41 protein-coding genes and 2 tRNA genes (2 of these 43 only partly in view) are annotated in these 57,671 nt (G+C 43.1%); 35 read left to right on the forward strand and 8 right to left on the reverse strand.

Annotated features, from left to right (window positions below; genetic code table 11):
- The 16 genes from tuf to J0L83_01680 all read left to right on the forward strand — a co-directional run.
- Positions 1-176, forward strand: the 3' portion of a protein-coding gene (tuf, locus tag J0L83_01605) for an elongation factor Tu (protein ID MBN8663238.1). The gene continues 1,012 nt to the left of window position 1, outside the view; 176 of the gene's 1,188 nt are visible here — the last part of the coding sequence; its start codon lies beyond the left edge, outside the window; the stop codon is at positions 174-176.
- 100 nt (positions 177-276) lie between these two features.
- A tRNA-Trp gene (locus tag J0L83_01610) sits at positions 277-350 on the forward strand.
- A gap of 38 nt (positions 351-388) precedes the next feature.
- A complete protein-coding gene (gene secE / locus J0L83_01615; GenBank protein MBN8663239.1) occupies positions 389-583 on the forward strand; it encodes a preprotein translocase subunit SecE in 195 nt (64 codons plus the stop codon).
- 7 nt (positions 584-590) lie between these two features.
- On the forward strand, positions 591-1,169 hold the full coding sequence (nusG, locus tag J0L83_01620; GenBank protein ID MBN8663240.1) for a transcription termination/antitermination factor NusG: 579 nt from the start codon (positions 591-593) through the stop codon (positions 1,167-1,169).
- A 73-nt stretch (positions 1,170-1,242) separates the two neighbouring features.
- On the forward strand, positions 1,243-1,710 hold the full coding sequence (locus J0L83_01625) for a DUF4920 domain-containing protein (protein MBN8663241.1): 468 nt from the start codon (positions 1,243-1,245) through the stop codon (positions 1,708-1,710).
- 201 nt (positions 1,711-1,911) lie between these two features.
- A complete protein-coding gene (gene rplK / locus J0L83_01630) occupies positions 1,912-2,355 on the forward strand; it encodes a 50S ribosomal protein L11 (protein MBN8663242.1) in 444 nt (147 codons plus the stop codon).
- Positions 2,356-2,380: 25 nt separating this feature from the next.
- On the forward strand, positions 2,381-3,073 hold the full coding sequence (locus J0L83_01635; GenBank protein ID MBN8663243.1) for a 50S ribosomal protein L1: 693 nt from the start codon (positions 2,381-2,383) through the stop codon (positions 3,071-3,073).
- A gap of 54 nt (positions 3,074-3,127) precedes the next feature.
- Positions 3,128-3,643: a 50S ribosomal protein L10 gene (locus J0L83_01640; protein MBN8663244.1), complete on the forward strand. Its 516-nt coding sequence runs from the start codon at positions 3,128-3,130 to the stop codon at positions 3,641-3,643.
- 100 nt (positions 3,644-3,743) lie between these two features.
- Positions 3,744-4,118 (forward strand): 50S ribosomal protein L7/L12, encoded by a 375-nt coding sequence (rplL, locus tag J0L83_01645; protein ID MBN8663245.1) that lies wholly within the window; start codon positions 3,744-3,746, stop codon positions 4,116-4,118.
- Positions 4,119-4,292: 174 nt separating this feature from the next.
- A complete protein-coding gene (locus J0L83_01650) occupies positions 4,293-6,308 on the forward strand; it encodes a M13 family metallopeptidase (protein MBN8663246.1) in 2,016 nt (671 codons plus the stop codon).
- Positions 6,309-6,572: 264 nt separating this feature from the next.
- Positions 6,573-10,376, forward strand: a complete 3,804-nt coding sequence (gene rpoB / locus J0L83_01655) for a DNA-directed RNA polymerase subunit beta (protein MBN8663247.1) — start codon at positions 6,573-6,575, stop codon at positions 10,374-10,376.
- 105 nt (positions 10,377-10,481) lie between these two features.
- The gene (gene rpoC, locus J0L83_01660; protein MBN8663248.1) at positions 10,482-14,765 is read left to right on the forward strand and encodes a DNA-directed RNA polymerase subunit beta'; all 4,284 of its coding nucleotides are present in this window, start codon (positions 10,482-10,484) and stop codon (positions 14,763-14,765) included.
- A 126-nt stretch (positions 14,766-14,891) separates the two neighbouring features.
- Positions 14,892-15,476 carry an OmpH family outer membrane protein gene (locus tag J0L83_01665; GenBank protein ID MBN8663249.1) on the forward strand — a complete coding sequence of 195 codons (585 nt, stop codon included), beginning with the start codon at positions 14,892-14,894 and terminating at the stop codon, positions 15,474-15,476.
- 50 nt (positions 15,477-15,526) lie between these two features.
- Positions 15,527-16,936, forward strand: coding sequence for an amino acid permease (locus J0L83_01670; GenBank protein ID MBN8663250.1), 1,410 nt, complete (start codon positions 15,527-15,529; stop codon positions 16,934-16,936).
- A gap of 7 nt (positions 16,937-16,943) precedes the next feature.
- Positions 16,944-17,933 carry a carbohydrate kinase gene (locus J0L83_01675; GenBank protein ID MBN8663251.1) on the forward strand — a complete coding sequence of 330 codons (990 nt, stop codon included), beginning with the start codon at positions 16,944-16,946 and terminating at the stop codon, positions 17,931-17,933.
- A gap of 5 nt (positions 17,934-17,938) precedes the next feature.
- Positions 17,939-18,619, forward strand: coding sequence for a 2-C-methyl-D-erythritol 4-phosphate cytidylyltransferase (locus J0L83_01680; protein ID MBN8663252.1), 681 nt, complete (start codon positions 17,939-17,941; stop codon positions 18,617-18,619).
- Here the strand turns inward: J0L83_01680 and J0L83_01685 are convergent.
- From J0L83_01685 to J0L83_01695, 3 genes are read right to left on the reverse strand one after another with little or no spacing between them, the layout of a single operon-like run.
- Entirely contained in the window at positions 18,608-19,516 is a 909-nt protein-coding gene (locus J0L83_01685) for a GNAT family N-acetyltransferase (protein MBN8663253.1), read from the reverse strand. The genes J0L83_01680 and J0L83_01685 overlap by 12 nt on opposite strands.
- 15 nt (positions 19,517-19,531) lie before the next feature.
- Positions 19,532-20,890, reverse strand: coding sequence for a sugar transferase (locus J0L83_01690; protein ID MBN8663254.1), 1,359 nt, complete (start codon positions 20,888-20,890; stop codon positions 19,532-19,534).
- Complete coding sequence (locus tag J0L83_01695; protein ID MBN8663255.1) at positions 20,890-21,864, reverse strand: Gfo/Idh/MocA family oxidoreductase; 975 nt, start codon at positions 21,862-21,864, stop codon at positions 20,890-20,892. Before J0L83_01695 ends, J0L83_01690 begins: the two co-directional genes overlap by 1 nt.
- Positions 21,865-22,143: 279 nt before the next feature.
- Here J0L83_01695 and J0L83_01700 point away from each other — a divergent pair, with 279 nt between their 5' ends.
- Together J0L83_01700 and J0L83_01705 are read left to right on the forward strand one after the other, a co-directional pair.
- Positions 22,144-22,941: a hypothetical protein gene (locus J0L83_01700; GenBank protein MBN8663256.1), complete on the forward strand. Its 798-nt coding sequence runs from the start codon at positions 22,144-22,146 to the stop codon at positions 22,939-22,941.
- 98 nt (positions 22,942-23,039) lie between these two features.
- Positions 23,040-24,548 carry a serine hydrolase gene (locus J0L83_01705; protein MBN8663257.1) on the forward strand — a complete coding sequence of 503 codons (1,509 nt, stop codon included), beginning with the start codon at positions 23,040-23,042 and terminating at the stop codon, positions 24,546-24,548.
- A 56-nt stretch (positions 24,549-24,604) separates the two neighbouring features.
- Here J0L83_01705 and J0L83_01710 read toward each other — a convergent pair whose 3' ends face one another.
- A complete protein-coding gene (locus J0L83_01710) occupies positions 24,605-25,369 on the reverse strand; it encodes a hypothetical protein (protein ID MBN8663258.1) in 765 nt (254 codons plus the stop codon).
- Positions 25,370-25,524: 155 nt separating this feature from the next.
- Here J0L83_01710 and J0L83_01715 point away from each other — a divergent pair, with 155 nt between their 5' ends.
- The 9 genes from J0L83_01715 (at position 25,525) to J0L83_01755 (ending at position 48,574) form a co-directional block, all read left to right on the forward strand.
- Entirely contained in the window at positions 25,525-26,229 is a 705-nt protein-coding gene (locus tag J0L83_01715; GenBank protein ID MBN8663259.1) for a DUF2807 domain-containing protein, read from the forward strand.
- A 730-nt stretch (positions 26,230-26,959) separates the two neighbouring features.
- A complete protein-coding gene (locus J0L83_01720) occupies positions 26,960-28,732 on the forward strand; it encodes a hypothetical protein (protein ID MBN8663260.1) in 1,773 nt (590 codons plus the stop codon).
- Between the two features lie 322 nt (positions 28,733-29,054).
- Positions 29,055-36,098 (forward strand): VCBS repeat-containing protein, encoded by a 7,044-nt coding sequence (locus J0L83_01725; protein ID MBN8663261.1) that lies wholly within the window; start codon positions 29,055-29,057, stop codon positions 36,096-36,098.
- Between the two features lie 20 nt (positions 36,099-36,118).
- Positions 36,119-37,855: a hypothetical protein gene (locus J0L83_01730; GenBank protein MBN8663262.1), complete on the forward strand. Its 1,737-nt coding sequence runs from the start codon at positions 36,119-36,121 to the stop codon at positions 37,853-37,855.
- Between the two features lie 21 nt (positions 37,856-37,876).
- Positions 37,877-39,340 carry a fibronectin type III domain-containing protein gene (locus J0L83_01735; GenBank protein MBN8663263.1) on the forward strand — a complete coding sequence of 488 codons (1,464 nt, stop codon included), beginning with the start codon at positions 37,877-37,879 and terminating at the stop codon, positions 39,338-39,340.
- Between the two features lie 7 nt (positions 39,341-39,347).
- Positions 39,348-44,522: a hypothetical protein gene (locus J0L83_01740; protein MBN8663264.1), complete on the forward strand. Its 5,175-nt coding sequence runs from the start codon at positions 39,348-39,350 to the stop codon at positions 44,520-44,522.
- Positions 44,523-44,570: 48 nt separating this feature from the next.
- Positions 44,571-46,616 carry a fibronectin type III domain-containing protein gene (locus tag J0L83_01745; protein ID MBN8663265.1) on the forward strand — a complete coding sequence of 682 codons (2,046 nt, stop codon included), beginning with the start codon at positions 44,571-44,573 and terminating at the stop codon, positions 46,614-46,616.
- A gap of 922 nt (positions 46,617-47,538) precedes the next feature.
- Positions 47,539-47,760 (forward strand): hypothetical protein, encoded by a 222-nt coding sequence (locus tag J0L83_01750; protein ID MBN8663266.1) that lies wholly within the window; start codon positions 47,539-47,541, stop codon positions 47,758-47,760.
- A gap of 277 nt (positions 47,761-48,037) precedes the next feature.
- Complete coding sequence (locus J0L83_01755; GenBank protein MBN8663267.1) at positions 48,038-48,574, forward strand: hypothetical protein; 537 nt, start codon at positions 48,038-48,040, stop codon at positions 48,572-48,574.
- A 301-nt stretch (positions 48,575-48,875) separates the two neighbouring features.
- Here J0L83_01755 and J0L83_01760 read toward each other — a convergent pair whose 3' ends face one another.
- The 3 genes from J0L83_01760 to J0L83_01770 form a co-directional block, all read right to left on the reverse strand.
- On the reverse strand, positions 48,876-49,127 hold the full coding sequence (locus J0L83_01760; protein ID MBN8663268.1) for a GIY-YIG nuclease family protein: 252 nt from the start codon (positions 49,125-49,127) through the stop codon (positions 48,876-48,878).
- 123 nt (positions 49,128-49,250) lie between these two features.
- Positions 49,251-49,499, reverse strand: a complete 249-nt coding sequence (locus J0L83_01765) for a GIY-YIG nuclease family protein (protein ID MBN8663269.1) — start codon at positions 49,497-49,499, stop codon at positions 49,251-49,253.
- Positions 49,500-49,541: 42 nt separating this feature from the next.
- A tRNA-Asp gene (locus J0L83_01770) sits at positions 49,542-49,615 on the reverse strand.
- A 123-nt stretch (positions 49,616-49,738) separates the two neighbouring features.
- On the opposite strand from J0L83_01770, the gene J0L83_01775 reads away from it, so the two are divergent.
- From J0L83_01775 to J0L83_01810, 8 genes are all read left to right on the forward strand, one after another.
- On the forward strand, positions 49,739-50,728 hold the full coding sequence (locus J0L83_01775; GenBank protein MBN8663270.1) for an acetyl-CoA carboxylase carboxyltransferase subunit alpha: 990 nt from the start codon (positions 49,739-49,741) through the stop codon (positions 50,726-50,728).
- A 6-nt stretch (positions 50,729-50,734) separates the two neighbouring features.
- On the forward strand, positions 50,735-51,619 hold the full coding sequence (locus tag J0L83_01780) for a 4-hydroxy-tetrahydrodipicolinate synthase (protein MBN8663271.1): 885 nt from the start codon (positions 50,735-50,737) through the stop codon (positions 51,617-51,619).
- Positions 51,620-51,724: 105 nt separating this feature from the next.
- Positions 51,725-52,276 carry a fasciclin domain-containing protein gene (locus J0L83_01785; GenBank protein ID MBN8663272.1) on the forward strand — a complete coding sequence of 184 codons (552 nt, stop codon included), beginning with the start codon at positions 51,725-51,727 and terminating at the stop codon, positions 52,274-52,276.
- Between the two features lie 82 nt (positions 52,277-52,358).
- Positions 52,359-53,165, forward strand: a complete 807-nt coding sequence (locus J0L83_01790) for an SDR family oxidoreductase (protein ID MBN8663273.1) — start codon at positions 52,359-52,361, stop codon at positions 53,163-53,165.
- Between the two features lie 30 nt (positions 53,166-53,195).
- Positions 53,196-54,017: an SAM-dependent chlorinase/fluorinase gene (locus J0L83_01795; GenBank protein ID MBN8663274.1), complete on the forward strand. Its 822-nt coding sequence runs from the start codon at positions 53,196-53,198 to the stop codon at positions 54,015-54,017.
- Between the two features lie 83 nt (positions 54,018-54,100).
- Positions 54,101-55,507 (forward strand): dihydrolipoyl dehydrogenase, encoded by a 1,407-nt coding sequence (gene lpdA, locus J0L83_01800; GenBank protein ID MBN8663275.1) that lies wholly within the window; start codon positions 54,101-54,103, stop codon positions 55,505-55,507.
- Between the two features lie 99 nt (positions 55,508-55,606).
- Entirely contained in the window at positions 55,607-56,080 is a 474-nt protein-coding gene (locus J0L83_01805; protein MBN8663276.1) for a peroxiredoxin, read from the forward strand.
- 132 nt (positions 56,081-56,212) lie between these two features.
- Positions 56,213-56,548 (forward strand): T9SS type A sorting domain-containing protein, encoded by a 336-nt coding sequence (locus J0L83_01810; protein MBN8663277.1) that lies wholly within the window; start codon positions 56,213-56,215, stop codon positions 56,546-56,548.
- Between the two features lies 1 nt (position 56,549).
- Here J0L83_01810 and J0L83_01815 read toward each other — a convergent pair whose 3' ends face one another.
- Positions 56,550-57,671, reverse strand: the 3' portion of a protein-coding gene (locus J0L83_01815; protein ID MBN8663278.1) for a class I SAM-dependent rRNA methyltransferase. It continues 54 nt past the right edge of the window; only the last 1,122 of its 1,176 coding nucleotides appear in the window; its start codon lies beyond the right edge, outside the window; the stop codon is at positions 56,550-56,552.

The raw sequence follows: 57,671 nt of genomic DNA on the forward strand, positions 1-57,671 counted from the left end.
ACGTAACCGGTGAGGTTGAACTGCCTGCAGGTACTGAGATGGTAATGCCTGGCGATAACGTATCTCTGACTGTTAAGCTGATCTCTCCGATCGCGATGGAAAAGGGTCTGAAGTTCGCTATCCGTGAAGGTGGTAGAACAGTAGGCGCCGGTCAGGTTACTGAGATCATCAAATAAGCTTTAGCTGAAAAGCTTTTGCTTTAAGCAAATGAAAACCATACATTTGCAACATACTCTAAAAGCTGTCCCGGTCAATCGGGGTAGCTTTTAGCTTTCTACGGGTATAGTTCAATGGTAGAATAGCGGTCTCCAAAACCGTTGATCAGGGTTCGAATCCTTGTACCCGTGCCAATAAAAACGGTCTGCATTTGCAGGCATAAAATGCGAATATGAATAAAGTCGCCACCTATTTTAAAGAGAGCTACCGCGAATTGCTCGAGAAAGTAACCTGGCCCACTTGGAGCCAATTACAACAGAGCACGGTGATTGTACTGGTAGCTACTATCATCATCACCGCGATGGTATGGTTGATGGACTTTGGCAGCAACCAGTTGCTGAAGCTCATTTATTCATTATTCAAGTAAGCGGATCATGGAAGCTGCAGTACAACAACAAGAAACAAAATGGTACGTACTCCGTGTAGTGAGTGGTAAGGAGCGTAGCGTAAAGGAGTACCTCGATAAGGATATTAGCCGTAGCGGTTGGACGGAAATCATCAAGCAGGTTTTCCTGCCAATGGAGAAGGTTTACAAAGTGCAGAACGGTAAAAAAGTAATGCGCGAGAAAAACTATTTTCCTGGTTATGTGATGCTGGAAGTAACCGATGGTAAACTCACAGATGATATCGTACAGCATATCAGCAATATCACCAACGTGATGCACTTTCTTACAGATGGTAAAGGCTCTAAAGGCAATATCATCTCACTGCGTAAGAGTGAAGTAAATAAGATGCTGGGTCGCGTGGATGAAATGAACGACCAGGGTGCAACCATGAGTGAACCATTCATCGTAGGCGAAACCATCAAGATTATTGAAGGTCCGTTCAATGATTTCAATGGTGTGATTGAAGAAGTAAACGACGAAAAGAAGAAGCTGAAAGTAACCGTGAAAATCTTCGGTCGTTCAACACCAGTAGAATTGAACTACATGCAGGTAGAAAAATTGAGTTAATATTTCTACCGTTAATAAATTTCAAGCCGCAACATCGTTTGCGGCTTTTATTTTTGCTGTACAAACAAAGAATATGAAACAATTATTGAGTCTGATGGCGGCATTGTTGATTACAACAATCGCAATGGCACAGCCACCTCAGGGACCTGCCGATAGTGGCATGCATTTCGGTGAGAAAGTAAGTAAAGAAGGTGCATTCTCAGTAGATGAACTTGGTAATAAAATGGGCAAGACTGCGAAAATGGACGTAAAGATTACCGGAAAAGTGTCTGAAGTATGTACAAAAGAAGGTTGCTGGATTCGTGTAGCAACTAAAGATGGCAATATGATGGTGAAGATGAAGGACCATAAGTTTCTGGTTCCTGTTTCACTGAATGGTAAGGAAGTGGTGATTGAAGGTGTGGCTGAGCAAAAAGTCACTACTGTTGAGCAACTCCGCCACTATGCAGAAGATGCGGGCAAGTCGAAAGCAGAAATAGAAGCGATTAACGCACCAAAGAAAGAGATCGTGGTGCAGGCGAAAGGCCTTTTGGTTCTGTAAATCAATTAGTTGAGTGATATCGCTGCCCTGGCTCAGTCCGGGGCAGATTTTTTTAGATAAGTCTTTGTGAATCTGCGGAAAGCAACTACCTTTGCCGTCCCAAAAAGTTCTTTCGAAGAAGAATGATTACAACTGTCAGCAATGACGGTTTGGGAGTTCGCAGATAATCTGTGAACGTTAACACCAAAAATTGTATTCAAAATGGCAAAAGAAATCTCCGGCTTCGTGAAGCTGCAGGTGAAAGGCGGTCAAGCCAACCCTGCTCCTCCCGTAGGTCCAGCGCTCGGTTCTAAGGGCGTAAACATCATGGAGTTCTGCAAGCAGTTTAATGCAAGAACTCAAGACAAGATGGGTAAAGTAGTACCCGTTCTCATCACAGTTTATTCTGACAAGTCTTTCGACTTCATCATCAAGACAGCACCTGCTGCCGTTCAGTTGATGGAAGCAGCTAAGATCCAGAAGGGTTCTAAGGAAAGCAACCGTGCCAAAGTTGGTAAGGTTACCTGGGCTCAGATCGAAGTGATCGCTAAAGACAAATTACCAGACATGAACTGCTTCACTGTAGAAAGCGCTATGAAAATGGTTGCTGGTACAGCACGTAGCATGGGTCTGAACGTAGAAGGTAAAGCTCCTTGGGAAAACTAATTATTCACCTTAAATCATAACAACAATGTCTCTGACTAAAAAAAGAAAAGTTGCTGAAACAAAGGTGGATAAGAATAAGCATTATTCCCTGAAGGATGCAGCTACACTCGTAAAAGAAATTAACTGTACAAAATTTGATAGCTCTGTTGACCTGCACATTCGTTTGGGTGTTGATCCAAAGAAAGCAGACCAGCAGGTTCGTGGTACGGTGACTCTGCCACATGGTACTGGTAAAACCAAGCGTGTATTGGTACTTTGTACTCCTGACAAGGAAAACGAAGCAAAGAACGCTGGTGCTGACCATGTAGGTCTGGATGAATTCATCACCAAGATCGAAGGCGGTTGGGTAGATATCGATGTCATCATCGCTACACCATCTGTAATGCCTAAGATTGGTAAGCTGGGTAAAGTACTCGGCCCCCGTAACCTGATGCCAAACCCTAAAACAGGTACTGTTACCAATGATGTAGCAGCAGCTGTGAATGAGGTGAAGGGTGGTAAGATTGCGTTCAAGGTAGATAAAGCTGGTATCGTGCACGCTTCAATTGGCCGCGTATCATTCGCGCCTGAGAAGATTGCTGAGAACAGTACTGAACTGATCAACGCTATCCTGAAGCTGAAGCCTTCATCTGCAAAAGGTACTTACCTGAAAGCAGTAAGCATGGCCAGCTCAATGAGCCCTGGTATTACTTTGGACACCAAAGCATTATCTAACTAATCCTGGTGATCCCTGCTTGCAGGGAAATGACCCGGGTACTATAAAAATTTAGTTATGACTAAAGAACAAAAGAATGAAGTGATTGAGCTGCTGAAAGAAAAGTTTGCTCAATACAACAACTTCTATATCACAGACACAGAATCACTGAGCGTAGAGCAGGTGGGTAAACTGCGTCGTGCTTGCTTTGATAAGCAGGTAGAAATGAAGGTGGCTAAGAACACCCTCATCAAAAAAGCACTGGAATCTCTGGATGCAGAAAAATATGCTGGCGTATACGATGCTCTGCATAACGTAACAGCCCTGATGTTCTCTGAGAATCCAAAAGAGCCTGCATTGATCATCTCTTCTTTCCGCAAGGAAAGCAACGGTGATAAGCCTCTGTTGAAAGCGGCTTTCATCAACGGTGATGTATATGCTGGTGATAACAACCTGAAGACACTGACTCAGATCAAGACGAAGAACGAATTGATCGGCGAAGTGATTGGCTTGTTGCAGTCTCCTGCTAAGCGTGTACTGGCTGCTTTGTTGCACCACCACGAGAAGCAGGCTGAAGGTGCAGCTGCTGAGTAATTAAGTAATCCCAAGCTTCCGAGGATAAGAGGAAGCATATTCCATAACCTTCCGCCGGAGTTGTAACAGACCATGAAGGCGGTTTCTAAAAACAAAACATATGGCAGACATTAAAGCATTAGCCGAACAACTGGTTGGCTTAACAGTAAAAGAAGTACAGGAATTAGCAGACGTGCTGAAAGCAGATTACGGTATCGAGCCTGCTGCTGCTGCAGTAGTAGTAGCTGCTGGTGATGGTGGTGGCGCTGCAGCTGCTGCTGAGAAGACAGCTTTCGATGTAATCCTCGTTAGCGGTGGTGCTTCTAAATTGAACGTAGTTAAAATCGTTAAAGAATTGACTGGTCTTGGTCTGAAAGAAGCCAAGGATCTGGTTGACGGTGCACCTAAGCCAGTTAAAGAAGGCGTAAGCAAGGCTGAAGCCGACGAACTGGTTGCTAAGCTGAAAGAAGCTGGCGCTGAAGTTGAAATCAAGTAATTTCTTGACGATACACATTCTAGCCCCGACGTTTACCGTCGGGGTTTTTTATTTGCCACCATCATCATCGTTCATCACGCAAAAAAGGCCATTCAAATACCGGCTGCTTGCTTTTTTGTAAACGGTGAGGCGATAAGGATTGAAATGGCTAATTTTCTGCTCTAAATCGTTTACATGAAAAAAGTCCTGCCTTTTTTATTTGCAGCTGCGATGATTGGTTGCAAAAACGACGGAGCTAAATCCATCACATTCGATGTGGCTGGTATGGATACCAGTGTGCATCCCGGGGATGATTTCTTTCGCTATGCCAACGGCGGTTGGATGAAGCAAACTAAGATACCTGATGACCAGAGTGGTTGGGGTAGCTTCTATACGCTCTATGAAGAGAACCTGAAAAAGATGCATGAAATTTTGGAAGACCTTTCCAAGAAGAAAGATCATCCAAAGGGTAGTGCTGAACAAAAAGTAGGTGATTTTTATGCAAGCGGCATGGATACTGCTGCCATTGAAAAAGCAGGGTATACACCATTGCAACCCATGCTGGCAAAAATTGATGCAGTCAAAGATTATAAAGAACTGCTCCAACTTTTGGCAAGCAGTGCCAAGGAAGGTGATGGCGATTTATTGGGTATGTATGTAGGTGCTGATGAGCGCAATAGCACTAAGAATATTCTGGTGCTTTATCAGACTGGTTTATCCTTGCCTGAAAAGGATTATTATACCAAGACAGATTCCATTACGGTGATGCAGCGCAATAAGCTGGTACAACACATTGCAGCTTATTTCAAATTAACTGGTATGGATGCGGCGAAAGCTGATGCAGCCGCAGCTACTGTATTGAAATTGGAAACAGCCATTGCCGCTTCGCATCTGACGCCAGTAGAGCAGCGTGATCCGGTGAAGAATTACAACAAAATGTCTGTTGCAGATTTGGATAAAATAGCACCCAATCTGTCTATTGCGCAGAACTTAAACCTGATGGGTATTCAAACAGATAGTGTGAATGTGTCTCAGCCTAAATACTATCAGGCTTTGAGTAAACTGCTCGCATCTGAATCTATTGATGCATGGAAAGCGAAAGTTCGTTATGATTATATTTCATCAAACGCTTCTTTACTCAGCAAAGCGTTCCGCGATGAACGTTTTGAATTCAATAAAATCTTCTCCGGAGCATCCAAGCAGCCCGAACGTTGGAAACGCATGGTTGATATGACGGATGGTAGCTTACGCGATCTGCTGGGCGAAGTATTCGTTAAGAAATACTTCCCACCTGAAGCCAAACAAAGAATGGATGAATTGGTGAGCAATTTGCAGAAAGCATTTAGCAAGCGAATCAATGCGCTGGATTGGATGAGTGATTCTACCAAGCAGCGTGCACAGGAAAAACTCAATGCATTTATACGTAAGATTGGCTATCCTGATAAATGGAAATCATTTGATGATGTTGAAATCAGTCGCGATAATTTCTATGCCAATATGCGTAGTGTAGCCAAGCATGATTGGAAAGAAATGATTGGCAAGATTGGTAAGCCAGTTGACAAAACAGAGTGGGGGATGACAGCGCCAACCGTGAACGCTTATTACAATCCAACATTTAATGAAATCGTCTTCCCAGCGGGTATCCTTCAATTCCCCTTCTTCAATATGAGTGCTGATGATGCAGTGAACTATGGTGCTATCGGTTTGGTAATCGGTCATGAAATGACCCATGGCTTTGATGACCAGGGCCGTCAGTATGATGCGCAGGGTAACCTGAAAGATTGGTGGACAGCCAAGGATGCGGATTTATTTAAGGGTAAAGCCGCTAAAGTGGTAGATCAGTATAACAAGTTTGTGGTGTTGGACAGCCTTCATGTAAATGGAGAGCTCACTTTGGGCGAAAATCTGGCCGATTTTGGCGGTTTGGCCATTGCCTGGGATGCTTTCCAGCTGACCGAACAAGCCAAATCCACCGATAAAATCGATGGATTTAGTCCGGCCCAACGCTTTTTCTTGGGTTATGCCCAGGTTTGGCGCCTGATCAACCGTCCGGAAACCATGCGTACCCGTATCACCACAGACCCGCATTCACCTGAAGAAGCCCGTGTAAACATCCCTCTGAGTAATTTTGAGCCTTTTTATCAGGCTTTTGGGGTGACAGAAAAGCATAAACTATTCAGACCGGCAGCAGATAGGGCCAGAGTCTGGTAAAACCAGCCTTTTTCCAACAAACGTCCACCCGAAACTAGCCGGGTGGACGTTTTATTTTTGCACAATGGGCAGTTTGGTCCAAAATTTGTTTTTGCCGTTTTGTCTCATTCATTACCTTTGCAGTCCTTTAAATTTCAGCTAATTAGCTCGTGTCGATTCGTTTCATGGCCATGAGATGCGCAATCGACTGTTAATCAGGACGTAAGAAACCTGTAAGTTTCAACGCCCCGGCTAGTTGGCTAAAAAACCGGTTACCTAAATACTATGTCTACAACTACTCTGAACAACAGGATCAGCTTTGGTAAGACAAAACACCTGGCTGACGCTCCTGATCTTTTGGACATCCAGTTAGAATCCTTTAAAGAGTTTTTCCAGTTAGAGACCACACCCGACAAGCGTAACAACGAAGGTTTGTTCCGTGTATTCAAGGAGAATTTTCCTATCACGGATACCCGTAACATCTTCGTACTGGAATTCCTCGACTACTTCATTGATCCACCGCGTTACACTATTGAAGAGTGTATGGAGCGTGGACTTACTTACGCTGTTCCCCTCAAGGCAAAACTGCGTCTGAGCTGTAACGATGAGGAGCACGTAGATTTCCAGACTATTGTGCAGGATGTATTCCTTGGAAACATTCCTTACATGACCCCACGCGGTACTTTCGTGATCAACGGAGCTGAGCGTGTAGTGGTTAGCCAGTTACACCGTTCACCTGGTGTATTCTTCGGCCAGTCTATTCACCCCAACGGTACCAAGATCTATTCTGCCCGTGTGATTCCTTTCAAAGGCGCATGGATGGAATTTGCTACAGATATCAACAACGTGATGTATGCGTACATCGACCGTAAGAAGAAATTCCCGGTAACAACGCTGCTCCGTTCTATCGGTTTCGAAACTGATAAAGACATCCTGGAACTTTTCGGTATGGCCGACGAAGTGAAGGCTGATAAGAAAACACTTGCTAACCATGTAGGTCAGAAATTGGCTGCTCGTGTGTTGAGAACATGGGTTGAAGATTTCGTGGATGAAGATACCGGTGAAGTGGTGAGCATCGAGCGTAATGAAATCGTGATGGAACGCGATACCATCCTCGATGAAGAAGCAATCGACACCATTGTTGAGCTGGGCGTGAAGAGTGTTTTCATTCAGAAAGAAGATGTGGGTGGTGACTATGCGATCATCTACAATACCCTGAACAAGGATACTTCTAACAGTGAACTGGAAGCGGTTCAGCACATCTATCGCCAATTGCGTGGTGCGGATGCTCCGGACAATGAAACTGCACGTGGTATTATCGACAAGCTCTTCTTCTCAGACAAGCGTTATGATCTGGGTGAAGTAGGTCGTTACAAAATCAACAAGAAGCTCAACCTGACCTTCCCATTAGAGAAGAAAGTGTTGACTAAAGATGATATCATTGAAATCATCAAATACCTGGTTCGTCTTACCAATGCGAAGGCTGAAATCGATGATATCGATCACCTGAGCAACCGTCGTGTACGTACCGTAGGTGAGCAGTTGTATGCACAATTCGGTGTTGGTCTGGCTCGTATGGCCCGTACCATCCGTGAGCGTATGAACGTGCGCGATAACGAAGTATTTACACCGGTTGATTTGATCAATGCCAGAACATTGTCTTCTGTGATCAACTCATTCTTTGGTACTTCTCAGCTGTCTCAGTTCTTAGATCAAACCAACCCATTGAGTGAGATCACGCACAAGCGTCGTATCTCCGCACTGGGACCCGGTGGTCTGAGTCGTGAGCGCGCAGGCTTCGAAGTTCGTGACGTACACTATAGCCACTATGGTCGTCTGTGTACCATCGAAACACCAGAAGGTCCAAACATCGGTTTGATCTCTACACTTTGCGTACACGCGAAAATTAATGATATGGGCTTCATCGAAACACCTTACCGTAAAGTAAACGACGGTAAAGTGGATATGAAGCAGCTCACTTTCCTGAGCGCGGAAGAAGAAGATACTGCTAAGATTGCCCAGGCCAGCTCTAAGTTGGATGAGAAGGGTAACTTAACTGATGAGCGCGTTGTGTCTCGTCAGACAGGTGACTTCCCGATTCTGGAAAAGCAGGAAGTAGAATTCATGGACGTTGCGCCTAACCAGATTGTAGGTTTGAGTGCTTCATTGATTCCATTCCTGGAGCATGATGATGCCAACCGTGCGTTGATGGGATCAAACATGCAACGTCAGGCTGTACCATTGATCCGTCCTCAAAACCCAATCGTGGGTACAGGTCTGGAAGGTAAGGCTGCACGTGATGCGAGAATCCAGATTCACGCTGAAGGTGATGGTGTGGTTGAATTCGTTGATGCGAATGAGATCCACATTCGTTATGAAAGAAACGACCTCGATCGTCTGGTAAGTTTTGAAGACGATCTGAAAGTATACCGACTCACCAAGTTCATCAAAACCAACCAGAGCACCTGTATCAACCTGCGCCCTGCGGTTAGAAAAGGACAGAAGGTGAAGAAGGGTGATTTCCTGACTGAAGGTTACGCAACTAAGGATGGTGAACTGGCACTGGGTAGAAACCTGCTGGTATCATTCATGCCTTGGAAGGGTTACAACTTCGAGGATGCCATCGTAATCAGCGAGAAAGTAGTGCGCGAAGACCTGTTCACTTCAGTACACATTGAAGAGTATGAACTGGAAGTTCGTGATACCAAGCTGGGTGAAGAAGAATTGACTCCAGATATTCCAAACGTTTCTGAAGAAGCAACCAAGGATCTGGACGAGAACGGTATCATCCGCATTGGTGCTACTATCAAAGAAGGTGATATCCTGATTGGTAAGATTACACCTAAAGGTGAATCTGATCCTACACCAGAAGAAAAACTGCTGCGCGCCATCTTCGGCGACAAAGCAGGTGATGCGAAGGATGCTTCACTGAAAGCACCTAACGGTACTGAAGGTGTGGTGATTGATAAGAAACTGTTCCAGCGCGCGAAGAAGGATAAGAATGCGAAAGTGCGTGAGAAAGCGATGTTGGAGAAAGTAGAAAAGATTCACCAGCAGAATGAAGAAGAACTGCGTGAGCAGCTGTACAGCAAGCTCGGTCAGTTACTGAAGGATAAAGCTTCTGCAGGTGTTAGCAACAACTTTGGTGAAGTGCTGATTGGTAAGGGCGCTAAGTTCAATGCAAAGAATCTGGCTGGTATCGATTACCAGAACGTGAATCCTTTGGGTTGGACTGGTGATACCACAACTGATGAGCAGATCAACACCCTGTTGCACAATTTCAATATCAAGTACAACGAAGAACTCGGTCGCTACAAGCGCGAGAAGTTCAATATCTCTATTGGTGATGAACTGCCAGCCGGTGTATTGAAACTGGCTAAGGTTTACCTGGCTGTGAAGCGTAAGCTGAAAGTGGGTGATAAAATGGCGGGTCGTCACGGTAACAAGGGTATCGTTGCCAAGATTGTACGTGCAGAAGACATGCCATTCCTGGAAGATGGTACACCGGTTGATATCGTTCTGAACCCATTGGGCGTACCAAGCCGTATGAACCTGGGTCAGATTTACGAGACCATCCTCGGCTGGACAGGTATGAAGCTGGGCGTGAAGTTTGCAACACCAATCTTTGATGGTGCAACCACTACAGAAATTGAGGAACTGTGTCAGAAAGCAAGCATCCCGATGAACGGTCATACTTACCTGTATGATGGTGAAACAGGGGAGCGCTTCCACCAGAAAGCCACTGTGGGTGTGATTTACATGATCAAACTGCACCACATGGTTGATGATAAAATGCACGCACGTTCAATTGGACCATACAGCTTGATTACCCAGCAGCCGCTCGGTGGTAAAGCTCAGTTCGGTGGTCAGCGTTTCGGTGAAATGGAAGTATGGGCATTGGAAGCTTATGGTGCTGCCAATATCCTGCAGGAACTGCTCACCATCAAGTCTGATGATATCATCGGCCGTGCCAAGACTTACGAAGCTATCGTGAAGGGTGATAATATTCCTCGCGCTGGTATTCCTGAATCATTCAACGTATTGGTTCACGAATTGAGAGGTCTGGGTCTGGATCTGAAGTTCGATTAATAACAGTAAAGCCTGGTACTACGAGTACCGGGCTTTCACCATATTCTGTTCAATCATTTGCTGCCAGCTCGTAGCGGCGGCCTTAAGCTAAAAGCTTAAACATCTATGGCAATCAGAAAAGAGCAACGTGCAAAATCCACGTTTTCAAAGATCACCATCAGTCTGGCTTCTCCCGATACCATTCTGGAGCGCAGCTTTGGTGAAGTATTGAAGCCTGAAACCATTAACTACCGTACTTATAAGCCGGAGCGTGATGGTCTCTTCTGTGAAAGAATTTTCGGTCCTGTAAAGGACTACGAATGTGCCTGCGGTAAGTACAAGCGCATTCGTTACAAGGGTATTGTCTGCGACCGTTGTGGCGTAGAAGTAACCGAGAAAAAAGTACGTCGTGAGCGTATGGGCCACATCAAACTGGTGGTGCCTGTAGTACATATTTGGTATTTCAAGAGTCTGCCTAACAAGATTGGCTACCTGCTCGGTATGAGCTCTAAGAAATTAGAGAGCATCGTTTATTACGAGCGTTATGTAGTGATCCAGGGTGGTATCAAAGAAAACCTGAAAACAGGTGATTTATTGACTGAAGAAGAGTATCTGGATTTGTTGGATACTTTACCGAAGGACAATCAATACCTGCCTGATGAAGATCCTCAGAAGTTCATCGCTAAGATGGGTGCAGAAGCTGTGCATGATTTGCTGGCACGCATCGATCTGGATGAATTAAGTTATAACCTGCGTAATGCTGCTGCTACTGAAACTTCTCAGCAGCGTAAAGCAGATGCGTTAAAGCGTTTGAGTGTTGTGGAAGCTTTCCGCGATGCATCATCTCGTATTACCAATCGTCCTGAGTGGATGGTGATGCAGTACATTCCGGTGATTCCACCAGAACTGCGTCCATTGGTGCCTTTGGATGGTGGTCGTTTCGCTTCTTCTGATTTGAACGATTTGTATCGTCGTGTGATCATCCGTAACAACCGCTTGAAGCGTCTGTTGGAGATCAAAGCACCAGAAGTGATCCTGCGTAACGAGAAGCGTATGTTGCAGGAAGCGATTGATTCATTGTTCGATAACAGCCGTAAATCAAATGCGGTTAAGGCTGAAGGTGGTCGTGCATTGAAATCTCTCTCTGATATCCTGAAAGGTAAGCAGGGCCGTTTCCGTCAGAATTTGCTCGGTAAGCGTGTTGACTATTCTGGTCGTTCCGTAATCGTAGTAGGTCCTGAATTGAAAATGCATGAGTGCGGTCTGCCAAAAGATATGGCAGCTGAATTGTTCAAGCCATTTATCATTCGTAAACTGATTGAAAGAGGTATCGTAAAAACAGTGAAGTCTGCCAAGAAACTGGTTGACAAAAAAGAAGCTGTTGTTTGGGATATCTTGGAAAATATTCTGAAAGGTCACCCTGTATTGTTAAACCGTGCCCCAACACTGCACCGTTTGTCTATCCAGGCGTTCCAGCCAAAACTGGTAGAAGGTAAGGCCATTCAGTTACACCCATTGGTAACTTCTGCGTTCAACGCCGACTTTGATGGTGACCAGATGGCCGTGCACGTGCCTTTGAGCAATGCCGCTGTATTGGAAGCCCAGTTGCTGATGTTGTCTTCACACAACATCCTGAACCCACAGAACGGTACACCAATCACCCTGCCTTCTCAGGACATGGTACTTGGTCTGTACTATATCACCAAGGGTAAGAAAACCACTGCTACTGAAACCGTAAAAGGTGAGGGCAAGGCTTTCTACAACATGGAAGAAGTGCTGATCGCTTACAATGAAAACAAAGTTGATCTGCATGCAAATATTAAAGTGAAAACCAATGTGCGTGAAAACGGCAAGTTGGTGAAGAAGCTGATCGACACAACTGTTGGTCGCGTACTCTTCAACCAGCACGTACCTGCGGAAGTAGGTTTCATCAACGCATTGCTCACCAAGAAGAATCTGCGTGAGATCATTGGCGATATTATTAAGATTACCAACGTTCCTGCAACTGCTAAGTTCCTGGATGATATCAAGCAGCTTGGTTTCCGCATGGCCTTCCGTGGTGGTCTGTCGTTCAACGTGAATGACTTGATCGTTCCGGATATGCGTAACGAGCTTCTGGATAATGCCAAGACAGAAGTTGAGGAAGTGTGGGAAAACTATAACATGGGTCTGATCACCAATAACGAACGTTATAACCAGGTGATCGATATCTGGAGCCGTGTGGATACACGTATCACAGAAACCCTGATTCGTGAAATGGCGAATGATAAGCAGGGCTTCAACTCTGTTTACATGATGCTGGATTCAGGTGCCCGTGGTTCTAAAACACAGGTAAAACAGCTGGTAGGTATTCGTGGTCTGATGGCCAAGCCGCGTAAGAGTGGTTCTACTGGTTCAGAAGTAATTGAAAACCCAATCTTGTCAAACTTCAAAGGAGGTCTGAACGTATTGGATTACTTCATCTCTACGCACGGTGCGCGTAAAGGTCTTGCCGATACGGCCTTGAAAACAGCCGATGCCGGTTACCTGACTCGTCGTTTGGTTGACGTATCTCAAGATGTAGTTATCTCTGAAGAAGATTGCGGTACACTCCGTGGTATTGCAACATCTGCATTGAAGGATAATGAAGATATTATCGAGCCACTGAGCGATCGTATCGAAGGTCGTACTTCATTGCACAGCGTTTTTGATCCTCAGACTGATGAGTTGATCATTGCTGCTGGTGAAGAGATCACAACAGATATTGCTAAGCGTATTGAAGATAGTGGTATTGAGACTGTAGAAATCCGTTCAGTACTGACTTGTGAAAGCAAGCGCGGTGTGTGCGTGAAATGTTATGGTAAGAACCTGGCTACTGGTTATATCACTCAGGCTGGTGATGCAGTTGGCATTATCGCTGCACAGTCAATTGGTGAACCAGGTACCCAGTTGACACTGCGTACCTTCCACGTGGGTGGTGTTGCGGGTTCTGCATCAGTAGAATCTTCATTGAATGCGAAGTTCGATGGTACGATTCAGTTCGATGGTCTGCGTACAGTAACTGCTACGAATAATGAAGGTGAGAAAGTACAGATCGTTATCGGTCGTACAGGTGAAGTGAGAATCATGGATGTGAAGAATGATCGTTTGCTCATTACCAATAACGTTCCTTACGGTTCTACACTGGTGGTGAAAGATGGTCAGCAAGTGAAGAAGGGTGAGCCTATCTGTACATGGGATCCATTCAACAACGTAATTGTTGCTGAAGTAAATGGTACCATCCGTTTTGAAAGTGTCATCGATGGTGTTACTTACCGTGATGAAGCTGATGAGCAAACTGGTCACCGTGAGAAAGTGGTTATCGAAACAAAAGATAAGACCAAGATTCCTTCAATCTATGTAGATGGTAAGGAAGTGAAGAACTATAACCTGCCTGTAGGTTCACACATCGTTGTAGAAGAAGGCGATGAGGTAAGAGCTGGTCAGGTGTTGGTGAAGATTCCACGTATCCTTGGTAAGCTCCGCGATATCACGGGTGGTCTGCCACGTGTAACTGAATTGTTCGAAGCACGTAATCCGGGTAACCCTGCGATTGTGTGTGAGATTGATGGTGTGGTAAGCTTCGGTAACGTGAAGCGTGGTAACCGCGAAATCATCGTTGAGTCTAAGGACGGCATGGTGAAGAAGTACTTAGTACCGCTTACCCGTCAGATTCTGGTTCAGGATGGTGACTTCGTAAAAGCAGGTGCACCGCTGTCTGATGGACAGATCGCACCAGCGGATATCCTCGCAATCAAAGGACCTTTCGCTGTACAGGAATACGTAGTAAACGAAATTCAGGAAGTATACCGCTTACAGGGTGTAAAGATCAACGACAAGCACATTGAAGTGATCGTACGCCAGATGATGAAGAAGGTAGAAATCGTGGATGCAGGTGATACGAAGTTCCTAGAGGAAGATCTGGAAGACAGATTTGACTTTATCGAAGAGAACGATCGTATCTACGATAAGAAAGTAGTTACTAACCCGGGCGATAGCAGCAAACTGCGCGCTGGTCAGATCGTAACACTTCGTGAACTGCGTGAAGAAAACTCTATCCTGCGTCGTGCAGACAAACAGCTGGTGGAAGTACGTGATGCTCGTCCGGCTACAGCAAGACCAGTATTGCTTGGTATCACCAAAGCATCTCTGGGTGTACAAAGCTGGATCTCTGCAGCGTCCTTCCAGGAAACAACCAAGGTGCTTAGCCAGGCTGCGATCAATGGCAAAACAGATACCATGCTCGGTCTGAAGGAGAATGTGATCACAGGTCACCTGATCCCTGCCGGTACCGGTCAGAAGCAGTTTGAGAACCTCATCGTTGGTAGCAAAGAAGAGTATGAAGTACTCGCCACTACCCGCGAAGCCATGAGTTTCGATGATGAAGAATAATCAGCCCTGCTGATAAAAAATAGAAAGTAGGAAGCAGCACTTCCTACTTTCCTTTTAATACCCCCAATTGTAAACGTTTAACAGAACCGGTAGAAAATGAACCGGTAATTTTATAAAAAGCCTTTCATGAAGAATCTGACTATTGCACTGAATGCCGTTCTCGTAGTTGCTGTAGCGGTATTGTTTTATCTGCATTTCTCTGGTAGCAAAGCTGCTGCGCCTGCAACCGGTGGTAACAATGCAGCTGCGGCCAATGGTTTCCGCATTGCCTATTTTGAGATGGACTCAATAGAGAATAAGTTTGATTACTTTATTCAGATCAGAGAAGGTTTGCGTAAAGTAGAGCAGCAGAAAACTGCTGAACTGAATTCGCTGAAAAGTGCTTATCTCAGCAAGCTGAAGGGCTATCAGGAAAAAGGTCAGACCATGACCCAAACTGAGCAGGCGAATGCAACGGCTGATCTGCAACAAATGGAGCGTAACTACTCTTTGAAAGAGCAAGCGGCTTCTCAAGAATTGCAGGATGAGCAATTGAAGAAGCTGACTGATGTAAAGAAGAAGATAGAAGACTACCTGAAAGTGTATAACGCACAGAAAGGTTATGCCTATATTTTCTCCAGCGCACCCGAGTTTATGTACTTCAAGGATACGGTCTATAATATCACTGATGAAGTGGTAAAAGGCCTGAATCAGCAGTACAAGAAAAACTAAGATTCTGCTCAATAAAAATTATCTTCATCCCGCTTAAAGCGGGATTTTTTATGCAAGAAACACCCCAGTTCAAACCCACCCTTAGTCTGCTTGATGCCACCATGATTGTGGCCGGCGGCATGATTGGTTCCGGTATTTTTATTGTGAGTGCGGATATTACCCGCCATGTAGGCAGTGCCGGCTGGCTGGTAGCCGTTTGGGCCATCACCGGATTCATGACGCTTACAGCAGCACTAAGCTATGGCGAATTGAGCGCCATGTTTCCCAAAGCAGGCGGACAGTATGTTTACCTGAAAGAAGCATTCAATCCACTGGCAGGGTTTGTATTTGGCTGGAGTTTCTTTGCAGTAATACAAACAGCCACGATTGCAGCTGTAGGCGTTGCATTCAGTAGGTATACTGCGTATTTGATTCCATGGCTTGGTGAAGACAATGTGCTAGCCAATATCATGGGGTTAAAAATATCGGCGGCACAGATTCTGGCGATAGTCATGATTCTATTCCTGACATATTCCAATACAAGAGGTGTGCAGGGTGGTAAGATTATTCAGAACGTATTTACCACAGCGAAGCTGGTAGCATTGTTTGGTTTGATTCTCTTCGGCTTTGTGTTAGCGAAAGAAAGTTTCTGGAGTAGCAACTGGGAAACTGGTATGCAGGCGAGCAGCTTTGTGAAAGATGATGCAGGTACTGGCTCTTGGTTGCCCATTAGTGGTGCTGTATTGGTTGGTGCTATTGCCGCTGCTATGGTAGGTTCTATTTTTAGTAGCGACTCATGGAACAATGTCACTTTCATTGCGGGTGAGATTAAGAATCCTAGTAAGAATATTGGACTGGCTTTGTTTTTGGGAACTGCTATTGTAACCATCATTTACATCTCCGCCAATTTGATGTATTTGAAAGTTTTGCCCTTGAATGATATTGCATTTGCTGCCAATGATCGTGTGGCTGTTGCTGCTTCGCAGAAGATATTTGGTGATGCCGGTACACTCATCATCGCTGTGATGATCATGGTATCCACATTTGGTTGTAATAATGGATTGATTCTCGCCGGCGCCCGTGTATATTATACCATGGCTAAAGACGGACTCTTTTTCAAAAAGACCGCTGAACTAAATAAGAACGCAGTACCTGCTTATGCTTTATGGATTCAGGCTGCATGGGCCAGCTTGCTTTGTTTGAGCGGTGGTTATGGTGATCTGTTGGATATGGTGGCATTTGTGGTGGTATTGTTCTATGCATTGACCATCATTGGCATATTTATTCTGCGCAAGAAAATGCCGGATGCACCAAGACCATACAAGGCATTTGGTTATCCTGTGTTGCCTGCTATTTATATTGTACTGGCATTGGTATTCTGTTTCTTCCTCATCAAGATGAAACCAACTTATGCCGGTGTAGGTCTGCTGATTGCATTGGCAGGCATACCTTTGTACTATGTTGCAGGACGCAAAAAATAATGCGGGCATGGATTTTCAACAATTGTTTCAAGACTTTACACAAGTACGCGTTGCTGTTATAGGTGATGTGATGCTGGACACTTATTGGTGGGGACAGGTGGATCGTATTTCACCTGAAGCGCCTGTACCTGTAGTGGCATTGAATAAAAAAGAATACCGTATTGGTGGTGCAGGAAATGTGGCTTTGAATACGGCCTCATTGGGTGCGCAAACCACCATGATCTCTGTAATTGGTGATGATGCGGATGGCACTATGTTGACCAATATGCTGCGTGAAGCAGGGATTGGTGTACAGACGCTCTTGCATGCACAAGAGAGAATTACCACAAATAAAATCCGCATCATTGGCAGAAACCAACAGATGATGCGTTTGGATGCAGAGCATACCAATGATATTGATGCTGCATTGGAGGATCAGCTGTTGAAAATGGTAGAACAACATTTGCAGCAAGTGCAACCGCATATCCTGATTCTGGAAGATTATAACAAAGGTGTATTGACTGCCCGCGTGATTACAGAAACCATTACTTTGTGCAAGCGATACGGAGTGCATACTGCTGTAGATCCTAAGAAGAAAAACTTTTTGGCGTATCAGGGTGTAGATATTTTCAAGCCCAATTTGAAAGAAGTAAAAGAGGGATTGAATTTGTCAATACCACAAGTTAATCTTGACTCCCTGAATATTGTGCATCAAGCATTGCATGATGCATTGCAACATCGTTATTCCTTTATTACACTTTCTGAAAAAGGGGTGTTCTATCAAGGTGAGCAGCAGCGAGCATTGATTCCTTCACACGTGCGCAATATTGCTGATGTAAGTGGTGCAGGTGATACAGTGATTGCAACAGCTTCATTGGTGTATGCTGCTACCAAAGGCAATATGGACCTGGCTGCTAAGATGGCTAATATCGCAGGTGGTTTGGTTTGCGAAGAAGTAGGCACCATGGCCATCAATAGAGATAAATTATTACACGAATGTAATTTGCTGCTGGCATGATGCAAATCACCAAAACAGCAGTGATTGTTGCCGGTGGTTCCGGTACGCGTATGGGTAGCGCAACGCCCAAACAATTCTTAATGCTCAAAGGCAAGCCATTATTGTGGTACACGATTCGCGCATTTCTCGATGCATACAATGATATGCAAATCATCTTGGTGTTGCCGGAAGCGCATATTGACAATGGTAAAGCCATTGCTACTGATTTCCCTGAGGCAGATATTCAATTCATTGTTGGTGGCGATACCCGTTTTGCTTCAGTGAAAAATGGGGTGATGGCTGCACCGGATGATGCGATCATTTTTGTACACGATGGTGTACGTTGTTTGATTAGTCCAGAATTGATAAAAGCTTGTTACGCACAAACAGTTGAAAAAGGTTCAGCTGTGCCTGCTGTAGCTTCTACGGACAGTGTTCGCTTAAGTGCTGCTGATGGTCATCATCATGTGGTGGACAGACAGTTCGTTCAAATTATTCAAACGCCACAAACATTTCCTGCGCAGGTCTTGAAAGCAGCTTTTCAGCAAGCCTACCGTGATGCTTTTACAGATGAAGCAACTGTTGTGGAAGCGGCTGGCGGAGTGGTGCATTTGATTGTTGGTGATTATAGCAATATCAAAGTCACCAGACCTATTGATCTCCTGATGGCAGAGCGTATTCTCGAAGAAAGAAACTCACTTGAATAAACGCAGGGGCCAGGGCAGTTGATTCAGCCTGCATTGTTTATAGGGTTGATTGGTGGGCTGCATTTTGGCATAGAAAGCTTGTACGCCGGGCAGATCAGATCCTTCAAAATCAAATAAGACATTTCGATTACTATACGTAGCAAGCATTGAGCCATAGAGCAGGTAATTGCTTTGTGTTTTGCGCCCTTGTTCTGTCAGTAGGTTCAGGATATTGTAAATGCGTTTATTATCGAATAGTAGGATGCTTGCTGCATAAATATTATTATCTGCTTTAACGACGTGTAATTTACACTGACCAGCTGCTGCGTAATGCGCAATCAAAGATTTGAACTGTTGTACATCATTTTTCTGCAGGCTTTGGTGTTTTGCTTGATACAGTTCATAGTAGTGATCTATGATTCCTGCATAATCATCGCTCGTGGTAAATGATAAGGATGATTGTTTGATCAACTGCTGGTAGGTGGTGCGAAATCCTGATTGACAATGCTTGAGCAACTCATCAAATGATTGATTCAGGTTGAGGACAAAATTTGTTCTTGTCTGTTTGGAATTAATAGCAGTAGTGTCGTTTGAAAAATTAAGTTGTAAATCAGCTAATGAAACTCTTTGCTTCATCAGTTCAATACAGGTATTCATATCACCTGCTTCAATAGATCCAATCAAGCCGAGTTGTTGTATGAATACAGGTGTGTAGTAATATTTAATGCCCCATTTTTTGCGCCAGGGTAGTGGCCATACAGCACGGTAATCGTCCAATACAATCGCATCCCAGTCGCCGGCCATGGAATGTAGGTAAGCTGTTTGCGCATAAATCAGTCCATTGTCGCTTTGTGCAATCAGTGCGTCCCATCTTTGGGAGTCTATTGCAGATGCAGGAATGAGTTGCGCTTGTGGCATACGTAAATGTAAGGGCTATTTACCTTTTCCCGAGAGGATGATGCGGATGGTGTGCAACATGATCTTTACATCCAACAAGAGGGAAGCGTTCTCGATATACATCAGGTCATACTTCATGCGCTCAACCATTTCCGATACAGAAGAAGCATAGCCAAACTGCACCATTCCCCAGGAGCTGAGTCCCGGCTTGGCTCGGAATAAATGATGATAGTAGGGTGATTGCTGCATGATTTGATCCACATAGAATTTTCTTTCGGGTCTTGGTCCCACAAAGCTCATGTCACCAATCAGGATGTTCCACAGCTGCGGCAGTTCATCAATTCGCCATTTGCGCATGAACTTACCCCAGCGCGTAATACGCGGGTCTGTATCGCTGGATAATTGCGGTATGCCTTGTTCTGCATCATCCAGCATGCTGCGAAACTTGATGATGGTAAATCGCCTGCCTTTATAACCCAATCTTTCCTGTAAATAGAAAACAGGACCTGCTGAGCTAAGCTTGGTGATAAGCGTAACAATCAAGAATAAGGGTAATAAAGTAATCAAGAAGAATAAGGAAGCGGCAACATCAAACAAGCGTTTCAAGTTTTGCTGCCATGGCGCTAATACATGTGTGTTGATATGAATCAATGCAGAACCCAACACATTATCTGTTCTCACTGAGCCGGCGATGATGTCGAAATTATCTGGCACCATTTTCAACTGAATATTTTTATCAGCCAGTCGTCGAAAAATGGCTTCGATTAGCTCGTGGTGTTTTTTCTCTAATGCAATTATCACTACTTCAATATTGTGTTCATTCACACAAGCTTCCAATACCTGCAAAGTGCCGAGATGCGGCATGTACTTGCTGAGTCCGTTTTTGGTTTCAGGATCAATGGTTAAAAAACCCTTGGCATGAAAACCGAGATAAGCTAAATTTTTTTGTAATTCCTGATAGGTCTTTACTGCTGCAGGTGTATTACCAATAAATACAGTATGGAAGCCTATCTGCTTTTGAATAATCTGCCACTTGGCTATATAGAGCCAAATGCTGCGCGCAAGGAGGATAGCGCCAAATTGCAGTAGAAAATACTTTCCTGCAAATACCAATTGGTCTGCATAGCTGGTTGTGCCTGCCGGGAAAATATGCAGCAGAAACAGTGCGGTGGTGCCTAAGAGTATGGTTACAAAACCATCGGTGAATTCGTTGAGTCTTGATTTGTGGTAAACACTTTGTGCATAGTTGCCCGTAATGGCAAATAATAAAACCCAGTAGAGTAGCAGCCAGCTTTGATTGCCCAATGCTTCCTGCTGAAACAAGAATAAGTTTACTGCCAATGTGCCAAGCAGATCAGTGATCAGGTAAAGCGCAATGGGCAGTCGGGTACGCATTACACAAGGATGCTGGTGCTATTGATTTTGTGCAGAATCTGATGGGCTACTTCCATGGCGAGGAAACCATCAATCTCACTTACAATGGTAGGTGTATTGTTGTTGATGGCATCTACAAATGCCTGCAATTCTGTGAGAATGGCATTGCTTTCCTTGATCTCCGGATTGGCAATCGCGATAGTTTTCTTACCGGAGGGTGTATCCAGATCAAAGGAGAACACGTTTTGATCTTCCGGTTGCTTGAGTTTAATGATCTCCGTTTTCTTCGCAAGAAAATCAATACCGATATAGGCGTCTTTTTGGAAGAGGCGAATCTTACGCATCTTCTTCATGCTGATGCGGCTGCTAGTGAGATTGGCTACACAGCCATTGTGGAATTCAATGCGTACGTTGGCGATATCCGGTGTATCTGTCATCACGGCTACGCCGCTGGCAGAAATTTGTTTCACATCACTTTTTACCAAGCTGAGGATGATGTCAATATCGTGAATCATCAGATCCAGGATCACACTTACTTCAGTGCCTCGCGGATTAAACTGGGCCAGGCGATGCACTTCAATAAACATGGGATTGAGTTGCATCTCTTTCACTGCCAGGTAAGCCGGATTGAATCTTTCCACATGACCTACCTGTAGTTTTACATTGGCTTCACGTACCAGTTTCACAATTTCGCGACCTTCTTCAATGGTATTGGCGAGCGGCTTTTCAACAAACACATGCTTGCCCTTTCGGATGGCCTGCATGCAGATGGCATAATGATGATCAGTTGGTGCAACAATATCTACAATATCGCAGGCGTCCATCAGCTTATCGGCATCGGCATATCTTTTGAGTCCGTAAGTCTCAGATACTTCTTTTGCCTGTGCATCGTTGGGATCGAAAAAACCTACCAGCTTAACACCGGCTATTTCCTTCCAGTTATTCAGGTGAAATTTACCCAGGTGACCAACGCCAAAAACGCCAACTTTCAACATGTGTACGGTTTAGTGCACAAATATAGCCATCTTGGGTATCGAGATACCGGTTTTTGGCTCCTGAAAAGCGGGTGTGGATTACTTATTGGCTATTGACTATTGTTAATTGTCAATTGATTATTGTCTAGTGTTGATACTAGCCATTCTTTCATTGTGGCACTTGGAATATGTGATAGGCTATCACACCATCTTTTGTAGTTCATACCCATTTTCAACCGATTGTGGAATATGGGTTGCTTGGGCTGTAATGTTTCATCAGATTTGGTAAAAGCAACCAACATGAAAATGACAATAGCTCTTTTTGCTGCACTCATTACTATGGGTACTATGCAATTCAACAGTGCAGCTGCAGCAGATACGGTATATGTGCGTTCCGGCAGTCTCAAACCTTCCGTATTAAAAGAGGGGACCCATCGCTACCTGGTGTATTTTAAAATGGGCAAGGACAGCAATAGAATCATGACACAGTTTTGGACACGCAGTATTGCCAAAACCTTGTATGCAGACAAGCCGGCTATTCTTATTCAGCAAAGCTGGGAGGATAAGGATACTGTGATCCATACCACCACTTCTTATTGCGCAGCAGCTGACTTGCAGCCACTTTACCATGAATACTGGTGGAACAAGCGTGGCAACGGCGTAGTTGATTTTGTGAAAGGCGAATTAGTCTTGAATGGTAGCAAAGTGCAGGATACAGATACGGCCCGTCAGCTTAAAGCTTCATTTGCGGCATTTCAACAGGCCCAACAACGATTTGTACTCAACTGGCATCTGGATCTGGAAACCTTTCCTACACTACCTTATAAAATCGGACGTGTATTCTCAATACCCTTTTATGAGCCGGGTTCTATTCCACCTGTAAATGCTGTTTATACAGTAAGTGGAGAGGATAAACTGATGGGCTATGATGATAAACCAGTGGACTGCTGGATACTGGTGCATGAAGATAAAGGCAATCTGGAGCGTTTCTGGATTAGTAAGAAAACCAAAGAAGTGTTGAAACTGGAGCAAGAGATTACCCAGCGCAACAATCAAAAAATGTATCGATATAAGGTGAAGTTGGCTTTTAGTAGTTAATCAGGCAGCAGCTTCAGGTTTTACAATTCCATTTCACATGTTTATGTGATACACGCACTGTTTCGTATGTCGCAATTTGCGGCATACGAAATGATTTTATGCGAAAAATAGTATTCCTCTATTGTTCTGTGCTCTTGGCAAGCCAACTGTATGCACAGACACCAGCGCTTTTGCAGTCGGATAGTCTTCAACGATACATACAAACTGCCATGAATGCGTGGCGCATACCTGCTGTTGCAGTATGCATAGTGAAAGATGGAAGGATTGTGCATCAGCAAGCGTATGGTATAGCCAATCTGCGTACCAAACAACCTGTGAACACACAAACAGTTTTTCCGATTGCTTCCATCAGCAAAACTTTTACAGGAACACTGTTCGCTACCATGGAGGCAGACAAGCTTATTTCTTTGAATGATCATGTTACTAAATGGCTGCCTGATTTTCGAATGAAAGATTCCTTGTATAGTCAGGAATTGATACTGGCAGATATCTTATCCCATCGTTCAGGCTGGAAAACATTTCAGGGTGATCTGATCAATACAGAGTCTGATCTGGATTATCCTAAAATGATACAGCTGTTTAGTCAGCAAAAACCAGCTTACCCATTGAGAACAAGATTTGGGTATTCTAATTTCGGTTTTATGATAGCGGGGGAGGCTGTAAAGTCCATAACCGGCAGGAGTTGGAACACCTATTTGCATCAGCGTTTGTTAGCACCTTTGGGTATGCATCGCACTTTTGTTGATGCCAATTTAATTATGCAGGATCAAAACAAAGCTGCCGGCCATAGCTTTGTAGCAGATAGTTTGGTAGCATTAACCGAAGATAAAATAGAGCCATTTGGTCATGGTGGTATGTATGCTAGCATAGAGGATTTGGGGAAGTGGATGCAGGTATTACTGAATAAGGGTAAAGGAGCTGATGGTCAAGTGATTCCTGAATCAGCTTTAGAGAAGATGTGGACAAGCTATACAATTATCGGAAAGTCAAGAGCGGCAGACAGACAGCAGTATTTCAAAACCTATGGCATCGGTTGGGAAATCATGCAGTACCATAATCAGGAAATCATGCAGCACAATGGTGCTTACTCTGGTGCATTAACATCGCTTACCGTTATTCCCTCTATGCAATTGGGCGTGGTTATTTTAACCAATCAGGACAACCATATTTTGCAGGAGACACTTAAATGGCAAATCATTGATGCATATCTCAAGCGTGAAGTGCCGGATTATACCAAGCAGCAAATTGAAAGACAAGCTGCAAGAAAAAAGTCATCTAATCAACAAGAGTCAGCCCCATTGTCAGAAGCATTTGCTATTGATATGCAACAAATTGTCGGCGATTACTTTTGTGCAGGCTATGGTAAAGCAAGCATTCGTTTTCAAGCTGGTCAATATATATTGAAACTGGAGCATCATCCTGCTTTATCCGGTGTGCTCACTGAAATGGGAAAGGAGCAGTTATTATGTACCTATAATCATCCCATGTTTGGTAAAATGCCTTTTCGTTTCAAGCTTAAGGAAGGTAAAGTGCAATCCTTTGAACTCTTGGTAGATCCTTTTGTGGAGGCGGATCCTTATTTGTTTAATAAGGTTGCTAAAGATTAGCAGATTGTATTGATAATAAAAAACGGCAGCTATTTTCTGCCGTTTTTTATTGGTATTTATTCATAACTATATACAATTGTTTCTCGCTCATCCGGCTGTCCGGCGGTTTGATGCAGAATAGAAGCGCGTGTTTTTCTGCCTCTGCTATCGTATGTATAGCTGTATGTACTTGTTTCGATGACCGCGCCATTTAATCCTTTGCGTGTTATGGTTAAAGGGTTATTCTTTAATACATCCTCCTGCAGGAAAAATGGCATAAAGTCGAAGCGAGCACTGGTATTCGGTTTGTTGTCGTAGGTAATATGAATGTCTTCTAATTTTTCCCAGGCAGCACCATTGTGTTCATATATTTCTTCTTTGATGATATTGCCATCAGCATTGTAAGTGTATGCCGACCTGTGCTCCGGAATCGGTAAACCTGTGCCCAGACTGAACTGCGTAAATTCACTCAGTTTACCATCAACCTTATGAAAGAAGAAGCGGTAATTGGGTGTGCCAGAACCAAATAAATCAAGCTCAAGGCGCACTGTGTTGGTGTTGGGATACTGATAGGTGACTGCGGCACCATCAAAGTCTATTTTGCTTAGCTGTCCGCTAGTGTAATAGAATGTTTGTGTACTAGCGCTACTACTCGCTTTTTCCTTGGTGATAATACTAGCCACTTTGCCATCTGCCTGATATTTAATTTCATCAATTGTGTTATCATATTCCACTTTAACCAATTTGCTTTCAGGTAGGTTGGGTGTATTGTTGTTGACCGACTGCTCTTTCTTACAGGCAATCATTAAAATGGGCGTTAGTACATAGAGAAGTCTTTTCATGATTTTTTTCTGCGAAACTGCTATCCAAATAGCGACTTATCAATCGCATAACTATGTGTTTTCGCGTTGCATTCAGGTATCGTGCAATGATTATAACATGAACGTGTGATTGTTCAAACGCATTTATGCGCGCAGTTTTGTGAAAAATAAGAACTATGCAAAAAATCATACGCTTTTTCACCTTGGGTGTATTGCTCATTACAGTGGCGACAGCTTGTAAAAAGCAATCGGTCGTGGTTACAGAGCAAACAAAGGAGTTTGCCAACAGCAATTTCAAACAGGTAGGTGCAGGCGGTAATATGGAGATTACTGTTACAAAGGGAAGTGGTTTTTCTGTACGAGCGACGGGCAGACCTGCAGATGTACAAGACCTGGTGATTACACAATTAAATGGAGAGTTGAGTGTAGGCTATGTAAATCCGGAGAACAGAGCAAAACTGCATTTGCAGATTACAATGCCCAGTCTGGAAGGTTTTGCATTCTATAACAAGAGTGTATTCAATGTATCTGGTTTTAACGAGCAAAATTTGGTGGTTGGTGTTCTGGATGCCGAAACAACAGGAACATTGCAATTGCAAGCACCTTCTTTGAAACTGGATTTGCAAAAAAAGTCGGGCATTACTGTTACCGGCAGTATTGATAACCTGGATTTGCTGGCCAATGACAACGTAACGGTGAATACCTATGCTGTTCAAGCCAGATTTGTACGTGCCATCATTATGAAACAGTCAACTGCCCGTGTGTTTGTTTCCAATACCCTTAATGCCAGTGCTGTTGATCGCAGTAAGATATTTTATAAGGGTAGCCCGCTGAATCAGTTTACATCTGAGATTGACAATTCCACGATCGGTGAGGAATAAATAAACACCATTTTTTTATAGCCTTTGCAGTGATGTGAAGGCTTTTGCTATTTATTGGTTGGTGTCCGCTCAATCAATTATTTACTTTCCTGTAGGTGTATCAGTGGCCGGGAATTGGCCCGGTAGAGGCAGTCAACTACTTACACATAGGATAGGGAAGTGGACTGTAATTATGAAAGGGTGTCTTACTTTGCTACAGACATTTCAATATTTTTTAATCCGCTGTAAAAAAAATACGCATTTCAGATGATTATATTCACATCATATACACATGGTGCTCTATTTTAAGGCCTAACTCAATGGATATTATTTTCATACAGTAGCTACAAGACATTAATTTAATATTATTGCTGCCGAGATACGCGAGGCAAATTACTGGTGTGTTAACGACACCGACCAAAACAACCAACCATTATGAACTGCTGCAAAATAAGGCTTGTCCTTGTGTTTTTTACTGTCACATTTGCAGCTACCGTCTCTTTGGGGTCAAATATCTTCGGCAAAGGATTTAGTTGTAATGCTTTCTTCGCTATTAAAAGGCCTTTATTTGCAGAATTTAAATTTGATCAATACAAGCGTTTGCTTAATCTTCCGCTTCACCTCCATCATCAGTATGATCTAAAATCATTTTTTGATAGACCATTTTATAGGCCAATTATATGACGGGTTTACTTATTCGATTAAAGTTTTGATGATTAACTAATTTTTATTTAGCGTAAGTGAGTATGTTATGATTAAAAGGGGACTGTGTTTTTTAATACTTTTTTCAACTTTGGCTTTATCACATGCGCATGCACAAACCTATGGTGTTGAAGAATTGCTCAAGATCTGGAGTGTAGGCGATACCTCACAAACACGAAAAGCAGGGGATGGGACTTTGGATATGTTTACGCATCCAAATAAGGACAAGTTTTTAGCAGTAGTTGCTGATTTGAAAAAGCGAAACTTGGATAAGCGCAAGCAGATTTTTTTTTATACGTATCAATTCTATGGCTATCGTTTTTTTGGAATTGAGGATTCAATCATAAGCAAACCCTATTGTTTCAAGATGTTGAAGGAGGCAGCACTGCTTGGAGATGATCAGCTGCTTTCAGAGATGTACATTATTTATGGTGGAATATGTGCGCCTGAAGAAGAAATATACTATTTGTTGAAGGCGGCTGAAATGCGAGAAAGGCGTAACATAAATTCTGCATACACTTATGCACAATATGAAAAGATTAGTTTATTGACTTATGAGTTCATGCTTGATTATAGAAGCAGTGCCAGATATGCTGCAAAAGGCATTTATACTTATCTTAATCCAGATAAGAATTTGCATAATTATATACTACTCTTGGATATTGCGGGGGATTCATATGTTAAATTAAATATGCCAGATAGCGCTATTTACTATTATCAAAAGATCAGGCAAAAAATAGCAGACTATAGATTGAGCCCTGCAAAATTTACTCCAAGAATATCTATAGATGCCATTAAACTTTGGGATAATATTGCTTTAGGTGGTATAGCAAGGGCCTTTACCCTTAAAGCGCAATACGATACTGCGTATAATTTATTGCAGCAGAATCTGCGTTCAAGCATGGCGTTTCAAGAGTGGGCTGATGTTTCTTTGGTGCAGAGTGCCCTGGGGCAAATCGATTATATTAAAAAGGATTATAGCAGTGCGGCAAGAAGATACAGCTTAGCGCGACAATTAGCAACCAGTAGCAAGAAAGACATTTTATTGAGTAATGCATTAGAAGGTGGTGCTAGGGCTTTTGCTGCAATAGGCAGATTTGACAGCGCTTTCTTCTATCAGAAAGAATACTTGATTTTAAAGACCAGTCTGGAGGCTAGAAAATATGAAAGTAAGATACAGATGGTAGAGGCTCAGGTTAGGTATGATGGGATACAATCGCTGGTTGCTGAGACCAAGTATGAGATTGCTCGACAGCGAAACCTGCGAAATATTATTTTATCTGCCGTGTTTTTATTGGGGGTTATTGTGTTCCTCTTGTTTAACCGAAACCGGTTAAAGTATATTTTGAGACAGACAGAACTGGAAAAGCAAACACAACTGGCGGAATCTGAGGCAGAACTTGTTCGAAAGGAAATTCTTTTTGCACAAAATCAATTAGCTGAGCTTGTGCACCATATTTCCGAGAAGAACCAACTGATAGAGGGGCTGGAGAATCGCTTAGCGGAGAATGAGCGAATCGACTTACAGGATGTATTGCGAAATTTTACCATCCTTACCGGCAACGACTGGCTTAAGTTCAAGGATTATTTTGGGAAAGCTTATCCAAACTATTGGGAAAGCTTGCAGACGAAATTACCTAAGCTTACCCAAAGCGATGAAAGGCTATTAGCACTCATGAAACTTCAATTGGGCAATAAAGAAATTGCAGCTGCAACAGGTGTGTCTGCTGAAAGTGTTAGGGTATCCATACATAGACTGCGGAAAAAAATAGAGGCCATTTATCCGGATATTCCATTCGAGGAATTTGTCGCAACTATTTGATTTTCAATTATTGTAACGCTTTGCTACAGTTTTTGTAACGCCTTACAACGTCGCTTTTTTGTAAAAAGTTTGTCGTTGTAATAGGTTTATGTTTAATGAGAAAAGACAGTACTCGAGCGCCTAAAAATGGACAAGCCTGGAAGCTGACAGTTGCAATAATAGTTGCCATTGTCATCGTAGTCATGTGGACAGTGTGGTGGTATTTCGAGACTAGAATAGCGATGATTAAATAAGCATGATTAAACCAACAAGATTCGGATAATACGAAAACCTGATTTAAGGCTTAGCGGCCAACAATATAACACCCAAAACAATCAACATAATGTACTGCTGCAGATTTAGGGTCATACTACTATTTTTTGCTGTACTCATAGCAGCCACTGTTTTTTCGCAAACGCCACCCACGATTACATCGTTTAGTCCATTAACCGGTAAGCCGGGTGATGCGATTACGATTACAGGAGCCAATTTCAATACCACCCAGGCAAATAATATTGTTTTCTTTGGTGCAACAAGAGCAACGGTAACTGCTGCCTCAGCAACTAGTCTGACAGTGACTGTTCCTACTGGAGCTACATTTGCCCCAATCACAGTGCTTAATTCGGTAACGGCTTTAGTGGCTGCCAGTAGTACAAGTTTTACGCCTACTTACAGTCCAGCTAAAACAGGTATTACGGCGACTGATTTTTCACCAAAACAAGATTTTACAACCGGGGAGTATCCTCGTTCTGTGGCTATAGGCGATTTAGATGGGGATGGTAAACCTGATCTTGCCTTTGCAAATTATACTTCCTCCTTTGTTTCAGTATTACGCAATACTGCTACTAGCGGAAGTATCGTTAATGGAAGCTTTGCATCTAAGCAAGATTTTACAACGGGCAGCAATGGCTCCATGTCTGTGGCTATAGGCGACTTGGATGGGGATGGTAAACCAGATTTGGCTGTTGCTAATTCAACAACTGGAAATATCTCAGTATTTCGCAATATTTCTTCTGCAGGAAGTATCAACTTTGCTGCGAAACAAGATTTCGTAGCTGGTAGTAATCCAACCCAAGTAGCTATAGGTGATATAGATGCAGATGGTAAGCCCGAATTAGCTGTTGTAAATTTTTATTCAAACAGCATATCTGTATTTCAGAATACTTCTACCAGTGGAACTATCAGTTTTTCTACAAAACAGGATTTTACTGTAGGGTCCCAACCTAATTCACTTGCTATTGGTGATTTGAACGGTGATGGTAAACCCGAAATGGTTGCTACCAATTCGGCTGTAACAAATATTTCATTACTAAGTAATACTTCTACCAGTGGGTCTATCAGTTTTGCTGCGAAACAAGATTTATCAGTTGGTTTATATCCATACTCCGTAGCTATCGGCGATTTGGATGGAGACAGTAAGCCTGATTTAGCTGTTGCTAATTATGGATCGGACAATGTTTCGATACTGCGTAATACAACAACTAGCGGAAGTGTCACTTTTGCTGCCCTGCATAATTTTTCGATAGGGGGTTCAACTGAATCTGTAGCCATTGGTGATATAGATGGAGATGGTAAGCTCGATTTGGCTTTCGCACATACTTTAGCAAACAGTATTGGTGTATTAAGAAATACATCTTCGGTTGGAAGTATTGGAAATGGAAGCTTTACTGCAATTCAATATTTTACAACAGGAACGCAACCTCATTTGGTTGCTATTGGCGATTTAGACGGGGATGGTAAACCCGAATTAATAACAGCAGTTCACGAACAAGTATTAGGTGGTTCGGTTCTGCGTAATGTAGATTTACCACCCACGATTACATCGTTTAGTCCATTAACCGGTAAGCCGGGTGATGCGATTACGATTACGGGAACCAATTTCAATACAACTCCAGCAAATAATATTGTATTCCTTGGTGCAACGAAAGCAACGGTAACTGCTGCATCAGCCACTAGCTTGACTGTGACTGTTCCTGTTGGTGCAACATATGCGCCCATTAAAGTCCTGAATACAGCAACGAGTTTAGCAGCTGCAAGTAGTGCTAGTTTTACACCTACTTATAGTCCAGCTAAAACAGGGATAACGTCGACTGATTTTTCAGCAAGTCAGGATTTTACAACTGGACTGTATCCTTACTCTATAGGTATTGGTGATTTAGATGGAGATGGTAAGCCTGATTTGGCTTTTGCAAATTTAAATTCATCAACGGTTTCAGTGTTACGTAATACTGCTACAATTGGAAGTATCGGTAGCAGCAGTTTTGCAGCAAAGCAAGATTTTACAACAGGCAGCGGCTCCATGTCTGTAGCAATAGCAGATTTTGATGGGGATGGCAAGCCCGACTTGGCTGTTGCTAATCAAAGTACAAATGATGTTTCTGTCTTACGCAATACTTCGTCTATTGGAACTATTAGTTTTGCTGCGAAACAAGATTTTGCAGTCGGTAGTGCTCCATCTGGAGTAGCAGTAGGAGATTTTGATGGAGATGGCAAGCCCGACTTGGCTGTTGCTAATTATAATTCAAATAGCATATCAGTATTTCGCAATACTTCGTCTAATGGAACTATTAGTTTTGCAACGAAACAAGATTTTACCACAGGTTCGCAACCTAGATCAGTTACTATTGGAGATTTGAATGGAGATGGTAAACCCGAAATGGTTTCTACCAATACAGCTGTAACAGATATTTCATTGTTCACTAATACCTCTACTAGCGGGTCGATAAATTTTACAGCAAAACAAGATTTATCTGTGGGTATTCATCCTTACTCTGCAGGTATCGGTGATTTAGATGGAGATGGTAAGCCCGATTTGGCCGTTGTAAATTATACCTCAAATGATGTTTCGATATTACGCAATACCACTACGGGCGGAAGTATAAGTTTTGCTACCAGACATAATTTCTCGATAGGGGGGTCAACTGAATCTGTAGCCATTGGTGATCTAGATGGAGATGGTAAGCCCGATTTGGCTTTTGCACATACTTTAGCAAACAGTATTGGTGTATTAAGAAATACATCTTCGGTTGGAAGTATTGGAAATGGAAGCTTTGCAACTATCGAATATTTTGCAACTGGACAGTATCCTCGATCGGTGGCAATTGTCGATTTGGATGGGGATGGTAGACCTGAAATAGCTGCTGCATTAAGTGTACAAGTTTTAGGAGCCTCTGTATTAAGAAATGCAGATCCGCCCTCTAATATAACTACATCTGTAACAAGCTTATCAGCATTTAGCGCTTGTGCTGGCTCAGTAAGTGCACAACAGAGTTTTACGACCAATGGAGCTGGACTTTCCAACAATATTACAATTACAGCGCCTTCGGGCTTTGAAGTAAGTGTTACGAGTGGAAGTGGGTTTGCTAGTTCGCTTACTTTAACACAGGCTGGTGGTGTAGTAGCGACAACGACAATTTATGTTCGTGTTGCGGCAAATGCTACTGGATCACCTAGTGGTAATATTACTGTGGCAAGTACAGGCGCAACCACAAAAAATGTTGGGGTAAGTGCTACAGTCAACAGCCTACCAGCTGTACCGACCATCAGCAATAACCGTCCATTAACTTTTTGTTCGGGTGACAGTACGGTGCTGAGTTCATCCGCTGCAACAGGTAATCAGTGGTTGTTGAATGGTAGCAATGTGGTTGGTGCAACAGGCCAAATACTTGTGGTAAAAGCAGCTGGATCTTATACTGTAGTTAATACAAATGCTAGTAGCTGTAGCGCAACATCAACCGCGACAACAGTGGTGGTCAATAGCTTACCAGCAGTACCGACTATCAGCAATAATCGTCCATTAACTTTCTGTTCGGGTGATAGTACCGTACTGAGCTCATCCGCTGCAACTGGTAACCAGTGGGTATTGAATGGTAGCAATGTGGTTGGTGCAACAGGTCAAACACTTGTGGTAAAAGCAGCTGGCTCGTATACTGTTATTAATACAAATTCAAATGGCTGTAGCGCAACATCAACCGCAACAACAGTAGTGGTGAATAGCTTGCCAAGTACGCCAACTATCAGCAATAACCGCCCTTTGACTTTCTGTACTGGTGATAGTACGGTGTTGAGTTCATCCGCTGCAACGGGTAATCAGTGGTTATTGAATGGTAGCAATGTGGTTGGTGCAACAGGCCAAACCCTTGTAGTAAAAACTTCTGGCTCTTATTCTGTAGTTAATACAAATGCTAATGGCTGTAGTGCAACATCAACCGCGACGACAGTGGTGGTCAATAGCTTACCAGCAGTTCCAACAATCAGCAATAACCGCCCTTTGACTTTCTGTATTGGTGATAGTACGGTGTTGAGTTCATCGGCAGCAACAGGCAATCAGTGGGTATTGAATGGTAGCAATGTGGTTGGTGCAACAGGCCAAACCCTTGTAGTAAAAACTTCTGGCTCTTATTCTGTAGTTAATACAAATGCTGATGGCTGTAGTGCAACATCAACCGCGACTACGGTTGTGGTGAACAGTTTGCCAGCTACACCAACAATCAGTAATAACCGTCCATTGACTTTCTGTTCTGGCGATAGTACAGTATTGAGTTCCTCAGCTGCAACTGGTAACCAGTGGTTATTGAATGGTAGCAATGTGGTTGGTGCAACAGCCCAAACCCTTGTAGTAAAAACTGCTGGCTCTTATACTGTTGTTAATACAAATGCTAATGGCTGTAGCGCAACATCATCAGCGACTACGGTTGTGGTGAACAGTTTACCAGCAACACCAACAATCAGCAATAACCGTCCATTAACTTTCTGTACAGGTGATAGTACGGTATTGAGTTCATCCGCTGCAACAGGCAATCAGTGGGTATTGAATGGGAGCAATGTGGTTGGTGCAACAGGTCAAACACTTGTGGTAAAAGCAGTTGGCTCGTATACTGTTATTAATACAAATGGTAGTGGCTGTAGCGCAACATCAACCGCAACAACTGTAGTGATGAATAGCTTGCCAACTACTCCAACAATCGGGAATAACCGCCCTTTAACTTTCTGTGTTGGCGACAGTACGGTGTTGAGTTCATCCGCTGCAACAGGCAATCAGTGGTTATTGAATGGTAGCAATGTGGTTGGTGCAACGGGCCAAACACTTGTGGTAAAAGCAGCTGGATCGTATACTGTTATTAATACAAATGCAAATGGCTGTAGCGCGACATCAACCGCAACAACTGTAGTGATGAATAGCTTGCCAACTACTCCAACAATCGGTAATAACCGCCCTTTAACTTTCTGTGTTGGCGACAGTACAGTATTAAGTTCCTCTGCTGCATCGGGCAATCAGTGGGTATTGAATGGTAGCAATGTGGCTGGCGCAACGGGTCAGACACTGGTGGTTAAGTCCGGTGGAAGCTATACGGTAAGTGTTACGAATGCTAATGGATGTTCTTCTGTTTCATCTGCCACAACAGTGGTGGTGAATAGCTTACCAGCTACACCAACAATAAGTAATAATCGTCCATTAACTTTCTGTACAGGTGATAGTACGGTGTTGAGTTCATCCGCTGCTACAGGCAATCAGTGGGTATTGAATGGTAGCAATGTGGTTGGTGCAACAGGTCAAACACTTGTGGTAAAAACTTCTGGCGCATATACTGTAGCTAATACAAATGCTAGTGGCTGTAGCGCAACATCAACTGCAACAACAGTGGTTGTGAATAGTTTCTCAGCAACGCCAACAATCAGTAATAATCGTCCATTGACTTTCTGTGTTGGCGACAGTACAGTATTGAGTTCCTCATCTGCCACTGGCAATCAGTGGTTACTCAATGGTAATAATGTAGTTGGTGCAACTGGTCAGACATTGGTGGTGAAAGCAGCAGGTGTGTATACGGTAGCAGTAACAAATGCTGGTGGTTGTAGATCTGTATCAGCAGGTACAACAATAGTGGTGAATAGCTTACCAACTACTCCAACAATCAGTAATAACCGTCCATTAACTTTTTGTACGGGTGACAGTACGGTGCTGAGTTCATCCGCTGCAACAGGCAATCAGTGGTTGTTGAATGGTAGCAATGTGGTTGGTGCAACAGGTCAAACACTTGTGGTTAAGACAGCTGGTTCATATGCTATTATCAATACAAATGCTAGTGGCTGTAGCGCAACATCATCCGCTACAACAGTGGTAGTGAATAGCTTCCCAACTACACCAACAATCAGTAATAACCGTTCATTGACTTTCTGTACTGGCGACAGTACGGTATTGAGTTCCTCAGCTGCAACAGGCAATCAGTGGTTACTCAATGGTAATAATGTAGTTGGTGCAACTGGTCAGACATTGGTAGTGAAAGTGTCAGGTGTTTATACGGTAGCAGTAACAAATGTTGGTGGTTGTAGATCTGTATCAGCTGGAACAACAGTAGTGGTGAATAGCTTGCCAGCGGTTCCAACAATCAGCAATAATCGCCCATTGATCTTCTGCTCCGGTGACAGTACCGTATTGAGTTCATCCGCTGCAACCGGTAATCAGTGGTTATTGAATGGTAGCAATGTGGTTGGTGCAACTGGTCAGACATTAGTGGTGAAAACAAGCGGTAGCTATACTGTAAGAGTTACAAATGCGAATGGTTGCTTTGTTAGCTCAGGTACGGTGAATACCGTTAACAATAGTACCGCAGGAGCAGGATTGGCTTTCCGCGACTCTTTGATTTGTAAAGCCACTTCCTTGCGCGTAACTGCTCAGGCAGTTTCACCAACAGCCTTCTTATGGACAGGTGTTCGAACAGGTTTTTCTGCTAGTACACAATCCGTCAATATCAGTAATGCAGACATGTATCGGGTAAGAATTACCCTGTCTAATGGCTGTGTGGTGAATGATAGTATTAACCTGAGAAATACTGCTGATACAGCTATCAAAGCAAGGATTGCGATGACCAAGCAGGCCTTTGTTAATCAACAGGTGCTGGCCGTAAATATCACTTCAGTGAAACCGCAAACACAAAATTGGGTATTCTCACCTGGTTCAACAGTGATTAGTCAAAATGATTCTGTGGCTCTGCTTAGGTTTACGACTGTTGGCAACTATCAGGTAATATTAAACAATACCTCTTATAATGTTTGTAAGAGTGCGGATACAGCTAGGATCGTAATTACAACAAATGATTATCCATCTACTACCACGCCTCCGGCCATCATTATTCGAAACATAACGATTGGGCCTAACCCGACAACTGGTATTTCCAATGTTACGATTGACTTAAATAAGCCAGGTAATGTTACCATGCGAATTTTCAATTTTAATGGTACGCAGATTTATACAAGAGCGATTACAAATACCACCGCTACAACCATTCGAGAACGAATTGATATCAGCAATCAGCCTTCCAATAACACCTATATATTGGTTGTTCAGTGTGAGGGAAGCTATGAAGTGAGGTCAATCTTGAAAAATTAATTACATCCTATTCAGTCACTATGAGAATAAGCTGCCTTTTATTATTGTCGATACTGTTGTTCTCAGAACGGGTAATCGCACAAACCTTCGATCCCTTTTCCTTATTCGGAAAGGGAAAGCTGTTCAAGTTAAATGGGGGTGTCAATGCATCCATGTTGTATAACTATTCATCCAATAGTACACCTGGGGTGAATCCTTTTAATTATGTCATCGGTGCCAACCTGAATGTTTATGTAAAAGGGATTAATATACCTTTCGATATTTCTTATTCCAATGCTCAGTTTTCATATCGATTTCAACCAATTCCTTTTAATAGAATTGCCATTCACCCTAAGTACAAGATATACACTTTGCATGCTGGTACCATTTCCCTCACTACATCGCCTTATACTTTAAATGGTGCTCAATTCAATGGTGCGGGTTTGGAGATAGCGCCTAAAAACTGGAAAATCATGGTGCTGGGTGGAAAGTTTTTGAAGGGTAGTGGTGATTTTTTGGTTAATCCTGATGCACAACCTACTTATGAACGCTGGGGTAAAGGTTTAGGAGTTAGCCATAAATTTAAAAACCATGAAATAGGGGTTAATGTGTTTCATGCCAAAGAAGATACAGCCTCTGCCTTTAATTTCCCTGTAGAAGCTGGCATCACACCAAAAGAGAATATTGTATCAAGTTTGGTTGGTTCAGGGTCTATCAAGGGAATCAAGTACTCCTTCGAAGTTGCCAATAGTTTGCTAACCGATAACCTAACTGTACTCAATCCATTTAAGAGTAATAACCTCATGTCTAGGTTTATTAGCAATAATAGCAGTACAAGGAGCAACTATGCAACCAATGCAAAGCTGAATTATCTTTTTGAGAAGATACAATTAGACGCCGGTTTGAGTTTTGAACGAGTGGATTTTAATTATCAAACCTTGGGATCCTTGTATAATATCAACGGATTTCAAAACATTGGTGTAACAGCTAACAAGTCTTTTTTTGGAGGAAAAGTTAATTTAAATGGACAGCTTGGTGTGCAGAACGATCTTGTAGATGATACAGCAATCAGTCAGAAGTCCAATCGCTTACTTGCTTCTGTGAATGCCAGTTATAGCCCAACCCAAAAATTATCTTTCAATGCTTCTTATTCAAATACAAGAGGTGTAACGAATGTGCGCAACCTCAACAATATCGCGAATCAAAATAACCTTATCCCACAGTTTCTCGATTCGTTACGTTTGGTGCAGCTCAATCAGAATGCCAATTTTAGTGCGAATTACCAGATTGTATCAACAGCTGAAAAGAATAGTTCTGCCAATTTCAATTATTCCTTTCAAAAGGGTGATCAAAAGCAAGGTGATTTCTTTATCGATATGCAGGGAACAAAGTTCCATAATGCTTCCTTGAATTATTACACAGTGCTACCTAAAGTAGATACAAAATGGAGCTTTGGATTAAACTATAGCAGAACTACCCAAGGTGCAGATTCTAATAATATAAGAGCAGTAGGTTTCAACTTCAATTTCGGAAAAAAGATTTTCAAGCGAAAAGTAACACTCACACTTGGCTCTGGCTATAACACCACCTCTATGGCGGCAAGTGCTTCAGGTGTGAACATCATTAATTTCAGGTCAACGGCTAGTTATGTCATGTTTAAAAAGCATGTGTTTAACTACAATGCCATTTTCCAGATTCAGAGTAGAAGAAAGCTGGGAAGTCCGCAAACCAATACGAGTACCGGTGCCATGGGCCTGACTTATAATTATAACTTTTAAAGTATGCGTTTATACAATTTTATGATACGTTCAGCTTGCTTTGTGCTGGTTTTACTCATTGTTCAAGTGAGCGGACTTGCACAAGGGAATATTAATTATCCCATTAATATTTCTCCAGTCATATTTCCGCCTTTCCCATCAAGCATACAGATGCTGAGTAATGCAACCACGCCAAGTATCTATTTAACGATCAATAACAAGTCGTCGAATGCCACTGTGCAAAATGTGTTATTGGGTGTAACTATTCAGGGAAATGGTTTTACTGCGCAAACGAGATCTTTGAATAATACTTTTCCTGTTACCTTGGTGGGCAATACGCCATTAAGACTTTCGAATGTTGATTTTGCCAGCTTGTATAATTTCGCCAATTTATCAGGTATTAGTTTGGCGCAGTTCAATAGTGCTTTCCCTCAATCTGTCATTACTTATGGGTTTGTGGTATATGATGCGGTAACCAAATTACAATTAAGCGATCGAGTGACATATCAAGTCACTTTTGCTATCAATAATCCCCCTTTGCTGAATTCGCCTTCCAATAACAGCCTTATTGTTGAGCGTGGTGTACAGAATATTTTCTTTCAGTGGCAGCCGAGGCAAGCAACCGCAGCCGGTTCGGTAAGGTACAAGCTACAGATCATTCGTTTGTTGGATACGTTAATCAATCCACAAATGGCATTCACCGGTTCGCCTACTTATTTTTTTGAAGACAGTACGATCACCAATACCTATAACTATAATGCCTTCAATCCACCATTACTAAGTAATCAAAAGTATGCATGGAGGGTTCAGGCAGTTCCTATTGATAATGGAGGGTTTACGGCAACAACCTTTGCTAACGGTGGTTATTCCAATGTAGAATCCTTCAGGTATGTAGCAGAATGTAAAACACCTTCACAGGTAACTGGTTCTAATATCAGTGTGAATGGTGCCACTATTTCATGGTCTTCTTTTACCAATAATCAAACCTTCGCATTGTCTTATAAAACCCAGACTAGTGCCACGTGGACCAATGTACCCATTCCCTCAAACAATATCAGCAACAGTTTTGCTATGAGTAAGCTGGCAGAGGGAACCAATTATCAAGTAAAAATAATGGGCTTCTGTTTTGGCGGACAAACTGTTGAATCGCCGGTATATAATTTCAAAACAAGTGTTACTGTCAAGGCTTCGGATACTGCTAAGAAGGTTGCCAATGCAGTAGTTGCAGATATCAAAGCAGCTTGCGGACAAAAACCAGTACTTGGTCAGTTATCGCAAGCGGCATTAACAGCCTTAGCGGATAATGATGTCATTACTGCAGGCGATTATAGAATAGTGGTGAGTAATGTACGTGGAGCTGCCGGTCTGTTTAGTGGAAATGGAGTAGTAGATGTGTGGTTGAATGGAAAAGTCTTTAAAGTGAATGTCAGTTTTCAGAACGTAAGAATCAATGTAGATAAGCGGGTGATTGATGGGAATATTAATCTTGTCACCTCTTCAAATTAAGCTTAGTATGAAGAATAAGATATTTTATTTGGTTGTATTCCTGTTGATTGGTAGTGTTTGTTACACAGCCTACGGAAGAAATATTGGTGCTGCTGCAGGGCATGAAGACAGCATATTCACGAAGGGTAACTTTTTGCCTAGAGAAGCTTCGCCTACAAGATTCAATTATCTGGAATCAGCAGAGCGCCTGTCAAATTCAATCTACTTAGAAGATCAGGGCAATCAAGCTGTTCAAAGTACCATTGATTCTGCGAGAGCAACATTTTCAACCATCAGTTTACGGAACAGGTGGATTGATAATATTACCAATAACGTTACCATGGCTGCGCCATTTGGCATGAGTAGAACCATTGCGCCGCATAATACCACTTATCAAATTGCTTTCGCGAATATTCGTTTTACAAGTGCCGGTGCTATTGCCAGGGTTTTTGCAAGATGTACGCCTAATGGGGGCACCAATGGCGAACTGTATTTTGCTGGTAATGTCAATCTTTCGAGAGTTGGGGGCGTAGGTAGTAACAATACTTTATCGTTAATCGGAAACCAGAGTATCAGCTATAACAATAACACATTGGTGTTAAAAATTTCTGGAGCACCAGCTTCAGATCCCTCTCAGTTTGTATTTGATTGTAACGGTTTTACTTCTTTGAATATTAGGGCAATAGTTGAAATTAGAGCAAGCAATTATTTTCCAGTTGATTCTACCAATTTCACCAGACAGAATGGTGCTGGCATAAACTCTGCAGTTTTTGCAGTGACTTTAAACAAGTGGGAAGATTTGAATAAAGAGGGCGTTTCTTTTCCGGGCCTTTTTGGTAATGCCAGAATACCCAACTATTTCTTTAAAATCAATTCTGCCATACTTGACTTAACCACATTAAGTAATCCTACTAATGCAGATATTGCCCGACATATCAGGGAAAATGTTACAGCATTACCCAACACATGGGTAGGCTTAGGCATTACGGCCATGGATGTATATCTGCCAGCGTATTTTAATGTGAAGAATACAACCAAGCGCACAAGAGTACCTGTTACCTATGGTGTTGTTGATGAATATGGGTTTAGTTTTCGGGTTAGTTCAAAAAGTCCAATACTCAATCTAAGCGATAAAGCCGGTAGTGCCAATGGATGGTCTTTCAGCATTAATCGATTTGATCTTTGGTATCAGAAAGACGCCATCATTACCAATAGCAGTAGTTTCTCTGGTAAAATTGTATTGCCGGTAGAAGATCAGGGTTTTGCTGATCGTGGTGTGCCTTTTACTGCAAAGTATGTACAAACTGATAGCAGGTCTGGAGGTGAAGAATTTGATGTAAGTGTGGACGAGAGCGGATTTGTTACCGCAAAGAATTTTAGAGGCTATTTATTATTCAATAGTGGTGATGTAGAGCTTTCTTTTAAAGTAAAGCAAAATAAGTTGATGCCCAAGTTGGTGATGTCGGGTCAATTTGGACTGAGTGCCAATCGTCAGGGAGATATGTATCAGCCTTCGGAGCAGGCTAAAAAAGCGAAAGAAGCGAAGGCTGAAGCTAAAGCGGCCAAAAAGAATAAGTCATTCACGCCTGTTGATATGGCGATTGATGATATTGAATTTCAGGAATTGGTGATGCAAACAGAAACTGCTCCTTTCTTACAGGTAAAATACCTGGGGGCTAAGGCAGAAATGGAGATTGGCAGTTTTGGTGCACAGGTGGCAGTAGAATTGAGAACAGGGTTTAATTCAAAGGGTGCAGCTGATCCCAATGCCAGCTGTTTGCATTTTGATGCTGCTTTGCAGTTTATGGAGGGCAAGATAGGCGGAGCCATGGGTATTGATATTTACAGTAGAACAAATATCACAGCTGGATCTTTCGATTTTGAGGATATCAAATTTACCAGCGTAAATATTGCAGCGAAATTCAGTGGGGTTGAGTTTGACGGTGCATTGGATATCATGGATAATCCTTCATACGGAAGAGGTTTCAGTGGCCAGATGATCCTTACTGTAGCAAAAACACTTAAGGTAAAAGCTGGGGCCATGTTCGGAACTAAATACAAATCAGATGGCTCTAGTTTTTCATATTTCAACATTGATGGTGGTGCTGATTTTAAGCCGGCAGGTGTTGTTGTGTTTGGTGCTGTGAAAATCACCGGTTTCCAGGGGGGCGTTACGTATAAAATGGATGTCGTAAAGCCAAGTGGTAACTATCCTATAACAGTAACAGGGGTTTCTTATGTGCCCAATGAAAATTCTTTTTTGCGGTTAAGAGCCGGGGTATATATGTCTGTTGGTGATGAGAAAATGCTCAGTGGTTTTGGCGGACTAGAATTTGTCTTCAATCAAAATTGGGGCTTGGAAGAAGTGTCCATCAGCGGTAATGCACAGATTTTTTCGCAGATGCCCAATGATGATAAGACCAAAATTTCTCCATTAACACAGGGTAGGCAACAGACATACATGTCTTATAAAGCTAGCCAGGGAGAAGATGTGGCAGATAGCGAAGAGTCAAATGGCGTATCTGCATCACGTGCAAGAAGACCGGGTGCAGGCAGTGGTGGTACAGTGGGTAATAGCCCTGGTGGTGAGTTACAAATCCCGGATACCATTAGTGTGATTGCGCAAATGCGTGAATTGAAGCCTCGACTTGATTCTGCTTATAATTTAATGAAGAGAACTGAAAATGAATTAAATGTCACTCGGGCAACACTGGCCAAAAATGAGCGCATATATGCTGGTATGAAACATAGAAGTGATTCTATTTCAAACCCTGCGAGAACGTCTATTGCAGCTAGATTCAATAGTTTCTTTTCACCAACTGCTAGTCTCGGAACTTATAGTTACCGATCAAGAAATTTAGACATATGGCCAGAAGTAGCGCGTTTGCTGAATATACCTGAGACCGGATTTACAACTGTACGTCGTGCCAACTATACAGTTCCAACACAAGCACGCATCGATAAGATTAAGGATTCTTTGACAAGGGTTTATGCCAATACCGCACAGTCCAAATCCTTGCGAGATTATTATGATGCTAGAAGACGTATTTGTGAGAAAGAGCAAGAGTCTGCTCAACTTGCGATTAATACGTATCAAAACTTAGTGAAGAATGAAACGCTTCGCGTTCGTTTCGGTTATCAGCCTTTTATTCTAGCTAATAAGCCTTTCAATGACGCCCGGAAACAACACTGGGAGGGTGTTAAGATAAATTATAGAGATTCTGTAAATTATTATCGAGCCAAAGGAGATGAAGCCCATAATCTGGCCACGCAAGTAATTCCAATTCGTGCAGTTTTTGGTGACTCCTCCAGATTAAATGATGGGATATGGCGAAAAAATGGTCAGTACAATTTTGCCAGAAACCGTAATGGGCAAGAAGTTGCCACGCTACTGATTTCCTACCCTTTAATAGATCAAGCGAAAATACTCTATGACTATTATCAAATAATACTTATTCCCAAGTTTCCTGTGGAAGATAGTATGACCAACCTGCTCACCAATGTCATTAAACCTTTGCAATTCCAGGAAGCAGATTTGAAGGGTAGGCTCCAAGATCAATTTAATAAACATTATAACTTAGCTAAAACATACAATGATACTTTTGTAGTAGTCAATAATGCCAATCAGCAAGTTGTTAGAGCATTTCAGTTAAAAGTGCGCAAAGCTACCGGTGCCAAACTAAATGCTGCTGATGAGGCGGTAATTACAAATGCAGATGCCGCCTATGCGAAGGCTAAACCCATTATTGACCACTGGAATTACCTTAATAAAGTAGTGGCGCTAGACAATAGTCTGGCTGCCAGCCAAAAAGCAGTAGATAATGCCCGAAACACGCTCAATTCTGCTACTGCTTCGCAACAACAAAAAAATGCGGCACAGCAGGCACTGAATAGTTCACTTGCACAACTTAGGGCTGATAGTGCAGCTATTGCCAGAAGAATTTTGGAAGAAAATGGAGGACCAATTTTTGAGCTTTCTAAGTTGGAATTATATCACATCAATAAGGCAGTTAGAGTTAATGTAGAAAGAGATCCATTTAAAAAGCGGAAACAATTATGGGCTGAACATGAGCGATTAGTGAATCAAATTGCGGGGCTGATTACAAGTCAACAAGATAGATTTAATACGGCTAAACCATCTCCTGAACAGTTCAAAAAATCATTAGATAGTTTGACAGTGCTAAGAGATAAAGCAAATGCTGATGCACGTAATTCTGGTGGGGTGAATATTGTTAGACAATTCGCATATAACCTACTTAATTTTCCAGAGGAAGCTAGTGTGTTTGCGTATATGTATCAAGGGAAAACTGATAGGCAAAATGATTTTACGCCAATTGATAAAGCTATTGATACCGCAGAAGCTTGGTTGGCTGCTGCTGTTACAAAGATCAATGACTCCTTAAAAAACGCTAGAAACAATAGCTCTTTTGAAAGACAGGTGGTGGTGCCCGGCGGATTGCGTCCTGATGGTAATCCTCAGTTCTGGGGTGATTTCTTACTGAAGATTGATATCAAGAATAGTACGGTCTCTTTGGCCATGGATGTGTATACGTCCATTGATATTGCCAGTATTGAAGTTATTCGAGGCGCAATGGATGGTAATGCTAAAGCAGGTACGCTCGATTTGGTGGTGTCTGGAAGAACTTTCGACTTGAACATAGGAACAGAAAGTGCGCCTTGTAGTGTGGGCTTCTCACTAGGTAATTTCATCAAAGGGTCAGGAAGCTTCTATGCCCAAGTCAATAATCGACACTCAGGTGGTAATGTCAATGCCTCTAATTTCAATATGAAATTTGGTATGAGTGGCCAAGTTTCCTGGAGTGGTAGTGCCGGCTTGAGTGGTGTTGTAGAAGGGTATGCTACTATTTATGGCGGATTATCCTTTAGTCTGAACGCATCTCGTTATGATAATTTTATTTGTAGTGCTACAAACCAGAAAGGCGGCTTAGAAGGTTGGTATGGTGAAGGTAGAATGAATGTAATGGTGGGTGCTGCTGCCGGGGTTAAAATTTTAGGATACAACATAGAAATTTTCAGGGCTGAAGCTCGTGCGGGGCTACGTGCAAGAGGACCTGTTCCACTCTTCGTGACTGGTAATATGCAATTCAGTTACGGTGTAAGAGTTTTGGGTACAAATTACACCGGCAGGTTTGATATTGGCTTTACTTATGGAACCTCTTGTGCAATACCCGGTTTGAATTAATTAATATAGTAAGTTATGATGATGGTACGTCTATTGAATAGGTTTATAATGCTTTTAGTGCTTAGCGGATTGAGTTACGGTTCAATGGCCCAACTAAGTGCGCCAACAACGGTGAAAACGGTTGCATTTAAAGAGGGTAAAAATGTATATGTCCGTTGGTTTCTGGGTGATGCCAAACAATGGAGAGCTGCCAATGATAAAGGGTATTTTGTGGAACGATCGGTAAAGGGTGCGAATAATTTTCAGCGATTGCACACTGCGCCCATAAGACCCATCACCGAACAGCAAGCACTCAAATACAACAAGGAGTCGGATGCGTTTGCACTTCATTCAATTCTAAAGGCTAAGCCCAATCCAGCCAAGCCTGCAGATCTTGAAGCAGATAATAGTGTATATGCCATGTTTATCTTATTGTCTTCATACGCCCCGGGTAATGCTTATTTATCTGCATCAGGTTTTACAGATTCCACTGCTGTTGTAGGAACCAGTTATGTGTATCGAGTGGTGGTAAATGGTATTCCTGTCAATAATCAAGACATCACTACCGCCGAAGTATCGGGCAATTCAATGAAAGGCAGCATGCCTGTAATCAGTGCCGCTTTTGGTGATAAAGTAGCTAAGCTTAGCTGGAATGTGGATTCAATCAAGCAAGAGTATCCTGTGGTGATAGTGGAACGCTCTACAGACACTATTAACTATACACGTATCACAGGCCGTCCATTGATTACCTCACTTGAACAAGAAGGCGCGGATGCAGATTCTACTAAGGGACTTATGGGTTACAGCGATGAATCTGTGGTCAACAAAACCACTTATTATTACCGCTTGCGCGGGATCAATATTTTTGGCGTGTTGAGTGATCCCAGTAATGTTGTTTCAGGCCGTCCCGAGCCGGCTTTTGCATCGAGACCAAGAATTCTTTCTGTAGATACCCTTGCCAATCGATTTGCAATGACTTTCTCTATAGTTGATTCACTCAAATCTCAGGTCAGCAATTATGAAATCTGGACTTCAGAAACCAGCGACGATTCTACCTTTGTTAAGTTAACCCAGTTTACGCCCAAGCGTGGGCCGGGTGTGATGCAAACATCATTTGCCTATCAACCCAAAGAGACCAACTATTTTGTATTGAAAGCGGTGCTCAAAAAAGATCGCTCTGCCATTGCTTCTGTTCCTTATTTGTACTTGCTCAAAGATTCTATTCCGCCCGTAGCACCTTTAGGGCTTGTTGGCAAAATTGATACTGCAGGCAATGTAGTGCTTACTTGGACGGCCAATACCGAAGAAGATCTCAACGGGTATAAAGTGTATAAGTCCACCGTAGGGCCTGATAGCAAAACAGTTATCCCTTTGCAAGCTGAGCCGCTCACTGTTACTGAGTTCAAAGAGAAAGTACTGGTGAAGCAATTGAATCGCGATATCTATTATACAATAACCGCATTGGACAATAAGTTCAATGAATCGAAGTATGCCAGTTTTATTTTGGTGCAAAGACCTGATGTAATCGCGCCTGCACCACCTGTATTAAGAACGGTACAAATGCAGCCTGATGGTAAGTCGATTGCCATCCAGTGGTCGAAAAGTTTTAGTAAGGATGTGCGAGATTATGTGATTGAAAGACGCTTGAATGGCGACTCACTAGACACTGAGTGGAAACAAATTTTTACCGCAAGCGGATTAGATACTGCTTATGCCGATGCCGCGATTCAGCAGTTTACTTCTTATGAGTATAGATTACATGCTGTTGACAGCAGCAACCTCAAAAGCGAGCTGTCTTTGGCCCTGTCTTATATTGCTAAAAAGCCGGCGCAGAAGGTAAAGACCTTCACCAATTTGAATGCCTATGTATCGCGCGAGAAAAAATACATTGAACTAAACTGGAACTTGAGCAATACAGATGTTGTGGAAGTGCTGATTTATAGAGCCGAGAACCGTAATGAAAATGAAGTAAGCTTAATTGCAACCTTGCCGGCATCGAAAAAGATTTATGACGATGAGAGCATTAAGGAGAACACGCTTTATACCTATTACATAAAAGCGGTGTTTAGAAATGGGGGTTCCAGTGAGTTCCAGAAAATTGATGTTGAATTCTAATCATTAAGTATTTACTGAATGATGTAAAGGTTGGTGGAAACACCAGCCTTTATTGTTTAGGTTATTTCGCCTTTGTTGGTGTTCTCAAATTATTGGTTGGTGTCTACACCAACCAATAGATGATTTCTTTCGCCCTTGTTGGTATTCTCACCAACAGGGTTTTGACCTCACCCCAGCCCTCTCCAAAGGAGAGGGAGCGAGTTGTCCTTGTATCGCCTCCTGGCCCTTGTTGGTCGCCCGACCAACAAGAAATTATTTATCGCAGAGTCCCTTTCAGGAGGCCTTGCGCGGACTGGGACGCTGAACGTGTTCAATATGCATAGCCTTAATTTTTAGCTCGGTGGGGACACCTCGCTTGGCGTTAAGTGTGTTGTGTAAGTGTATTATCACCGCCAATGGTTGGTGTCCGCACCAACCACCACATTACATTTTTTCCGGCTTGTGAAGACAGCAACCCGTAATAAGCTCGGTGGGGACACCTCGCTTGGCGTTTGTGAAAATTTTGGCCCCTGTTGGTGTTTTCGCCAACAGTTTTTAACCTCACCCCATCCCAAACCTTCGCTAAAGCTTCGGTTTGTAAACATCTCCAAAGGAGAGGGGGCGATTTTTTCCGCCACTGTTGGTGTTATCATCACCCTCCTCCTGCACTAAGGTTTCGGATGGTAAAACGCTAAAGCTTCGGGTGACAAGCCACAGTTTTTTGACCTCACCCCAGCCCTCTCCAAAGGAGAGGGGGCGATTTGATCTTGTATCGCCCCTGTTGGTGTTCTCAAATTATTGGTTGGTGTCTCCACCAACCAATAGATGATTTCTTTCCCGGCAGGTGAAGACACCAGCCGGTAATGAGATATTCTTATAAGGAATAAACCCCCATTTCCTGCATGTAACTGCTTCGTAAATTAGGAAACCAAAACGGGGGATCATGCAAGCAAAAATCTTGAAACTAGTTGCTGTCTTAATGGCCATAGTGGCATTGGCGCATTTGGTGCAATTCAGCCAGTTTAATCAGTATTTGGATAAGAATGAATCTTTTTCTTACCAGGCCGGACAGGTTTTTGTTAAACTGTTCAGGGTTGGGGCTTATGCTGCATTCAGTTATTTGTTTTGGTTGAAAGCCAACAAGATGGAGAAAGCAAGGGCTTAATATTTATTGGTTGGTGTCTCCACCAACCACCCACACGGGAAATTTCCCGTTTTGGAATGGGAAATTTCCCATTAAAATACCGTTGTTTAACGGGTTGACTTTTTGAAAGGCGTGGGGTAGATTTGGAATTGATAAACGTTTCTAAACGCTTATACACGGAATTTGAGTTTTGCAGATTTGGCTGATACTCAAATATTGTAAACGTTTAGTTGCGCAAATCTCTGAGTTATGCGGCAGCTTAAAGGACAACACAATGGACAACTAACAAGACAATAAAATGGGATTTGGTTTTAATTTATTTTTCGTTTTTATCCTTGTTCCATTGACGGGTATTCTCTTGGTGACATGGTTGCTAACAAGAAAGAAAATTTTCGGTAAGACACTTGGACTGATTTGGCTTGCAATATTCGGACTTACATTGCTTTCTGGTATCACTCAATGGTTGACAGCAAAGACAGAATTGAAAAAGAAAGACTATTACGGAGAGTATATTGTAAATCGTGACTATTTCCCAGGCAGACAAGCGGACTGGCAATACGATAATTTTAGGTTTGAAATCAAAGAGGACGATTCTATATACTTTCACGTGACAAACAAAGACAAAATATTAAAAACATATCGTGGGACAATTACATCTACAAAACCATATAGTTCGGAACGACTGATAATAAAAATGCAACAACCAACTCACCACATTATGATAAGCAACCCGACAACTTATCGTAGCGCTTGGAGTTTTTATTTAGTATTTTACTCACCAAAGTTTAACAACGTTTATTTCAAAAAAGGCCAATGGAAACCACTGGACAAATAGACGACAGAAAAGAAAGCCGACCGCATAACAGCCGTTTGCCGCAATGGGGGCTGACGTGGTTAAATCAAGTGCAGTGCTTCTATCAACATTTGTGCTTGGTTGAAAGTCAAGTGTTCCGAAATCCCCCACTTCGGCAAGCGGCAAAACGTTACTACTAAGAAATAGATTTGAACATCACAATAAAAAAGCCCTCAATTGCTTGAGGGCTTTTTCGTTCAGGATGCGGACCGGACGGGACTCGAATGCTGACGCAAGGTCAGCATGCCGACAGCTGCGTTGCAGCATCGTCGGCACCCGCGATTTATTCGCTGTATTTTTCAATGAATGCTTGTAATCTCATGCGAGATAAATTCTTCAACTTTTTCTCCAACTGCATCGCTTCGGCTCTGGTCGCTTTCTGTGTTGTCCAAACTAATTGCCATGGGGTATAAGGAGCAGTTGCTTTTTCGCTACCAGCATTGTGTCTTTTTATGCGGTCATCAATGTCCGCAGTTTGACCGATGTAATAACGATCAGCGCTTTCAGAATAAAGTATGTAGACATTATAGCACATAAAAAAGCCCCCAATTGCTTGAGGGCTTTTTCGGTTAAGATGCGGACCGGACGGGACTCGAATGCTGACGCAAGGTCAGCATGCCGACAGCTGCTGAGCAGCATCGTCGGCACCCGCGACACATCAGCTGTATTTTTCAATGAATGCTTGTAATCGTATGCGAGATAAATTTTTCAGCTTTTTCTCCAATTGCATCGCTTCGGCTCTGGTCGCTTTCTGTGTTGTCCAAACCACTTGCCATGGGGTATAAGGCGCCGTTGCTTTTTCGTTGCCAGCGTTGTGTCTTTTTATGCGGTCTTCAATGTCCGCAGTTTGCCCAATGTAATAACGATCGGCACTTGCTGAGTAAAGTATGTAGACATTATAGCACATAAAAAAGCCCCCAATTGCTTGAGGGCTTTTTCGTTCAGGATGCGGACCGGACGGGACTCGAACCCGCGACCTCCGCCGTGACAGGGCGGCATTCTAACCAACTGAACTACCGATCCTTACCAGATTACAGAAAGATTTTTCCGTTTTCGGGACGGCAAAGATAAGGGGATTGTATTTGTTCAAACAAATCTTTTCCCGAAAAAATTACAAGCCCTAATTTTACCGCTCAAGCACGAAATATGCCCCAGTACCCCAACAGACAATTTCTTGATTTCGAACAACCTATCAAGGAATTATACGAGCAGATCGATGCTACCAAAAAGCTCGCAGAAAAGAATCCCAAGATAGATTATACGGCTACGCTGGCCCAGCTGGAACAATCCATTCTGGACCGCAGAAAAGACATCACCGCTTCACTCACGCCCTGGCAGAAAGTGCAGCTGAGCCGTCATCCGGATCGTCCCTACACACTCAAGTACATCGATAAAATGTGCACCAATTTCGTAGAGCTGCATGGCGACCGCGGTGTAAAAGACGATAAAGCCATGGTGGGTGGTTTTGCTCAATTGGATGGCGAAACCGTGATGATCATCGGTCAGCAAAAAGGGATCAATACCAAAATGCGTCAGCTGCGCAATTTCGGTATGGCCAATCCGGAAGGTTATCGCAAAGCACTGCGCTTGATGAAGCTGGCAGAGAAATTCGATAAGCCCATCATTACTTTAATTGATACCCCAGGTGCTTATCCCGGACTGGAAGCAGAAGAGCGCGGTCAGGGTGAAGCCATTGCCCGTAATATCTATGAAATGATTCGCCTGAAAGTACCTGTGATCTGTGTGATCATTGGAGAAGGTGCATCGGGTGGTGCATTTGGTATTGGTGTGGGCGATAGAACCCTGATGATGGAGAATACTTGGTACACGGTGATCTCTCCGGAAAGCTGTAGTTCCATTCTCTGGCGCAGCTGGGATAAAAAAGAAGTGGCTGCTGAACAGTTGAAACTTACGGCCAAGGATATGCATGGTTTTGGTCTCGTAGATGAGGTGGTAGAAGAGCCTGTAGGCGGCGCACATTGGGATTATGATGAAGCAGGCGCCTTGCTGAAGAAACATATCCTGAAAGCGCTGAACGAAGCCAAGCAAATGCAGCCAGCAGAAAGAGTAAACTATCGTATTGAAAAATATGGCAAAATGGGCTTCTGGGAAGAAGTACCCATGGCCGCACAATAAGCAAGCATGTCGTTGACCAATGTTTTACGTGGAACCGGTGTAGCACTGGTAACCCCTTTTCAGCAAGATGGCAGTGTAGATTATGCTGCACTGGATAAGCTGATTGATTTTGTATTGGCCGGTGGTGTAGAATACCTCGTTACTTTAGGTACTACCGGTGAAACACCCACATTGGATAAGGCAGAGAAAAAAGCTGTCGCCAATTTCACCTTCGATAAGGTAGCAGGCAAAGTGCCAGTAGTGATTGGCATTGGCGGTAACAATACCAAAGAACTTTTGCATGATCTGGAAAGCTTTCCTGTTGAGCGTGCAGTGGCGGTATTGAGTGCATCACCTTATTACAATAAGCCATCACAAGAAGGTTTGTTTGAACATTATAAAGCATTGGCAGCCGCATCGGCCAAGCCCTTGATCTTATACAATGTGCCCGGCAGAACAGGTAGAAACCTGAATGCATCTACTACTATTCGTTTGGCGAAAGAAGTCCCCAATATTGCCGGTATCAAAGAAGCTAGCGGCGATATGACGCAGTGCATGCAGATCCTGCGCGATAAGCCCGAAGGATTTTTAGTAGTAAGTGGAGATGATAACCTGGTATTGCCACAGATCGCTTGCGGTATGGATGGCGTGATCAGCGTTGCGGCTAACTGTTTCCCCAAGGATTTCAGCAATATGACCCGCGCTGCATTGGCCGGTGATTATGCAACAGCGAGAAGTCTGCACTATAAATTATTGCAAGGCTATGACCTGCTCTTTGCAGAAAACAATCCTGCCGGTGTAAAAGCATTCTTAGCTGAGTTGAACATTATTCAAAATGTATTGCGTTTACCTTGTACACCACTCAGTGCAGGTTTACATCAGCAGTTGAAGGCTTACTTGCAATCACTCTAAGAGATTCTAATAAAATGTTAATCCCCACGATTTCGTGGGGATTTTTGTTTTGTGTAAATCCAACCAAGCAACAATGGCGTAGATGATGGAAACAAAATTTACACAATGAAAAAAATCCTCACATTGCTGTTGGGTGTAGTAACACTGGCACAGGTTAGCGCGCAGAACATGGAAAAAACTGTTGAAGTGGGTGGTGCACCTATGTATCCATCTAAGAACATTGTAGAAAACGCAGTTAACTCAAAAGACCATACCACATTGGTAGCTGCAGTAAAAGCTGCCGGTTTGGTAGAAACTTTAATGAGTGCTGGTCCGTTCACCGTATTTGCACCAACTAACGCAGCATTTGGCAAATTACCTGCAGGTACTGTAGAAACACTGGTGAAGCCTGAGAACAAGAGCACGCTCACAAAAATCCTGACTTACCATGTAGTAGCAGGCAAGCTGGATGCAAAAACAATTGCAGCAAAAATTAAGGAAGGTAATGGCACAGCCGTATTAACTACGGTACAAGGCAGTACACTTCGTGTATCTATGAAGGGCAAGAATGTGGTATTGACTGATGAGAAAGGTGGTACAGCTATTGTGACCATTAAAGATGTGTACCAGAGCAACGGTGTGATCCATGTGATTGATACCGTTGTGATGCCAGGGTAGGGGTTTTGGTTTGATGTTAAAAAGCGATGGGTAACCATCGCTTTTTTGTTTGACGAAGGTTAACTTTACCGAAAATATTGTTATGTCTGTATTTCAGGATAAAGTAGTGGTGATTACCGGTGGTTCTGATGGAATTGGAAAAGCACTGGTTGAAACATTTGTGGAGTTAGGCGCCAAAGTGGCTACCTGTGGACGTAACTATGATAAACTCTATCATGTAAAATCTTTGTGTCCCGGTAAGCCTTTACTCATTCATACGGCTGATGTGAGTAAGGAAGCTGATTGCAGAAGTTTTATTGATGCTGTCATCAATTATTATGGCACGATAGATATCCTCATCAACAATGCCGGTGTGTCCATGCGTTCACAAGTGAAGGATGTGGAGTTGGATACGATTCGTCGTGTGATGGACATCAATTTCTGGGGTACAGTGTATTGCACCAAATTCGCCCTGCCGCATATCTTGAAAAACAAAGGCACAGTAGTAGGTGTGTCATCTATTGCAGGCTATCGCGGCTTGCCCGGCAGAAGTGGTTACTCTGCTTCCAAGTTTGCGGTGAATGGTTGGTTAGAAGCATTGCGTACAGAATTGTTAGAGTCTGGTGTAAATGTGATGTGGGTTTGTCCCGGCTTTACCACTTCCAATATTCGCAATGTAGCATTGAACAAGGAAGGCAAACCACAGGGTGAATCGCCCATGGATGAGAGCAAGATGATGAGTTCTGAGGAATGTGCCCAGCACATCATCAAAGCCATTGAAAAGCGTAAGCGCACCCTGGTCTTAACCTTTACAGGTAAGCAAACTGTATTCCTGAATCGTTTCTTCCCTTCACTGGCGGATAAAATGGTCCGCAAGTTTTTCTTCAAAAACGGTGAGTTGGTGAAATAAGGAGGGCGGGCTTGTCGTTTAACAAGCGGCATGCCTATTCTTACGCTTACGACTGATATTGGTCAGCGCGATTTCCTCGTTGGTGCCATCAAAGGGCAATTTCTGACATTGGATACTGCCTACAGTATCCAGGATATCACGCATTACCTGCCTCAAGCCAATTACCTGCATGCGGCATACATCTGTAAGAACGCAGCCCACCATTTTCCGCAAAACAGTTTTCACCTTATTCTGCTGAATTTATACGAAACAACGCCAACGCATTTGTTGATGGCGCGTTTCAAGGGGCATTATTTTGTTTGTCCTGATAATGGTATTCTCACCATGATCACCGGACAGGTGCCCAAAGAAATGGTCTCCATACCTGTGCAAAAGGGTGGAAGACTGTTGGATATTACCGAAGCAGCTGCCAAAGCCATTACAGCGGTGGCGCATACGGATGATTTAAGTGTGGCCGGTGAAGCGCCTGCAGGCATTACCGAGAAATATGTGTTGCGCCCAACGGTTGGGCCCGATTGGATGGAGGGGCAGGTACTCTTTATTGATAATTTCGAGAACGTTGTCATCAATATCACCCGCGAAGAGTTTGAAGAACACCGCAAGGGCCGTTCTTTCAAGATCGTCTTCACCAGAAATGAAGTAATCGATACCCTGAGCGAGCATTATGCCGCAGTAGCGGAAAACGAGAAAATGGCCTGGTTCAATTCTGCAGGCTATCTCGAAATCGCAGTTAATCGCGGAAATATGGCCGGATTGTTCGGCTTACAAGGCTATAATGAAGCCAGTCAGCAATTGCCTACCAACCAGCAAAACAAGTGGTTTTATCAGACCGTTAGGGTTTACTTCGAGTAGGTTTGGGGCTTATTTTTCCATTTGGGCTTTAGCCAGTATTTTCGCACTCCCTTTGGGGAATTCACTCATTAAAAGCAAATGCTATGGCATATGACGTAATTGTGCTGGGTAGTGGTCCCGGCGGTTATCCGGCAGCTATCCGCGCTTCACAGCTTGGTTTCAAAGTGGCGATCATTGAGAAAGAGAGCTTGGGTGGTATCTGTTTGAACTGGGGTTGTATCCCAACAAAAGCACTCTTGAAAAGTGCGCAGGTATATGAATATATGAAGCACAGTGCTGCTTATGGTATTCAAGCAAGTGGTGTGCAGCACGATTTTGGTGCAGTAGTAGGCCGCAGCCGTGGTGTTGCTGATAAGATGAGCAAGGGTGTGAACTTCCTGATGAAGAAGAACAAGATCGATGTGATCATGGGTTATGGTAAAGTGAAGGGTAAGGGTCAGATTGAAGTAAGCGCAGCTGATGGAAGCAAGCAAATTGTAGAAGGTAAATACATCATCATTGCTACCGGTGGTCGCAGCCGTGAACTGCCTAACCTGAAGCAAGATGGTCAGAAAGTGATTGGCTATCGCGAAGCAATGGTATTGCCACAACAGCCTAAGAGCATGATCATCGTTGGTAGTGGTGCGATAGGTGTGGAGTTTGCTTATTTCTACAATAGCATGGGTACCAAAGTAACCATCGTAGAATTCATGCCACGCATTGTGCCTGTGGAAGATGAAGATGTATCTAAAGAGTTGGAAAAGCAATACAAGAAGCAGGGCATTGAAATCATGACCAATGCTTCTGTAGAAGCGGTAGATACTTCCGGTGCCGGTGTTCGTGCGAAAGTAAAAACACAAGCGGGTGAAGTAGTATTGGAAGCTGATGTGGTATTGAGTGCAGTAGGTGTGGTAGCCAATATTGAAAACATTGGTCTGGAAGAGAGCGGTATCAAAACTGAAAAAGGAAAGATCGTTGTAGATAAGTTTGGTCAGACTTCATTGCCTGGCGTATTCGCTATTGGCGATTGCACACCTGGTCAGGCTTTGGCACACGTGGCCAGCAAAGAAGGTATCAATGCTGCTGAATACATTGGTTATATGGAGAAGAAAATCCACCATGCTCCTGAAGCCATGGATTATGGCAATATCCCGGGCTGTACCTATTGTACACCAGAGATTGCTAGCGTGGGTATGACAGAGAAAGCTGCCCGTGAAGCAGGTTATGAAGTGAAGGTTGGTAAGTTCCCATTCATGGCCAGCGGTAAAGCCAGCGCAGCCGGTGCTACTGAAGGTTTCGTGAAAGTGATCTACGATGCCAAGTATGGCGAATTCCTGGGTTGTCACATGATTGGTGCCAACGTTACAGAAATGATTGCCGAAGCAGTTACTGCGCGTAAGTTGGAAACAACAGCACACGAGATCCTGAATGCTGTTCACCCGCACCCAACCATGAGTGAGGCGCTGAAAGAAGCAACAGCTGTTGCTTATGGTGAAGCCATCGATATCTAATCAAAAAGATACACATTGTAGAAGAGCTCTGGTAAACAGGGCTCTTTTGCATCAACAAAAGACCTATTCAAACGTTAAACAAATAAATCAATTTTTATTATGAGTATTCAAGTTGGACAGGCTGCGCCTGCATTTACCCTGTATGATACCGATAAGAACAAAGTAGCCCTTGCTGATCTGAAAGGCAAGAACGTGGTGGTATTGTTCTTTCCATTAGCTTTTACTGGTGTTTGTACGACTGAACTGTGTAATGTGCGTGATAATATCGCTGTGTACAACAATACCAATGCCACTGTATTGGGTGTATCAGTAGATTCACTGTTTACACTGGGCAAGTTCAAGGCTGAGCAGAACCTGAACTTTCCTTTGTTGAGCGATTTCAACAAGGATGCTGCCAAGGCTTTTGGTGTATTGTATGAGACTTTCCCCGCTTTTGAAATGCAGGGTGTAAGCAAGCGTGCTGCGTTTGTGATTGATGCTGAGGGTGTTGTGCGCTACGCGGAAGTTTGTCCTACGCCTGGCGACCTGCCTGATTTCGCAGCTATCCAGCAGACTTTGTCAACACTGGCTTAATTAAGTCCACCTAATATTAAACCGCAGGTTTACCTCGCTGTCATAGCCTTGGCCTGCGGTTTTTGTATTCCCTTAACTGAGGGGCAATGCATTGCAGGGATAATTCGTTAATTTGTGGGAGCAAAACAGGAGATGAAGCAAATCTACTTACTCTTTTTAGCCGCTTTTCTCTGTTCCGGTACTGTTGACCGGGGCTATGATGCTTTTGTGGATTTGCAACCCAAACTGAGTAAGTTTTATCCCAACCCTGCTACTACCGTCATCAATTTTGAATTGGATAAAACCGTAGACAACAGTTATATACTGCAGGTCTATAGTTTTATTGGTAAGAAGATGACTGAGGTAAAGCTGGGTGATGCAAAAGTGCTGATTAACCTCAACGAATACCAGCGTGGTTTATACATCTACCAGATTAAAGACAGAACCGGACGCATTGTAGACTCCGGTAAGTTTCAGGTAGTGAAATAATTTATCTGTCGCACACTTCCACAATCAAGAATTTCAAGTAATGCGTATTCTCCAATCCCCACACAATGGGATGGTCGCTCGATTGCGCTTGAAACACCACTTGCCTGATTTTCTTGCGTGCATCTTTCGCCGCCATATCAATGATGTCTAAGAACAGATCTTTCTGCACCAGATTGGTACAACTGCTGGTAACAAGAAAGCCGCCATTGCGAATCAGTTTCATGCCACGCAGGTTGATTTCTTTATAACCTGTTATGGCTTTCTGAATACTTTCTCTGCTCTTGGTAAATGCTGGCGGATCAAGCATCACCACATCATACTGTCTGCCATCCTTGCCCCATTGCTTCAATACATCAAATGCATTCATGGCTTCAAAGCGTACAATATTGTCGAGTCCGTTCAAAGCTGCATTACGATTGGCTTGTGCCACTGCTTGCTCGCTGATATCAAGTCCCAACACAGACTTGGCACCATAATGGCCAGCATGAATTTCAAAAGTACCGGTGTAGGTAAATGCGCCTAAGACATCAGCACCTTTGACGATATGTTGGATGGCACGTCGATTGTCTTGTTGATCCAAGAAATAACCGGTCTTCTGTCCGTGCTCAACATCTACATGAAATTTCAATCCATTTTCATTGATGATGATATTGGGATCGAATGGCTCAGATAAAAATCCTTTGATCTGTGTTAAGCCTTCCAACTCTCTAACTGGCACATCATTTCTTTCGTAAATGCCCTTTGGTTGAAAAATGCTGTTGAGTGCATTCACGATATATGGCTTGAACTGGTCCATGCCAAAAGACAAGGTCTGCAACACGAAATAATCATTGAACTTATCGATGATGAGTGCGGGCATTTCATCGGCTTCGCCGAAAATGAGTCTGCAGTTTTCTGTATAGCCTAAGTTCTTGCGATACTGCCAGGCACGTGCAATGCGGTTATGGAAAAATTGCTCATCAATGGTTTCCTGTTTGCGGGTGAGCAGGCGCACCATGATCTGCGATTTTGGGTTGATATAACCGCGGCCGCAATACTTCTCATCGCCATAATACACATCTACAATATCGCCGGGTTTTACTTCACCGCTGATGCGGTCAACTTCGTTGCCAAAAATCCAGGG

The sequence above is a fragment of the Chitinophagales bacterium genome (assembly GCA_017303835.1).
Lineage (GTDB): Bacteria > Bacteroidota > Bacteroidia > Chitinophagales > Chitinophagaceae > JAFLBI01.

What these genes read in the sequence shown, in the direction of transcription:
- J0L83_01720 (MBN8663260.1), top strand. Translation starts at nt 26,960, where the DNA reads ATGATTAAAAGGGGACTGTGTTTTTTAATACTTTTTTCAACTTTGGCT.
- J0L83_01785 (MBN8663272.1), top strand. Translation starts at nt 51,725, where the DNA reads ATGAAAAAAATCCTCACATTGCTGTTGGGTGTAGTAACACTGGCACAG.
- rplK (MBN8663242.1), top strand. Translation starts at nt 1,912, where the DNA reads ATGGCAAAAGAAATCTCCGGCTTCGTGAAGCTGCAGGTGAAAGGCGGT.
- J0L83_01790 (MBN8663273.1), top strand. Translation starts at nt 52,359, where the DNA reads ATGTCTGTATTTCAGGATAAAGTAGTGGTGATTACCGGTGGTTCTGAT.
- J0L83_01795 (MBN8663274.1), top strand. Translation starts at nt 53,196, where the DNA reads ATGCCTATTCTTACGCTTACGACTGATATTGGTCAGCGCGATTTCCTC.
- J0L83_01640 (MBN8663244.1), top strand. Translation starts at nt 3,128, where the DNA reads ATGACTAAAGAACAAAAGAATGAAGTGATTGAGCTGCTGAAAGAAAAG.
- J0L83_01750 (MBN8663266.1), top strand. Translation starts at nt 47,539, where the DNA reads ATGCAAGCAAAAATCTTGAAACTAGTTGCTGTCTTAATGGCCATAGTG.
- J0L83_01745 (MBN8663265.1), top strand. Translation starts at nt 44,571, where the DNA reads ATGCTTTTAGTGCTTAGCGGATTGAGTTACGGTTCAATGGCCCAACTA.
- secE (MBN8663239.1), top strand. Translation starts at nt 389, where the DNA reads ATGAATAAAGTCGCCACCTATTTTAAAGAGAGCTACCGCGAATTGCTC.
- J0L83_01675 (MBN8663251.1), top strand. Translation starts at nt 16,944, where the DNA reads ATGGATTTTCAACAATTGTTTCAAGACTTTACACAAGTACGCGTTGCT.
- J0L83_01710 (MBN8663258.1), bottom strand. Translation starts at nt 25,369, where the DNA reads ATGAAAAGACTTCTCTATGTACTAACGCCCATTTTAATGATTGCCTGT.
- J0L83_01700 (MBN8663256.1), top strand. Translation starts at nt 22,144, where the DNA reads ATGAAAATGACAATAGCTCTTTTTGCTGCACTCATTACTATGGGTACT.
- nusG (MBN8663240.1), top strand. Translation starts at nt 591, where the DNA reads ATGGAAGCTGCAGTACAACAACAAGAAACAAAATGGTACGTACTCCGT.
- rpoC (MBN8663248.1), top strand. Translation starts at nt 10,482, where the DNA reads ATGGCAATCAGAAAAGAGCAACGTGCAAAATCCACGTTTTCAAAGATC.
- J0L83_01685 (MBN8663253.1), bottom strand. Translation starts at nt 19,516, where the DNA reads ATGCCACAAGCGCAACTCATTCCTGCATCTGCAATAGACTCCCAAAGA.
- J0L83_01695 (MBN8663255.1), bottom strand. Translation starts at nt 21,864, where the DNA reads ATGTTGAAAGTTGGCGTTTTTGGCGTTGGTCACCTGGGTAAATTTCAC.
- J0L83_01810 (MBN8663277.1), top strand. Translation starts at nt 56,213, where the DNA reads ATGAAGCAAATCTACTTACTCTTTTTAGCCGCTTTTCTCTGTTCCGGT.
- J0L83_01665 (MBN8663249.1), top strand. Translation starts at nt 14,892, where the DNA reads ATGAAGAATCTGACTATTGCACTGAATGCCGTTCTCGTAGTTGCTGTA.
- J0L83_01715 (MBN8663259.1), top strand. Translation starts at nt 25,525, where the DNA reads ATGCAAAAAATCATACGCTTTTTCACCTTGGGTGTATTGCTCATTACA.
- J0L83_01755 (MBN8663267.1), top strand. Translation starts at nt 48,038, where the DNA reads ATGGGATTTGGTTTTAATTTATTTTTCGTTTTTATCCTTGTTCCATTG.
- J0L83_01735 (MBN8663263.1), top strand. Translation starts at nt 37,877, where the DNA reads ATGATACGTTCAGCTTGCTTTGTGCTGGTTTTACTCATTGTTCAAGTG.
- J0L83_01635 (MBN8663243.1), top strand. Translation starts at nt 2,381, where the DNA reads ATGTCTCTGACTAAAAAAAGAAAAGTTGCTGAAACAAAGGTGGATAAG.
- lpdA (MBN8663275.1), top strand. Translation starts at nt 54,101, where the DNA reads ATGGCATATGACGTAATTGTGCTGGGTAGTGGTCCCGGCGGTTATCCG.
- J0L83_01740 (MBN8663264.1), top strand. Translation starts at nt 39,348, where the DNA reads ATGAAGAATAAGATATTTTATTTGGTTGTATTCCTGTTGATTGGTAGT.
- J0L83_01650 (MBN8663246.1), top strand. Translation starts at nt 4,293, where the DNA reads ATGAAAAAAGTCCTGCCTTTTTTATTTGCAGCTGCGATGATTGGTTGC.
- J0L83_01775 (MBN8663270.1), top strand. Translation starts at nt 49,739, where the DNA reads ATGCCCCAGTACCCCAACAGACAATTTCTTGATTTCGAACAACCTATC.
- J0L83_01765 (MBN8663269.1), bottom strand. Translation starts at nt 49,499, where the DNA reads ATGTGCTATAATGTCTACATACTTTACTCAGCAAGTGCCGATCGTTAT.
- J0L83_01670 (MBN8663250.1), top strand. Translation starts at nt 15,527, where the DNA reads ATGCAAGAAACACCCCAGTTCAAACCCACCCTTAGTCTGCTTGATGCC.
- J0L83_01780 (MBN8663271.1), top strand. Translation starts at nt 50,735, where the DNA reads ATGTCGTTGACCAATGTTTTACGTGGAACCGGTGTAGCACTGGTAACC.
- rpoB (MBN8663247.1), top strand. Translation starts at nt 6,573, where the DNA reads ATGTCTACAACTACTCTGAACAACAGGATCAGCTTTGGTAAGACAAAA.
- J0L83_01705 (MBN8663257.1), top strand. Translation starts at nt 23,040, where the DNA reads ATGCGAAAAATAGTATTCCTCTATTGTTCTGTGCTCTTGGCAAGCCAA.
- J0L83_01730 (MBN8663262.1), top strand. Translation starts at nt 36,119, where the DNA reads ATGAGAATAAGCTGCCTTTTATTATTGTCGATACTGTTGTTCTCAGAA.
- rplL (MBN8663245.1), top strand. Translation starts at nt 3,744, where the DNA reads ATGGCAGACATTAAAGCATTAGCCGAACAACTGGTTGGCTTAACAGTA.
- J0L83_01725 (MBN8663261.1), top strand. Translation starts at nt 29,055, where the DNA reads ATGTACTGCTGCAGATTTAGGGTCATACTACTATTTTTTGCTGTACTC.
- J0L83_01625 (MBN8663241.1), top strand. Translation starts at nt 1,243, where the DNA reads ATGAAACAATTATTGAGTCTGATGGCGGCATTGTTGATTACAACAATC.
- J0L83_01760 (MBN8663268.1), bottom strand. Translation starts at nt 49,127, where the DNA reads ATGTGCTATAATGTCTACATACTTTATTCTGAAAGCGCTGATCGTTAT.
- J0L83_01690 (MBN8663254.1), bottom strand. Translation starts at nt 20,890, where the DNA reads ATGCGTACCCGACTGCCCATTGCGCTTTACCTGATCACTGATCTGCTT.
- J0L83_01805 (MBN8663276.1), top strand. Translation starts at nt 55,607, where the DNA reads ATGAGTATTCAAGTTGGACAGGCTGCGCCTGCATTTACCCTGTATGAT.